Here is a 56816-nt window from a genome sequence, read left to right on the forward strand (position 1 = left end):
CGCGCCTGGCTGGAGATGGCGGAGAAGGGCGCCGAGCTGTCGCTGATGCGCCAGCTTTCCGAGCAGGGCAGCCAGCAGGCCCGCACGCGCGCACTGGCCGAGACCATCGGCATCGACCTGGAAGACCTTGCCGCGCTGCGCGTCGAGTGCTTCGACATCAGCCACACCGCCGGCGAGGCCACGCAAGCCTCGTGCGTGGTCTTTCACAGCCACGCCATGCAAAACAGCGAATACCGCCGCTACAACATCCAGGACATCACCCCCGGCGACGACTACGCGGCCATGCGGCAAGTCCTCACGCGCCGCTACCAGAAGATCGTCGAACAGGCCGGCGAAGACGCGCCGAACATGCCGAGCATCGTGCTGATCGACGGCGGCAAGGGGCAGGTGGAAGTTGCGCGCCAGGTCTTTGAAGAGCTGGGGCTGGATATTGGATTGCTCGTCGGCGTGGCAAAGGGGGAGGGGCGCAAGGTCGGCCTCGAAACGCTGATCTTTGCCGATGGCCGTCCGTCATTGGAGTTGGGACAAGGCAGCGCTGCGTTGATGCTCGTTGCGCAGATTCGCGATGAAGCGCACCGCTTTGCCATCACCGGCATGCGCGCCAAGCGGGCCAAGGCGCGCAACACGTCGCGGCTGGAGGAGATCGAAGGCATCGGCGCCAAGCGTCGGCAGCGGTTGCTGGCGCGCTTCGGCGGCCTGCGTGGCGTGATGGCCGCGAGCGTCGACGAACTGGCCACGGTCGAAGGCATCTCGCAGACCCTGGCCGAAGAAATCTACCGTCAGCTGCATTGATCGGCGACAATGCCCCATCTTGCCGCGTAGGTTGGAGCTTGCGCGGCGGTTGTCCTCTCGACTTGCCATGCCTTTCAACTTCCCGATCCTCCTGACCTGGCTGCGTGTGGCCATGATCCCGCTGGTGGTGGGCGTGTTCTACGTGCCGGACACCTGGATGGCGCTACCCGCCAAGAACCTGACGGCCGCGGTGTTCTTCATCGTTGCAAGCCTCACCGATTGGTTCGACGGCTTTCTTGCGCGCCGCTGGAACCAGACGTCCGCGTTTGGCGCCTTCCTCGATCCGGTCGCCGACAAGCTGATGGTGGCCGCTGCGCTGCTGGTGCTGCTGTCGTTGGGGCGCGTGTCCGACGTCATCGCGCTCATCATCATCGGCCGCGAGATCACCATCTCTGCCCTGCGTGAATGGATGGCGCAGATTGGCGCGTCGAAGAGCGTGGCCGTCAACTTCCTCGGCAAGTTGAAGACGACCTTCCAGATGATCGCCATTCCGTTGCTGCTGTTCGAGGGCCGCCTGTTCGACGTGATCGACGCGCAGATGTGGGGGACATGGCTGATCTACGTGGCGGCGGTGCTCACGCTGTGGTCGATGGCGTACTACATGAAGCTCGCGTGGCCGCAGATTCGTGAGCGCGCAAAATGAGCCTGTAAAAACTCTTGCGCAAAAGTGTTGACGAGGACGATTCTTCTTTGCCATAATCTCGTTCTCGCGTTGCAGTGATGTGACGCAAACGGTCTGGCAGCACAAAGGTTGTACGGCAGTGCTGGTAGCCAAAAATGCGGGAATAGCTCAGTTGGTAGAGCGCAACCTTGCCAAGGTTGAGGTCGCGAGTTCGAGCCTCGTTTCCCGCTCCAGTTTTAAATATGTGGCTGTGTTGATGTGATGGCGCAGCGGCATAACCGGTTACGCGGGAATAGCTCAGTTGGTAGAGCGCAACCTTGCCAAGGTTGAGGTCGCGAGTTCGAGCCTCGTTTCCCGCTCCAATCCCGAAGGGAAGCCTTGCTTCCCTTTTTCTTTATCGGCACGGCAAACACGCGGTTCTTCACGAATTGCTACAATGCGGTGCTGAGCCCCTGGCGGGGTAGCAAAGTGGTTATGCAGCGGCCTGCAAAGCCGTGTACGCCGGTTCGATTCCGGCCTCCGCCTCCAGAATGCGAAAAAGCCCCGACTGGTTCGGGGCTTTTCTTTTGCATCGTCGCAATGCACTGGCTCGGGTCTGGGCATCTCCTGCCTTGACGCTCTCCTGTTCGAACAATGCGTCGGCGCTGCGTTGGCACAGAGTGCTGACGGCATCCGAGCTCAATCCCGCTCCAACCAAGTGGTTGCATGAGAAAACTGGGCTGACTAGACTCAAGCGGTTCTATTTTGAAACCGAATGAGGTGAAGGATGTCCCGTGATTGCGTTGTCGACGGTTCGTCTAACGAGTGCGCCATTTCCTCTCCCGGGTTGCCACATGCATGGGTCGCCATGCTGGCATTCTGCGCAGCGGCCAGTGTTTCCAACGTTTATTTCGCCCAGCCGTTGCTCGGAGCATTGGCCCGTGACTTTGCGCTCAGCGACGCATGGGCGGGCGGCATCATCGGTGCGACACAAGGCGGTTGCGCGCTCGCTCTGGCGTTGGTCGTTCCGCTGGGGGATCGTTGGCCGCGTAAGCCCGTGCTGCTGGTGCAGCTGGTCTTGCTGACGCTGGCGCTGCTCGCGGTAGGTCTGGCGCAGGCGCGCTGGTCGTTGCTCATCGGCATGCTCGCGATCGGCTTGCTGGGCACAGCAATGACGCAAGGACTGATCGCCTGCGCCGCCGCACTGGCGCCGCCGGCGGAACGCGGGCGCGTCGTTGGGGCGGTACAGGGTGGAGTCGTGATCGGTCTTTTGCTGGCTCGCGCCGTTGCGGGCTGGATTGCGGACGTTGCTGGCTGGCGGGCGGTCTATATGGTGTCAGCGGGCTTCTCGGCGGCGATGCTGTGCATGCTCTGGCGCGCGTTGCCGGCGCCGCCGAGTGGACTTTCGCCCACGAAATACGTAGCGCTGCTGCGCTCGATGTGGCAGCTCCTGGTGACCGAACGCGTATTGCAGATACGCGGCCTGATCGGTTTGCTGATGTTCGCGGCGTTCAACGTCTTCTGGAGCGCGATGGCGCTGGCTTTGAGTGCGCCGCCCTATGGGTTCTCCCCCGCAGGCATTGGTGCATTCGGTTTGGTTGGCGTGATCGGCGCGCTGGCGGCTGCGCGAGCGGGGCACCTGGCGGATCGAGGTTGGGCACAAGCGGCCACTGGCGTCGCGTTGGGTTTGCTACTGGTCGCCTGGCTACCGCTCGGTTTGGGTTCGCAGCATCTGGCAGGGCTCATCGTCGGCGTGGTTCTGTTGGACCTGGGTGGGCAAGCGGTGCACGTGCTCAACCAGAGTCTGGTCTTTCGCTTGCGGCCGGAGGCGCACAGCCGGCTGGTCGGCGCCTACATGCTGTTCTATGCGGCGGGCAGCGGATTGGGGGCGATGCTTTCGACGCAGGTGTATGCGTCGGCAGGGTGGTCAGGGGTGTGTCTTCTGGGAGCGGCTCTCAGCGTGGCGGCGCTGATGTTCTGGGCGGCGACCGCGGCTTGGATGCGCGGCAAAGGGCGCTAGCGCGAGGCTCGCCAGCAAATCCGAGGCAGCGTATACCCGGAAGACTCACCGCGCGCGGGCCCGCTCCTATACTTGCTGAGAACTCACACCTTGTAATGGCGTGACAAAAAATGATAGAACGCCACAAAACCCGGCTCTGCGATTAGCTTTTCACAATTGTTTGCAATATCAAAGGGGCGGCCTTTTAGGATGAGTCGGGCTCAAGCCGGCGTGCGACACCTGCCGGTTGGGCGTAGGTAAACGGTCTTGCACGGGACGCGGCTGCCGCGCCGGTGCGGGCTGGCGGATCGAACTGCGATGCGCCAGCCCGGGACTCCAACCACATCGACGCACGGAGTGAGCCGGCATTTTGCATAGCGATGCCGGACCCGAAACGGGGAAAGGGCAATCCAGATGGCGATACGAATTGCCTCGGTCGAAGACAACCAGGCGCAATCGGATTTGATTCGCGAGATCCTGATTTCGTCCGGATACGAATGCGAGAGCTTCAATAACGGGGATGCCTTCGTCAAGGCGCTGCGGGATCGCACGTTCGACCTGCTGCTGCTCGACTGGCAGTTGCCCGATATCAGCGGCATCCAGCTTGTGAGCTGGGTGCGGCAGACAGTCGGCCCGGCGCTGCCGGTGCTGTTTCTGACCAATCGTTCGCTCGAAGACGACGTCGTGCGCGGTCTGGCGGCCGGCGCCGACGATTACGTCGTCAAGCCCGTGCGCCGTGCCGAGCTGGTGGCGCGCGTCGGTGCGCTGCTGCGTCGTGCGGCGCCGCGCACGAGCGAATCGCTCGAACGCATTCGTGTCGGCCCGTATGCGGTGGACCCGGTCGGGCGTGTGCTGACGTTGAACGGCTCGCAGGTCGAGCTGTCGCCGCGCGAGTTTGATCTTGCGCTGTACCTGTTCCGTAATGTCGGCAAGCTGGTGCCGCGCGAGCTGATCGAGCAGGCGGTCTGGGGGCGCAGCATTGGCCCGGATTCGCGCACGCTGGCCACGCATATCTCCAAGCTGCGGCTCAAGCTCGATCTCAATCAGAAGAATGGCGTGCGGCTGGTCTCGGTGTATTCGCATGGCTATCGGCTCGAAACCACGCAGGAAGATGGTGAAGCAACCTGACGCAATCTGGGGTGGTTTGATTGGGCGCGCCGCGTTTGTCGGCGCGTTCGTTCTTTTTGGCGGCGTGTGGCAGGCTGCGATGGCGCAGCCTTCAGGCGCGGACGGCACCGATTTCGTCTATCGCGTGCAGCAGGGCGACACGCTGATCAACCTCGCCGAACGTTACATGGACAGCGTCGAGGGCTGGCGTCTGCTGCAGCAGCGCAACCACGTAGCCGATCCGTACCGGCTGAAGCCCGGTTCGCTGCTGCGCATTCCGTTCGATCGCATTCCGGTCGTCCCGGCGACGGCGCAGGTCGTGTTTGCCCGCGACGCAACCATCGGCGGCAAGCCATTGCAAGCCGGTACGAAGCTCGCAGAAGAAGCGCAAATCGACACCGGCGACAAAGGTGCCGTGACGCTGGCTTTTGATGACGGCACGCGCGTGACGGTGCCGCCGGGCAGCCACGTGGCGCTGTCGCGTGTACGAGCGTTTGCGCGTGCCGGCCTGATCGATGTGCGCGTCCACGTGAAGCAGGGCGAAGCGGAATCGAACGTCTCGCCCAGGAAGAGCGGCGTGGGCCGGTACGAGATATCGACGCCTGCGCTGGTGACGGGCGTGCGCGGTACGCGTTTCCGCGTGCAGGCGAGCGACGCCGTATCGACGAGTTCCGTGCTCGAAGGCGAGGTGGCGACGAGTGCCGGTCGACAGAAGCAGGCGGTCAAGGCCGGCTTTGGCGTGCAGGCATCGGCGGGGCACCTCAAGCGTGCGGCGCTGCCACCGGCGCCGAGGCTCGATGCCATTCCGGAGCTTGTGCAGACGCCGTGCCTGCGCGCGACGTGGCAGCCCGTCAAGGGCGCTGTCGGGTATCGCGCTGCCGTGGCGCGGGATGCCGCCTTGACCGAACTCAGCGCTTATCAATCGAGCAAAACGCCTGCGGCAACACTCTGCGGGGATGAGGACGGCGACTACACGCTCGTCGTCCAAAGCATCGACGCGCTCGGGCTGACAAGCGAATCGGCCACGCGGCCGTTCACGGTGCGCCTGCACCCGGAGGCGCCATACACCATTCAGCCCGCCGGCGGCCGGACCTATCGCAGCGGCGACGTGGCATTCGCCTGGGCTGTTGTGTCCGACGCTGCCAGCTACGACATGGAAGTCGCAGACGCTGAGTCGTTCGCCACGCCCACCGTTCAGCAGCATGGCGTCGACGTGCATCTGACCAAGCCGTTGACGGCCGGCACATGGTGGTGGCGCGTGCGCTCGGTGGCTGCGGACGGCAAAACCGGCCCGTGGAGCGATGCGCTCCGTTTTCGCGTGCTGGACATCCCGCCGGATGCCGTGCCGACGCCGCCGTGGAAGGCGGCAATGATGGCAAGCTGCACGCCCACTGGCCGGCGTTGTCGCCCGAACTGGCGGCATCGGGCGCTCGCACGCGGGTGCAGCTGGCAAGCGACACAAGCTTCGCCAAGCCCATCGCCGACATCGTGAGCGACGGCAACGAGGCCACCATTCCCCGGCCGCCGTCCGGCGTGTATTACATCCGCACCGGCGTCGACCTGGGCGATGCAGCATCGGTGGTCTACGCCAAGCCGCAGCGCATTGACGTCGGCACGTTTGTCGGCGATTCCGTCCGTAGCCCCGTGCAGAGCGGCGGCGGCAGTCTCCTTCTCAATGACTGATCCCGTGCCCGCCAGATCAGCCGTGCGCAGCCTTGGGCGGCGCGCGTTGGTGGAGTGGGTCGTGCTGGTGGCGCTGGCTGCGCTGCTGACCTTGGGCGCGGTGCGCTGGAGCGTCGTCGCGCGGCTCGATGCGGCGCTGTACGACACCGTCGTTACGCTGCATGGGCATGCGCCGCGGGACGATATCGTCATCGTTGCCATTGATGACCAAAGTCTTGACGCGGTTGGGCGCTGGCCGTGGCCGCGCAGCCGGCTGGCCGACCTGATTGCCCGCGTTGGACGGGCACAGCCGCGCGCCATCGGCATCGATATTCTGCTGATCGAGCCCGACCTTGCGCAGCCCGAAGGTGACCGCGCCTTGGCCGCCGCCATCGAGCAGGCCGGACACGTTATCCTGCCGGCGTTGCCGGAGCGCACCGAACAGGGGCGCGTGTATCACTATCCGTTCCTCGGTATCAACGCGTCCGTCGCACATATCAATGCCGCCCCCGATGCGGACAGCGTTGTGCGCGGCATGTACCTGGGGGAGGGACCGCGTGCGCATGTCCTTGACCATCTTGCCGTGCAGCTTGCGCGGCAGGCGCTGCGCCCCCCACCATCCACACCGGCGCCGTCTGATGTGGAGACCGACGCTGGCGGCTGGACGCGCCGGGCGAATATCCGCCTGAATTTTTCAGGGCCGGCCGGTACGTATCGGCATGTGCCGGCGGTGGATGTGCTCAACGGCCGCGTGGCGCCCGATGCGCTTGCCGGCAAGCTGGTGCTGATCGGGGCGACGGCATCGGGCGTGTCCGATATTTTTGCGACGCCCCCGTCGCGCACGATGAGCGGCGTGGAGGTGCTGGCCAATGCCACGCAGACGGTACTCGACGGCAGCGCCATCCTGCCGGTGCCCCCGGGCGTGTTCTGGGCGATGACGCTGCTTCCCTTGCTGACGACGGCGTTTGCGGTGCGTTGGCTTACGCCGCGCATGGCGCTTGCCGTGGCGGTGGCGAGCACTGCCGTATTGGTGTTGAGCGCAATCGGCGTGCTGGTGTTCGGCAATCGCTGGTTGCCGCCGTTTGCCGCGTTGGTCGGCCCGCTGGTGTTGTATCCGCTGTGGAGCTGGCGCCAACAGGAAGCCGCGTTGCGTTTTCTGCGCGACGAGATGCAGCGTCTGGCGCGCGAGCCCGGTCTGCTGGCGGATGCCGCGCCGCTCGCCCGCACCGGCCGCACCCTGGGTGCGCACATGGACGCCGTCGCCTCGCTCACCGACAAGCTGCGCGCGCTGCGCCGCTTTCTGGCGGATGCGCTGGAGAGCCTGCCCGATGCCACCGTCGTCTGCACGCACGATGGCACGATTCGCCTGGCGAATGGCCGCAGCGCCGACTTGGCCCGCCAGTCGCAGACGCCCGGCCAGAACCGCGCGGCCGCGCTGCGCGACCTGCCGACGCTGCTGGCGCGCGCGTTCCCCGACCCCGCGCCCGGAGAGCACTACTGGGCACGCTGGCTGGCCAATCCCACCGGACTCGAACCTGTCGAGTTGAAAACGCACGATGGTCGCTCGATGTTGATGCACGCCGCCGCGTTACGCGACGAAGCCGGCCGCCCGGTCGACATCATCGTCAGCTTTGCCGACATCACGCCGGTGCGCCAGGCCGAGCGCCATCGCGAAGAAGCGCTGCAGTTCATCTCGCACGACATGCGGTCTCCGCAGAGCGCCATCCTCGCGCTGATCGAGTTGCAGCGCGATGCGTCGCGCGCGTTGGATCGCGAAGCGCTGCTCGCGCGCATCGCGCAGCTGTCGTCGCGCACGCTGGAACTGGCCGATGCCTTCATCGATCTGGCGCGTGCCGAATCGCAAACACTCAAGCTGGTGGACGTGGATCTGGTCGGCCTCGTGCTCGATGCCGCCGATGAAGTCTGGCCGCTTGCGAATCGTCACCAGGTAGAAGTGCGCGTGGTGGCCGACATCGAAGCGGCGGTGCGGGGCGAGCCACGCTTGCTGGTGCGCGCGCTGGTGAATCTGCTCAACAACGCCATCAAGTTCAGCGCGGCGGGCTCCATGGTGACGGTGTCCGTGGAACAGGACGAGGCGATGTTCTCGGTGGCCGTGGCTGACCACGGCGCCGGCATTGCACTGGAGGACCAGCCGCGGTTGTTCCAGCCATTCCACCGCTTGCATGAGGGCGCGGCCAATGCGCCGTCCGGCAGTGGACTGGGTCTTGTCTTCGTCAAGACGGTGGTCGACCGGCACGGCGGCCGGATTGCGGTGCAGAGCGCACCCGGGCTGGGTTCCACCTTCACGCTGTGGCTGCCGCGCGCGGCGCATCGCCACGACGCCTGAGGCCATCGCGGCCTCCTGTGGCCTTTGCCACATGTCCTTTTCAATCATTTGCAATTCGGCACTGCGGCGGCCCTACAGTTCATTGGCCGACCCGCACAGCATGCACCGGTGACACACCGGTCGAGAGACGGCGGCACCTTGGAAAACCGAGCACAGACACGCCCGAGGCGCCACGCATGTTGAGCCAGACTGCAACCGACGTTTTGAACGAATGCGATTACGAACGCGTTCGCGCGCAACTGCATCAAGCCCTGCGAGGTGACGGGAGCCCGTCGCAGGACGAACGCTTCTGGCTGGCTGGTCGGCACGTATCCATGCGGCGCGGCGGTGGCCGCGACGACGGCAATGCACAACACCTTCGTTGCACCACCGCTTGACCGCGCCGCACGCAGTCAACCACGAAACCGAGCCATGAAAATCGGTCTGATCGACACGCATCTCGCCCGTCAGCAGGCGATCCACTCCGCGCTGCAGCCCACGCGCTTTGAATGTGTGCCGCTGTTTCTCTCCCGCCAGGTTTTTGAAGCCATCGAGCTGCACGGTATCAATCTGCTGATGGTCGGCGCGCATGCGCACGACATGCCCGGGCTATCGCTGGTGCGCACGGTGCGTGAGCGCGCAGGCCCCGGTATGGCGATCGTCTACCTCGCCGACGGCCAGGCCGATACCGAAACCGCAGAGGCGCTCAATCACGGCGCAGATCTGTGCTTCCAAGGCGATATCCGTCCGCCAGAATTGCTGGCGCGGCTCGACGCGTTGATACGCCGCTTTGCCGTGAGCCGGGCCGTGCGTGCGTCGGAGATTCGCCTGGGGCCGTACACGCTCGATCGGCAGAATCGTTCCATTCGCCTGCACGATGCTTTGGTGTCGGTGCATGCGCGTGAGTTTGAGCTGGCGCTGCTGTTGTTCGCGAATGCGGGGCGCGTACTCTCGCGCGCCGACATCGAGCTCGCGCTATGGGGGCGCGAGCTGAGCCCATATTCACGCACGCTCGATACGCATGTCTCGCGCTTGCGCAAAAAGCTTCTGCTCGGCACGGAGAACGGCCTGCGCCTGCGCGCCATCTACGGGCAGGGCTTCTGCCTGGAACGCGTGATGGATGCGGCAGCGACGCACTGAACACTCTCGATTTGCGGAGCCACGCCATGCAACTGCTCGGTATCACCATCCCCATCGGTTTTCTGGCGGGGCTTGTCGCCCGCTGGACAACGCCAGGGCGGGGCGTGGGAGGTTTCCTCCTCACGATCATGGTCGGCATTGCCGGCGCGCTGACGGCCGCATTTCTGGGCCAGTTGATGCGCTGGTATGAGCCGGGCCAGTCGGCTGGGTTTGTCGGTTCGCTGGCGGGAGCCGTCATCCTGCTGGCCGGCTATCACCTGATGGCACGCGATCGCTGAATACCGTCGTTTCAAAGCAAAAAAGCCCCGCGAGTCGGGGCTCTTTTGTTTTGGAGCGGAAGGGCGCGATCAGCGATCGCTGCCAAAAGAAACGCCCTGATACTCGGGACAGCAGCATCAGGGCCAAGAAGGCCGCGGCTCTCTCTTCCGCGACCGGAGCGCACCCACGAGGGGTCGGTGCAAGCTCAGGTTACGTGGCCGAGAGCGAGGGAATGCAAATGTTTATCAACAGCGCCCCGGCGGCGAATGGGACGATCCAAGGTACAGTGGTGGGACGTCGTACAACTGTGCCGTGGAGCGAATGACTCAGCCCACCTGTGCCGGGGTTTGCGCGCTGGCTGCTTCATGCGCACGACGCAGGCGTTCGCGGCTGTTGGACAGGTGCATGCGCATCGCGGCCCGCGCGGCTTCAGGGTCTTTGCGGGCGATGGCTTCAAAGACGCTGTGGTGCTCGCGGTTGACCGTGGCACGCAACTCCGGAGCGTTCAGGTAACCGACCTGCGCCAACCCCATCCGCGTGCGAGGGATCAGCGTCTTGCCGAGCTGGGCGAGGGCGCCGACGAAGTGCTCATTGCCGGTCGCACGCGCGATGCTGAGGTGAAATTGCAGGTCGGAGGTGGCACTGTCGTTGCCGTCCGCCTGGTCCTGCTCGATGGCTTCAAGAGCCATGCGCAGGGCGTCGATCTCGGCCGGAGAAATGCGCTGTGCGGCCAGCCCCGCGCACTCCGTTTCAATGGCGACGCGCAATTCCAGCATGCTGAGGATGTCGTGCATCGTTGAGGCATCGCCCAGCGGGATGCTGTTGTCTGCGCGCGGCGGCAGGACAAAGCTGCCGATGCCGTGGCGCGTTTCGATCATCCCCTTGGCTTGCAGGCGCGAGATGGCTTCGCGTACCACCGTGCGGCTTACGCCCAGCGCTTCCATCAACGCGGATTCCGTCGGCAGCTTGTCGCCGATGCGCAGCGATTCGTTGGCGATGCGCCCTTTGATGTGGTCCACCACCACGTCCGCCAGGCTTTGGGTGCGGCGCACGTGCGTTGCGGGCGAACTGGCAATGGGCATGCGGTCTCCGAGGGGGTGCGGGTTTACCAGGGGTGGTTCGGTAGGAATGTGTCCATTATAGTCGCCTTCCATGTTGTACGACGACTGATGACATACGTGATGACAATGAATCACCAAGCCACCGAGACTCCCGTTCACACACCGCGCGTGACCCGCCTCCAGGTCATTCCCGTGGCGGGCCGCGACAGCATGTTGCTGAATCTCAGCGGCGCACACGGCCCGTTCTTCACCCGCAATATCGTCCTCCTGGAGGACTCGGAAGGGCATACCGGCGTGGGCGAAGTGCCGGGCGGCGAATCCATCCGCAAGACCATCGAAGACGCGACGCCGCTGGTTGTCGGACAACCGATCGGTGCGTACAACAACGTGCTCAACAGCGTGCGACGCCAATTTGCCGATCGCGACGCGGGCGGCCGTGGGTTGCAGACCTTTGACCTGCGCACCACCGTGCATGCGGTGACGGCGCTGGAAAGCGCGCTGCTCGACTTGCTCGGCCAGCATCTCGGCGTGCCCGTGGCGGCGCTGCTGGGGCAGGGGCAACAGCGCGCCAAGGTGCCCGTGCTCGGCTACCTGTTCTTCGTGGGCGATCGCACACGCACCGACCTGGACTACGCCGACGGCAGCGACGCCACCGACGACTGGACCCGAGTGCGCCACGAAGAAGCGCTCACGCCGGAGGCGGTCGTGCGCCTCGCCCAGGCGGCCCATGCGCGCTACGGCTTCAAGGATTTCAAGCTCAAGGGCGGCGTGCTGAGTGGCGATGACGAAATGGTCGTCACGACGGCACTGGCCGAAGCGTTTCCCGAGGCGCGCGTCACGCTGGACCCGAACGGCGCGTGGTCGCTGGCGGAGGCCATTCGCCTGTGCCGCGACAAGCACGACGTGCTGGCCTACGCCGAAGACCCGTGCGGCGCAGAGGGCGGTTACTCGGGCCGCGAGGTGATGGCCGAATTCCGCCGTGCCACGGGCCTGCCCACGGCCACCAACATGATCGCCACGGACTGGCGCCAGATGGGTCACGCCATTCAGCTGCACTCGGTCGACATTCCGCTGGCCGATCCGCATTTCTGGACGATGCAGGGCTCGGTGCGTGTGGCGCAGATGTGCGACGACTGGGGCCTGACCTGGGGTTCGCACTCCAACAATCACTTCGATATTTCGCTGGCGATGTTCACGCACGTGGCCGCGGCCGCGCCGGGCAACATCACCGCCATCGACACGCACTGGATCTGGCAAGACGGACAGCGCCTGACGCGCGAGCCGTTCCAGATCGTCGGCGGCGAGATTGCCGTTCCGACCGCCCCGGGCCTGGGCGTCACGGTCGACATGGAGCAACTGGAGAAGGCCCACGCCCTGTACAAGCAGCACGGCCTGGGCGCACGCGACGACGCGATCGCCATGCGCCAACTGATTCCCAACTGGCAGTTCGACAACAAGCGCCCCTGCATGGTGCGTTGACCGCTGACCGCTACGGCGGAACCCGAGGCGGCGCACGTCGTGGCACGCCGCCTCGTAGATCGGTAACCAATAAAAAAATATCGGAGACAACACCGTGAAGACCATCAAGGGCTTGCGCTGGTGGATCATCGTGCTGGTGTGCCTGGGCACGATCGTCAACTATCTGGCGCGTAACTCGCTGGGTGTGCTGGCGCCCACCCTCAAGAACGAGCTGGGGATGAGCACCCAGCAATATTCCTACGTGGTGGCGGCCTTCCAGGTCGGCTACACGATCATGCAGCCGGTCTGCGGCTTTATCGTGGATCTGGTCGGCTTGCGGATCGGCTTTGCGCTGTTTGGTGTGTTGTGGTCGTTTGCCGGCGTGCTGCACGCGGGCGCCACCGGCTGGCTGTCGCTGGCGGGGTTTCGCGCCTTGATGGGGCTGACGGAAGCCGCTGCCATTCCGTCCGGCATGAAGGCCGTGGCTGAATGGTTCCCGGACAAGGAAAAATCCGTCGCCGTCGGCTGGTTCAATTCGGGCACTTCGCTGGGTGCGATGTTGGCGCCGCCGCTGGTGGTCTTCCTGCATCTGCGTTACGGCTGGCAGTCGGCGTTTGTGGTGACCGGCGCCATCGGCTTCCTGTGGGCCGCGCTGTGGTTCGCGTTTTACCGTTCGCCGAAAGACCACGCCGCGCTGTCCGACGCCGAGCGCGAAAAGATCATCGGCGGACAGCTCCGCCCGGTGAGCGCCGAGCGCGGCAAGCGCCCGGTCAAGGATGTCGTGACGTCCCGCCGTTTCTGGGCGATTGCGCTGGCGCGCTTCTTCGCCGAGCCGGCCTGGCAGACGTTCAGCTTCTGGATTCCGCTGTACTTCGTGAACGAACGCCATCTCGATCTGAAAGCGATCGCCATGTTCGCGTGGCTGCCGTTCCTGGCGGCGGACCTGGGCGGCCTGGTGGGTGGTTACCTGTCGCCGTTCCTGATCAAGCGTTTCCGCATTCCGCTGGTGTGGTCGCGTGTGTGCGGCGTCGTGCTGGGTGCGTTCATGATGATCGGTCCGGCGTGCGTCGGGCTCGTGGCGTCTCCCTACACGGCGATTGCGTTGTTCTGCGTGGGCGGCTTTGCGCACCAGATGATCTCCGGCCTCGTCAACACGCTGTCTGCGGATGTATTCGATCCGGAAGAGGTCGGTACCGCCAGCGGCTTTGCCGGCATGGCGGCGTGGATCGGCGGCCTGGGCTTCTCGCTGTTGGTGGGCGCGCTGGCTGACAAGGTCGGTTATGGTCCGCTGTTCGGCCTGCTCGGCGCATTCGATCTGATTGGCGCGGCGTTGCTGATTGTGCTGATTCGCGGCCAGTCGCATGAAGAACGTGCCGCCCGCGAAATGAAACTCTCTGCTTCAAATTAGGTTGAAACCGATGTCGATGTTGAACCCCCCCCGATTCGAAGTGCAGGCGCATGAAGGCAGCCGGCTGCGGCTGGCCAGCAGCGCCGGCGCCGCGATTGAACTCTTCGTGCTGGAAGAAGACATCATCCGCGTGCTCGTGCTGCCGCAGGGCGACCTTCGCGGCCCGGCCACGTGGTCGATCGCCCCCGGCAGCGACGACACGCCGCTCGAAGGGCGTGACCGCCGCGACCTGAGCGGCTTCTCGTTGCCTGCGTTTGCGTTGCACACCGATGCCGACACGCTGCGCGTGGAAACCAGCAAGATTCGCCTGAGCGTCGCCCTGGCAGGTGGCTTCTGCACATGGCAGATCCGCGGCGCGGGCGGGTGGCAGACCGTGCTGAACGATCGCCCCACGCAGGCCTACAACTTCGGCTATTGGGACGAGCAGGTCTACCACTACGTGCGCCGCGAACCGGGCGAGATGTACTTCGGCCTGGGCGAGCGCGCCGGCGACATGAACCGTGCGCACCAGCGTTATGAGATGCGCAACATCGACGCGATGGGCTACAGCGCGCGCACGACCGATCCGCTGTACAAGCACATCCCGTTCTACGTGACGTGGCAACCGGAAAACCGCACCGGCTTCGGGCTGTTCTACGACACGCTGTCCGATTGCAGCTTCGACATGGGCCGCGAGCTGGATAACTACCACGGCCTCTACCGCTACTTTGTCGCGCCGCACGGCGATCTCGACTACTACTTCATCGCCTCGCCCGACACGCCGCTCGACGCCACGCGCCGCTTTACGTGGATGACCGGCCGCCCCGCGTGGATGCCGAAATGGGGCCTCGGTTATTCCGGCTCGACCATGACGTACACCGACGCGCCCAACGCGCAGGAACAGATGGCCGAGTTCATCAAGGGATGCCGTGAGCACGACATCCTGTGCGATTCGTTCCATCTGTCGTCGGGCTATACGTCGATTGGGCCGAAGCGCTACGTCTTCAACTGGAACACCGACAAATTCCCGGATGCGCGCGGCTTCGTCCAGAGCTATCTGGACGCGGGCATTCGCCTGTGCCCGAACATCAAGCCGTGCCTGCTGCGCGATCACCCGAAGTTTGAAGAAGCGAGAGAAGCTGGCCTGCTGATTTGCGACGCAAACGGCGAGCCGGCCTGGGTGCAATTCTGGGATGAGGTCGGCGCGTATCTCGACTTCACCAACCCGAAAACGCTCGACTGGTGGAAGGCCAATGTCAAGAGCGCGCTGCTCGAATACGGCATGGCGTCGACCTGGAACGACAACAACGAGTTCGAAGTCTGGACGCCCGACGCTTTCGCTCACGGGTTCGGCAAGAAAGCGCCCATCCGCGAAGCCAAGGTGCTGCACACCATGCTGATGATGCGCGCCTCGCGCGAAGCGCAGCTCGAATTTGCACCGCAGCGTCGGCCGTTCCTGGTGTCGCGCTCGGGCGGTGTCGGCATGCAGCGCTATGTGCAGACATGGTCCGGCGACAACTACACCTCATGGGAAACGCTGCGCTACAACCTGAAGATGGGCTTGGGGTTGGCGCTCTCCGGCGTCTCGAACATCGGGCACGACATCGGCGGGTTTGCCGGCCCGGCGCCGTCTCCTGAACTGCTGGTGCGCTGGGTGGCCTTTGGCGTGTTCCTGCCACGCTTCTCCATCCACTCGTGGAACGACGACAAGACCGTCAACGAGCCGTGGATGTATCCGCAGGTCACCTCACAGATTGCCTCGCTGATCAAGCTCCGCTATCGGCTGATTCCGTATCTGTACGAACTGCTGTGGCAGTCCACGCAGGCCTACGAGCCGGTGCTGCGCCCCACGTTTGCCGAGTTCCCGCACGACCGCCGGTGCTACGCCGAGTGCGACGACATGATGATCGGCTCGTCGCTGCTGGTGGCGCCGACGGTGGACGAAGGGCAGACCGAGCGCACCGTCTATCTGCCGGCCGCGCGCGATGGGTCTCGTACTGGAGCGGCGAGGCGTTCGAAGGCGGACAGACCGTCACGCTGCCTTCGCCGTGGGACCAACCCGTCATGCTGATTCGCGAAGGCGGCGTGATCGCGCTGAACGTGGCGGAGCAGCATTTCGACCAGCGCGCCGATCAACGCGGCTTCCTTGTCGTGCCCGTGCGGGGCGTTGGGGAGGCCGCTGGAGGCAGTGTTGAAGACGATGGCGAAACCGAAGCGTGGCGCAACGGCGAGCAGGGCCGCTGGAGCGTGCGTGCGGTGTCGGATGCGCAAGCCATCACGCTGCACGTATCGCGCGAAGGCAAGATGCCGACGCTGGACGACACGGTGGAGATTTACCTGCCCGCCGGCGATGCGCGGCCGGTGCAGACGCCGCATGCCCGCGTGCTCGAAACCGTTGTCGTGGGTGGCTGGCGCCGCCTGACGTTGCAATTGCCGGCCTAGTGCCGCATTCTCGCTGCGCATTACGATCGGGTCCGCAGAGACACGGTGATGCGCAGTGTTCCCTTGGTGCAGGAGATTTCCGAGATAACAACGATGAAAACCACACGAGCCAAACGTTCCCTTTCGATCCGCCCGGTCTACGCCTCGGCAGCGCTGCTCTGCGCGGGCGTGTCGATGCATGCCGCAGCGCAAACGTCAGTCACGCTGTATGGCGTGGTCGATAACGCCTTTGCGTATTCGAGCAACCAGGGCGGGCATTCCAACGTCTACATCAATTCGGGCGCCTTGCTGGCCAGCAAGTTCGGCCTGTACGGCACGGAAGATCTGGGCGGTGGCAACACGGCGCTGTTCCGGCTGGAGAGCGGCTTCAACGCCGACACGGGGCAACAAGCCCAAGCCGGGGTCATCTTCAACCGTCAGGCCTACGTCGGCCTGAGCAACACGAACTATGGCCAGGTCACGCTGGGTCGTGCGTACACGCCGTACTTCCAGTACGTCGCATCGCTGGGGCCGACCAACGTGCTGACGGGTGCCACCGGCGCACACCCGGGCGACGTGGACGCGTTGGACACCACGCTGCGCTTCAACAATTCCATCACCTACAGCACGCCGGTGTGGGGCGGTCTGCAGGCTGGCGTGCAATACGGCTTTGGCGAGCAAGCCGGCAGCGTTTCGAACGGCAGCAGCGTGAGCACCGCGCTGCGCTATGACTACCAGGCCTTCTCGTGGGGCGTCGGCTATACGCGCCTGAAGAACGTGTCGAGCGGCACGACGGCCGGCAACTTCAGCAACGTCGGGACGTTCGCCAACAACTCGCCGGTCAACGCCGGCTATGCCACGGCCGACTCTGCTCAGCTCATTGCCACGGCCGCGCGCTACACGTTCGGCAAGCTGATGGTCGGCCTGAACTATTCGAATGTTCAGTACAAGCCGGGCGCGCTGTCGCTGTTCACGCAATCGGCCACGTTCAATACGGTGGGCGCGATTGCCACCTACGATCTGACGCCGGCATTGCGGCTCGCGTTCGGCTACAGCTATACGGCCGAGAAGGCGCGCAACGGCATCAGCTCGCCGGCCAAGTACAACCAGTTCTCGATGGAGCAGCTGTATTCGCTGTCCAAGCGCACCGCGTTCTATGCGATCCAGGCGTATCAGCGCGCCAATGGCCAGACGCTGCGCGCTTCAGGGACGAGCACCTCCATCGTGGATGCGGTGGCGTCGGTGGGCGACTCGCAGAACGGTACGCCGTCGAATGGACGCAGCCAGTTTGTGGGCATGGTCGGCATTCGGCATTCGTTCTGATGCATAACCAGACCTGGCTTGCGCCCGGGCCAGTGCACACGCTGCAGGCCGGCGCGTTGACGATGATCGTCGCGCCGGCAGCCGGTGGCCGCATTGCTTCGCTGGCGTCGGCCGGCGAAGGCGGCCAGCGTGTCGACTGGCTGGCGCCGATGTCGGCGGAGTCCCTGCGCGACGGTTTCGACGGGCTGGCATGGCCCAAGGCCGGTTGCTATCCGCTGCTGCCGTTCTCCAACCGCATCCGCGATGGGCGCTTTGAATGGGGCGGCCGCGCGATCCGTCTCGCGCCGCATCCCGGCCAGGCACATGCCATGCACGGACTGGCGCATGCGCGTGCCTGGACGGTCGAGCAGGTGACAGCGTCGTCGATCGAACTCGGCTTGCGCTATGTGCCAGAGGCAGACAACTGGCCCTGGCCGTTCACCGCCACGCAAACGCTGGTGCTGACTGAATCCGGGCTGGATGCCGTCATGACGCTGCGCAACGATGGCGACAGCAGCATGCCGGCCGGCGGCGGCTTCCATCCATATTTCGCACGCGCGGCCGATACGCGCTTGCAGTTCGATGCTGCGACGACGTGGCCGACCGATGCGGGCGAGGTCGCCGTCCGCCGCGAGCCGGTCACGGCGCGGGAAGATTTCCACCAGGCGCGCGCGTTGCCCGATGCGGCGCTCAGCGTCTACTACAGCGAATGGCAGCGACGCGCCGTGGTGTCCCGCGCGGGCGGCGTGCTCACGCTGAGCGCCGATGATCCGCTCGACCACTTCATCCTCCACGCGCCGCACGGGCAGCCGTATTTCTGCCTGGAGCCCATTTCACACGTGGCCGATGCGATCAATCTGGCGGCGCGGGGGTGGAAAGGCACCGGCCTGCGCGCTCTGGCACCCGGCGAGACGTTGCACATGCGCATGCAAGTGCGCATCGAAACAACGGCCTGAAATGCCTCGGCGCGCTACCGGCGTGCGTCCGCCCACGCGGCTTCCTTGCCGAACCAGTCCGTCAGGAAATCGATAAACGCGGTGACCTTGGCCGACAGGTTGGCGCGCTCCGGATACACCGCAAAGATGTCCGCCACGGGCAGCGCCCAGTCCGTCAGCACCGGCACGAGCCGGCCGGCGCGCACGTGCTCGTGGATGTCCCATTCCGATCGCATCAGGATGCCGTAACCGGCCAGCGCCCAGAGCACGCCGGTTTCGCCGTCGTTCGTGCTGAGCACGCCGCGCACCTTGATGGTTTCCTGTCGAGTGCCGCGCGTGAGGTACCACGTGCCGTAAGCCGCGTCGCTCTCGCGCAGCACGATGCACTGATGTGACTGCAGATCGCGCGGCACCTGCGGCATGCCGGCACGCTTCAGGTAATCGGGCGAGGCGCACAGCACGCGTTTGTTGCTCACGATCTTGCGCGCGACCATGCGTGAATCCGGCACCGTGCCGAACCAGATGCCGATGTCGAACGCCTTGTCGGTCAGGTTGACGGAGCGGTCGGTCAGTTCGAGCTGCACTTCCACCTCCGGATACCGCCGCGCGAATTCCACAATGGCGGGCGCCACATGCCGCCGCCCAAAGCCGAACGTGGCGTTGATGCGCAGCAGACCCTTGGGCGTGCCCCGGCTGCTGGAGACCACCTGCTCCAGCTCCTGCAGCTCTTCGAGCAGGCGTGCGCCGGTCGCCAGATAGATTTCACCTTCGTGCGTGACGCTCAGCCGCCGGGTGGTGCGGTTCAGTAACCGCACGCCGAGCCGCTTTTCCAGCTGCGCCAGGCGCGCGGTGATGGCCGGCGGCGTCACGCCAAGTTCGCGTGCGAGCGCCGCCAGCGAGCCTTGCTTGACGAGCTGCGTGAAAAATTCCAGATCCGATACGCGATCCATTATTCAGATGAAATGAAGAATAGATAAATTTTCGCGCCAATTATAAAACCGTTTTGCATGTCTACACTTCGTCTCGCCAGTGGCCCGGGTCGCCTTCAGTCAGGCGGGTGGGCCGGCCACGCGAATGGGAGGAAGCATGGCGAAGACGCTGTATCAGAAGCTGGTCGAATCGCACACCGTTGCCCAGCTCGATGCGCAGAACGTGCTGCTCTACGCAGACCTGCACATCATGAACGAGTACACCAGCCCGCAGGCCTTCGCCGGCTTGGCGGAAGCGGGCCGCACGGTGGCCGTGCCGGGCCAGCACATGGCCGTGGTGGACCACATCATCCCCACGCACCCGGTGCGCGTGCGGGTCATTCAGGACCCGGCGTCGGCACTGCAGGCGTCCAACTTGGCAAAGAACTGCCGCGAACACGGCGTCGTCCTGTTCGACACCAACGATGCGCTGCAGGGCATCGAGCATGTGATTGCGCCCGAGTTGGGCATGATCCGCCCGGGCATGGTGGTGCTTTGCGGAGACAGCCACACAACGACCTACGGCGCGTTCGGTGCGCTCGGCTTTGGCATCGGCACGTCGGAGGTCGAGCATGTGCTGGCCACACAGACGCTGGTCTACCGGCTGGCGCAGGACATGCGTATCCGTGTAGAAGGCGAACTGCCCGTCGGCACCACGGCAAAAGACCTGATCCTGCACATCATCAGCCGCATCGGCGCGCAGGGTGCACGCGGCTATGTAGTCGAGTTCACGGGCAGTGCCATTGCCGCGCTTTCGATGGAGGCGCGCATGACCCTCTGCAACATGGCTGTCGAAGCCGGCGCGCGCGGCGCACTGATCGCGCCCGATGCCAAGGCCACACGCTACGTGCTCGAACATGCGCGCGACGTGGCGCATACCCATGTAAGCGCCGCGCTGGCGGATTGGCGCCAGTTGTTCAGCGACGCGGATGCGCATTTCGACGTCGAGCACGCCTTTGACGCGCGCGACGTTGCCCCGTACGTGACATGGGGCACCAGCCCTGATCAGGCGATTCCCATCACCGGCAAGATTCCGCACCCCGAAGCCGCCGAGGACGCGTCGGCCCGGGCATTGCGCTATACGGGCCTGCAGGCCGCGCCGCCATCGAGGGTGTGCCTGTGCAGCGCGTGTTCATCGGCTCGTGCACGAACGCCCGGATTGAAGACCTGCGCGCCGTGGCCAGCCTCGTCAAGGGCCGCCAGGTGGCGCAGGGCGTGCGCGCCATGGTCGTGCCGGGTTCCGGCGCCGTGCGTGTGCAGGCGGAGCAGGAGGGCATTGCCGACATCCTCATCGCCAGCGGCTTTGAATGGCGCCAGCCGGGCTGCTCGATGTGCCTTGCCATGAACGACGACGTTCTCGCCCCCGGTGAGCGCTGCGCCTCGACCACGAATCGCAACTTTGAAGGGCGTCAGGGGCGGGGCGGCATCACGCATCTGATGAGCCCGGCCATGGCCGCGGCCGCTGCCATTACCGGTCGCATCACCGACGTCCGCCAACTGCAATCGCAACCGGCGCAAGCGGAGGCTGCCCATGTCTGACACCAAACGCATCGAAGGCACGGCCGCGCCGCTGCCCACGCCCAACCTCGACACCGACCAGATCATGCCCAAGCAGTTCCTGCGCGGCATCGACAAATCGGGACTCGACAAGGGCCTGCTCTACGACCTGCGCTACGACGCCGATCACCAGTTGCGCAGCGATTGCGTGCTCAACCAGCCGGCGTATCAGGGCACGTCCATCCTCGTGGGCGGCAGCAACTTCGGGTGTGGTTCCAGTCGCGAGCACGCGGTGTGGGGGCTGCAGCAATTCGGCATCCGCGCCGTGATCGCGCCCAGCTTTGGCGAGATCTTCTTCAGCAACGCCATGAACAACCGCCTGCTGCTCGTGATGCTCGACGAGGCGACGGTGGAACGCATCCTGGCCGACGTGTCGGACGCGGCCACGAGCCACATCGCCATCGACGTTGGATCGATGACCGTGCGCAGCCATAGCGTGGAGGTGTCGTTCACGCTGTCCGAACGCCACCGCCACATGTTCCTGCACGGGCTCGACATGATCGGCGCGACGCTCGCACGCTGGAGCGACATCGACGCCTTCCAGCAGGCGCATTGGAAGACGCGCCCGTGGCTGCGCGACATCGCGGCCACCACTCGCGCACGTCTGGCTGCCATGGCGCCGAGCGGCAGCCTCTGAATTTTCCCAACACGTTTTCGCAACCCCACACAGCGACGCCGGCGCTAGTCCACCTCGCGTGAAGACGAGGCGCGCCGCGCGGCTGATCAGGAGACATCATGGAAGCATCCATTCGGGCGCAGGAAGACGCGCGCGCGGGCCTTTGGCGCACGCTCAGCGGCTACAGGATCGGGCCGCTGCCTCTTCCCGTATACGCCACGATTGCCGCCATCACGCTGCTCGCGGCGCTCAACAAGAAGCTGCCCGACGACATGATCGGTGGTTTGGCCGTGCTGATGCTGCTCGGCTTTCTGCTGGGCGAAATCGGTGCGCGGCTGCCGGTGTTCAAGCACATTGGGGGCGCGGCCATTCTTTGTCTATTTGTGCCGTCGGCGCTGGTCGGCTACAAGGTGATCGACCCCGAGATGTTGAAGGCGCTCACGACGACGATGAAGACGGCCAACCTGCAATATCTGTACATCGCGTGCCTGGTGGCGGGCAGCATCCTGGGGATGAGCCATCGCGTGCTGGTGCAGGGCTTCATGCGGATGTTCATTCCGCTCTTGATCGGCACGGCGGCGGCCATCGTGGCGGGCGTAACGGTCGGGCTGTTCTTCGGCTACGACCCCAAGCACACGTTCTTCTTCATCGTCATCCCGATCGTCGGGGGCGGCATTGGCGAAGGCATCTTGCCGCTGTCGATCGGGTATTCCGAGATTCTCGGCCGGCCGCAGGCGGAGCTGATTGCGATGCTGGTACCGGCGGCGCTGCTCGGTAACGTTGTCGCCATCTTGTCGAGCGGCGTGCTGAAATCGCTGGGTGAGAAGCGCCCGCACCTGACCGGCCATGGCGATCTCGTCAAATCCGGCAACGATGCCGATCTGCTGGCCAACGATCGCACCGACGCGCCGCTCAATCTGGGCCTGATGGGCGCCGGCTTGCTGATCAGCTGCGCGTTCTTCATCTTCGGCGCGCTGCTGTCGCGCTTCACCGGCATTCCCGGCCCGATTCTCATGATCGTCAGTGCCGCGCTGCTGAAGGTGTCGAAGGTGCTGCCGCAGAGCATGGAACTGGGCGCTTACCAGATGTACAAGTTCGTCTCGACCAATCTGACGTTCGCGATCCTCGTCGGCCTTGGCGCGTTGTTCGTCTCGTGGAAAGAGCTGCTGGCCGCGTTCACGCCCGGCTATTTCGCGATCTGCGCGGCGACGGTGCTGGCGCTGGTGGCGTCAGGCTTCTTCGTCGGCAAATGGCTGGGGATGTATCCGGTGGAGTCGGGCATCGTGACGGCGTGCCACAGCGGGCTGGGCGGCACGGGCGATGTGGCGATTCTGTCGGCGTCGAATCGCATGGGGCTGATGCCGTTCGCGCAGATCTCGACGCGCATTGGCGGGGCTGCGATGGTGGTGGCCGCGACGATCTTGCTAAAGCTGTTGCACTGAGCAACCGGGCGACGGTAAGTCTGCACAACAAGCGGCCGGCGCGCAGAGCGTCGGCCGTTTTGTTTTCCGAGCACCGAGGCCAGAGCGCATCGCAAATTGCGCAAATGAAAAAGGCCCGACAGTTGTCTGTCGGGCCTTCCATATTCTGGTGGGGCGTGAGTGACTCGAACACTCGACCTACGGATTAAGAGTCCGCTGCTCTACCAACTGAGCTAACGCCCCGCGAAGAAACGAGACTATATCAACCTTTTTTGGATCGCGCTAGTCCTTTGCGCGAATTTTTTTCGAATCGGCGCTGTGACTGCGTAGCACGTCGATGAATTGCGTGAGCCCGTGCGTCGGATGCTTGTCCCGATGGCGCACGATCAGCAGCGGCCGGGCGATGCGCGGCAGGCCGCTGTTCACCTCGACCAGGCGGCCGTCACGCAACGCGTCGGCCACCACGTGGCGCGACAGGCAGCTAATGCCGTAGCCGGCAGCCACCGTGCGCTGGATGGCTTCGGAGTGCCCGAGTTCGAGCGCCACATGCAGCGGGCCGACCACCGAAGCGATGCGGCTGTCGACCAGTTCGCGCGTGCCGGAACCGGGTTCGCGCATCAGCCAGCCGGCTTCGCGCAGCGCTGCGTGCGAGGCCGGCTCCGTCCCTTGGGCGAGCGGGTGCCCCGGCGCCGCCACGATCACCATCTCGTCGTCGATCCATGTTTCGATTTCCAACGCCTCTCCGCGGCACGTGCCTTCGATCAGGCCGATGTCAACCTCGAAACGCTGCACGGCGTCGACCACGTCGTGCGTATTGCCGATCAGCACGTCGAGCTGGCTGTCGGGCGCGATCTCATGCCGGAAGCCGGCGAGCAGGGCGGGCAGCACATAGTTGCCGATCGTGCTGCTGGCCGCGAGCTTCAGGCGCACGTTCGGCTGGGCGGTCGCGTGTTCGAGCGCATCGGCGTGATCGAGCAGCGCTTGCGCTTGCGGCAGAAGCTGCCGGCCCAGCGCATTCAGGTGCAGGCGCCGCGCATGCCGGTCAAACAGCGGATGCCCGAGCGTGGATTCCAGTTCGGCCAGCGCTGCGCTAATGGCTGATTGCGACAGGCCAAGCGCTTCCCCGGCAGCGGTGGTCGTCTCACTCTGCGCGATGGCGGCGAACACGGCCCACTGCCGCAAGGTCACGCGAGGCGCTTTGTTATCCATAAAACTGGTTGAAATTACAAAAATTACCTGTTTTACATGTTATCACGGACTGCATATCGTTATGCGCATAACGAATAAGCAAGGCAGATGTGATGACGATTGCACAGAAACAGCTGGCGCCCCAGGGCATGGCAGCGGGCTTCGATGGGCGGACGCTCGCCAGCGTGGCGGTGTTGTTCGGGTTTGCGGGGGCGGCGGTGGCGCTTGGTGCAATGCCGTGGGCGGGGCATCTCGGCTTGAGCGCGCTGACGCTCGCTATTCTGCTCGGCATGGCCGTGGGCCATGTGCCGGGGCACCAGCGCTGGCTGACGCCGGGTGCGATCCAGTTTGCTCGCCATACGCTGCTGCGCGCGGGCGTGATTCTCTACGGCGCCCGGCTGACGCTGGCGCAGATCCAGGATCTGGGTACGTCAGGCGTGGTGATTCCCTTGGTGGTATTGGCCGCGACGATGCTGGCCGGTACGTGGATCGGCACGCGCTGGTTTCGCCTCACGCGTTCGCAGGCGGTGTTGGTGGCGGCGGGCAGTGCGGTGTGCGGAGCGGCGGCCGTGCTGGCCGTTGCCCCAGCGGTGAAGGCGTCGCCGCGCGAGACGGCTGTGGCGATTGCCAGCGTGGTGCTGTTCGGCACGATCGGCATCTTTCTGTATCCGTGGCTGTACGCGCTGGTTGCGCATGCCGGCGTGGCCATCACGCCCAAGCATTTTGGCGTCTACATCGGTTCGACAATGCACGAGGTCGCGCAGGTGATTGCCGCTGCGCGTCCGTTGGGCGACGACGCCACCAACGCAGCCGTCGTCAGCAAGATGGTGCGTGTGCTGGCGCTGGCTCCGTTGCTGGTGGTACTGGCGTGCACGACGCCTGCGGAAGGGCACACCTCAGCTTCGGCGTCTGCGGGCAATGCGCTTCGCAAAGCCGCCGGCCACGCCTGGAAGGCGATGCCCTGGTTTGCGGTGGGCCTGCTGATCGTGACGCTGCTGAATTCCGCCGGTGCGATCCCCGCTGCATGGCACGCCCCCATCGATGCCATCGACACCGCCATGCTGGCCTGCGCGATGTTTGCCATCGGCACGCAAACGCATGTGCCGATGCTGCTGAAGTCCGGTGTGCGTCCGCTGCTGTGCGCTGCCGTGTTGTGGGGCGGACTGGTGTGCGGCGGCGCCCTCATCAACGTGGGCGTGCGCTGGCTGGTAGGTTGATCGGGCGTCCGAAGCGGTGAGCGGGGGCGGCAAGTTCGCCTCCATGGCGTCCAAGTCGCATCCGATTGCCGACTTGTGCGCCGCGGCTTTTCATTCGTGCGCGGCCGCCTAGTATGAAGTCCTGTGTCTTCGACAAAGGGGCGACCATGCAAGCGCATCCCGTAGTCTCAAGAGATGAATGGCTCATCAAACGCCGGGCGCTGCTGGCCCGCGAGAAAGAAGTCATCCATTTGCGCGACGCCGTCAACGCCGAGCGGCAGGCGTTGCCGTGGGTCAAGGTCGATACGCAATACCTGTTCGAGTCGCCGGACGGCAGGAAGACGCTGGGCGAGCTGTTCGACGGCCGCAGCCAGTTGATGATCTACCACTTCATGTTCGGCCCCGACTGGGATGCGGGCTGCCCCGGATGCTCCTTCTTCTCCGACCATGTCAGCGGGATGCTCACGCATCTGAACCACCATGACGTGACATTCGTCGCCGTGTCGCGCGCGCCGATGGACAAAATCGCGGCGTACAAGAAGCGCATGGGCTGGCAATTCCCGTGGGTGTCGCCGTTCGGCACGACGTTCAACCACGACTATCGCGTGAGTTTCTCGCAAGACGAACTCGCCAGCGGCTCGGTCGACTACAACTACACGGCCACGCCCCGTGAACAAGCCCACGACGAACTGCCTGGGATGAGCGCGTTCTACAAGGACGAGGCCGGCAACGTCTTCCACACGTACTCGACGTATGCGCGCGGCTTGGAAGACATGGTGGGCACGCTGCTGCTGCTGGATCGCGCGCCGCTCGGCCGCAACGAGTCCGGCCCGATGTCATGGGTGCGCCGTCATGACGAATATGAAGACGCACCGAAAGCGCACGGCTGCTGCGCGACGTAAGGCACTCAAGCGGAAGAAGGAAGAAGCGGAGAGAGGGTTTGGTGCCCGGAGCCGGGATCGAACCGGCACGCGCCGATTAGGGCGCAGCGGATTTTAAGTCCGCGGTGTCTACCAATTTCACCATCCGGGCATGGGGATCGATGCAGACAATACACGCACCGATGCCACAAATGAAAACGCCCCGCACGAAGCGAGGCGTTTTGTTATTTTGGCTCCCCGACCTGGGCTCGAACCAGGGACCTACGGATTAACAGTCCGGCGCTCTACCGACTGAGCTATCGGGGAATCGCTGTAGCAGCGAAGAAATGAATTCTAGCTAGTTTCCGATCCGCCCGTCAACACCTTTTTTGCGATGCACGACAAAAAGTGTGTTGGGCAAGTTCGCCCAACGCGTTCAGCCGCGGTCGAGGTACTGCTCCTTGTCCTTCACGTCCTTCCAGTCGTCGGCGTCGGGCAAGGGTTGCTTGGTCTTGGTGATGGACGGCCAGCCGGCTTGCGCCAGCTCTGCATTGATGGCGATCCATTTCTGCTGATCGGCAGGCACGTCTTCTTCGGCGTAGATGGCGTTGACCGGGCATTCGGCCACGCAGACGGCGCAGTCGATGCATTCATCCGGATCAATCGTCAGGAAGTTCGGGCCTTCACGGAAGCAGTCGACGGGGCAGACGTCCACGCAGTCGGTGTACTTGCAGCGGACACAGCTTTCGGTAACGACGTGAGTCATTTCGCTTGGAAGTTGATGCTAGGAATTCGTGGGGGCGCGGTCACGGATGCTTGTGCGTTTCCATGCCGGCAATCCCGCATTGTAACGCACCGGCCGCGCCCGGCTGCTGTGCCATGGGCGCGCTGTCAGACAGTTTTGGCATGTGTTTATGCGTTGGCGCAAGGTTTGTCCAATCCGCTATTGCGCATGCTCGATCACCATCTGCACGCGCGTGATGCCGTTGAAGGTGTTGTTGTCGAGCCGGTAGGCCACATAGGCCGAGGCGCCCAGCGGCTCGGCGTGATTGAACCAGATCGCATCGAAATGCTGCTTGCCGCGGCCAAGCTTGAGCTTCAGGTGCTTGTCTTTCAGCACGGCCTGCGACAGCACATCGAACTCGCCGCAGAAGCTCGGCGCCGGAAAACCCTGACCCCAGACCTGGGTTTCGAGCAGCTCGACGAACTGCGGCGTGAAGCATTCGGGATCGGCTTCGCCATCGGTTTCGAGCACGCGCGAGAGCAGGGCTTCGGTCAGCCATTCGCGGCCGACGGCCTCGAAGGTGGCGACGAATGTATCGAAGCCGTCTTCGCGCAGCGTGAGCCCTGCCGCCATGGCGTGGCCGCCAAACTTGACGATCAGCCCTGGGCTGCGCTTGTGAACGGCGTCCAGCGCATCGCGCAGGTGGAAGCCGGGAATCGAGCGGCCTGAGCCCTTGATGACGCCATCGTCGCCGGGCGCGAAGGTGAAGACCGGGCGGTGAAACTTGTCCTTGATGCGCGACGCGACGATGCCGATCACGCCCTGGTGCCACGTCTCGTTGTAGACCGCGATGGTGTGGCGGCCGGAGCCGTCGAGGGCGTTCATGCTGTCGAGGATGGCGAGGGCTTCCTGCTGCATGCCGGCTTCGATCTCCCGGCGCTCGCGGTTCATGCCGTCGAGTTCGGCGGCGATCGACATGGCGCGGTCGTAGTCGTCGGTGAGCAGGCATTCGATGCCGAGGGACATGTCGGCCAGGCGGCCAGCGGCGTTCAGGCGCGGGCCGAGTCCGAAGCCGAGGTCGAACGTCGACGCGCGGCTTGCTTCGCGGCCGGCCACGCGGAACAGCGCGGCGATGCCCGGGCACATCCGCCCGGCGCGCATGCGCTTGAGGCCCTGCGCGACCAGCAGACGGTTGTTGGCGTCGAGCTTGACCACGTCGGCGACGGTGCCGAGCGCCACCAGATCGAGCAACGCATCAAGGCGCGGCTGATCCTGTGGCGTGAACACACCGCGCTTGCGCAGCTCCGCCCGCAGCGCCAGCAGTACGTAGAACATCACGCCGACACCCGCCAGGTTCTTGCTCGGGAAGCCACAGCCCGGCTGGTTCGGGTTGACGATCACCCGCGCCTCGGGCAACTGCGCGCCGGGCATGTGGTGGTCCGTCACGACCACGTCGATACCCAGCGCGTTGGCGGCCGCCACGCCCGCCACGTCGGCGATGCCGTTGTCGACGGTGACCAGCACGTCCGGCTTCTCGCGTGCGGCGAGCGCCACGATCTCGGGCGACAGGCCGTAGCCGTACTCGAAGCGGTTGGGGACGATGTAGCTGACCTGCGCGCCGAGCATGCGTAGGCCGCGCACGCCCACGGCGCAAGCGGTGGCGCCGTCGCAGTCGTAGTCGGCAATGATCAGCAGGCGCTTCTTGGCGGCGATGGCGTCGGCCAGGTAGCACGCCGCGTCGTCAATGCCCTTGAGTTGCGCGGGCGGCAGCAGGTCGGTCAGCTCGGTCGACAGTTCGTCGGGCCGCGCGACCCCGCGGGCGGCGAGGATGCGCGCGAGGACAGGATGGATGCCGTGGCCGGCCAGCGTGGTGGCGGCGTCAGGGGAATGCGAACGGACAGCGATGCGGGTCATGCGGAATCGGTTCAGGCGGGCTCAGGCAGGCTCAAGCGGCCATGGAAAGCGGGGACAGCGCGTCGCGCAAGGTGCGGGGGCGACTCAGTGGATGGCTCAAGCGGCGCAGCCACCCGAACGGGCCATTGGCCAGTTCGCGGCGCGTGACGCGGTAGTGGGCGTAATGCGAGTCGCCGGTCAGCACGAGCGAGACGGCGTCGATGCGGCCGTCGGCCAGCGCATCGGCGGCGGGGGTAAACCAGTCGCGATCGTAGGCGCGCAGCGTTTCGATCCAGTCGTACCAGTCGGCGGAAAGATAGGGCTTGCCGGCGTCGCCCAGCAGCACGGCGGCGCTCGTGTCGTCGAACGGCACCGCGGCCAAGGTTTCGGCGCACAGCTCGGTGGCGTTGCCGGCGTGGCATAAGCCTGCGAAGAACGGATCAGCGCCGATCATGCGCTCGGCAATGGGGCGGGTATCGACCAGCGCGCCCTGGCCGAATAGCCAGACCGAATTCACTAGCAGCAGGCCACGCGCCTCGCGTGCCTGATTGACGGGGTGGTCGTACCACGTCATCTGGATCTCGTTCTGGAACTTGCGCCAGGCGCGCTCCCGCTCGCCCTTGTGCATCCAGATGTCGATGTTGTGGCCGGTGGCGCGCTGCGGCGCGGCGGCAATGAGGTCGCCAAAGGGCGAATCGGCAACGTACCAGCGCGCGGCGTGCGTAGCATCGAGCGTGATCCCCATCTCGTCGACCAGGGGGGCGATGGCGGCGCGCAGGGCGTCGGCGTCGGCGGCTTCCAGGCGGAGCTGCGCTGGGTCGAGCATCACCAGATGGTCCCGGGCGGCGTGGATGTGGACCGGTTGCAGGCAGGCCCAGGTGCGCGTGTCGGCGGTGCCGCCGTCTGCCAGGCGCATGTACGGCGCGGACGGCAGCGGAGAAATGGGCAGCCCGGCGTGCTTGGCCAGCCAGCGCTCGTGCGGCAGCGTGGGCAGGTAGGCGTCGTCGTGGCGCTCGCGCTCGGCCTCGCGCGCACGTGCGAGCAACCTTTCCAGGCCCGGCAAGGTCAATTGACGGTAAGCGTCGTCGGCCACCTCGGCAGCGGGCGCGCAAAACGGGACAATCAGGGTGAGTTCAGGAATCATGGCTCCGAGATTGTAAACTTCCGGCTCGTCGGCCAGTGAGCCGGACAAATCACACCCACGGGGAACCCCCTTTGAAACTTCCATACGAATGGCAGATCGGCTGGCGGTATACACGCGCAAGCAAGCGCGCCAGCCGCAACAGCTTCATCTCTTTCATTTCGCTCATCTCCATGCTCGGCATTGCGCTGGGGGTGGCGGCGCTGATCATCGTGCTTTCGGTTATGAACGGCTTCCAGAAGGAAGTGCGGGACCGCATGCTCTCGGTGCTGGCGCATATCGAGGTGATGGCGCCGAACAGTCTGCCGGACTGGCAGCGTACCGCCAATGAGGCCATGCAGAACAAGGAAGTCATCGGCGCGGCGCCCTACGTGGGCGCGCAGGCCATGATCACGCACGACGAGGCGGTGCGCGGCGTGCTGCTGCGCGGGGTGTCGCCCGCCGACGAGCCGAAGGTGTCGGACATCGCCAAGGATTTCAAATCGGGCACGATCGACGATCTGAAACCCGGCGAATTCGGCATCGCCCTGGGCAGCCAGCTGGCCAACGGCCTGGGCGTGCATCAGGGGGACAAGGTCACGCTGGTGGCGCCGCAGGGCACCATCACGCCGGCGGGCGTGTTGCCGCGGCTGAAGCAGTTCACCGTGACGGGCATCTTCGAATCGGGCCACTACGAGTTCGACAGCTCGCTGGCGCTGGTCAACATGGAAGACGCCGAACGGCTGTTCCGCCTCGATGGCCCGACCGGCGTGCGGCTGAAGCTGGTCGACATGGACCGCGCCCCGCAGGTCGCCGAAGCCCTGTCGCGCACGTTGTCCGGCGAGCTGTACATTCGCGATTGGTCACGCCAGAACCGAAACTGGTTTGCCGCCGTGAAGACCGAAAAGAAGATGATGTTCATCATCCTTACGTTGATCATCGCCGTGGCGGCGTTCAACCTGGTGTCGACGCTGGTGATGACGGTGACGGACAAGCAGGCCGACATCGCCATCCTGCGCACCATGGGCGCACAGCCGGCGTCGATCATGAAGATCTTCATCGTGCAGGGTGTGGCGATCGGGTTTATCGGCACGTTGCTGGGCGTGGGCTTCGGCACGCTCATCGCTTACAACATCGACGTGATCGTGCCGTTCATCGAGCGTCTCTTCCACGTGCAATTCCTGCCGCGTGACATCTATTTCATCAGCGAACTGCCCTCGGACCCCCGCGTGAACGACATTGCGACCATTGGCGTCATTTCCTTCATCCTCGCGTCGGTGGCGACGCTGTATCCAAGCTGGCACGCCTCGCGCGTGAACCCGGCGGAGGCGCTGCGCTATGAGTGAGGCCGTCATGACTTCCATGGAAGCGCCGGCCGCGGCGCCGCAGGGTGTGGTGGTGCAGGCCGAAGGGCTGTCCAAGTCGTTCCGCCAGGGCGGCCTGAACGTCGACGTGCTCAAGGGTGTGGACATCCGCATCGGCGTAGGCGAGAAAGTCGCCATCGTCGGCGCGTCGGGCTCGGGCAAAAGCACGCTGCTGCATGTGCTGGGCGGGCTGGACGAGCCGACGTCGGGCCGCGTCTCGCTGCTCGGCAAGCCGTTCACAGCCATGAAGGAGCGCGAGCGCAATATGCTGCGCAACCAGGCGCTCGGCTTCGTCTATCAGTTCCACCATCTGCTGCCCGAATTCACGGCGCTGGACAATGTCGCAATGCCGCTGCGTATCCGCGGCGTGGAAGAGGCGCAAGCGCGCCACACCGCACAGGCGATGCTCGAACGTGTGGGTCTTGGCCCGCGCACGGCACACCGTCCGGGCGAGCTGTCCGGCGGCGAGCGCCAGCGCGTGGCGATTGCGCGCGCGCTCGTCGGGTCTCCGGCTTGCGTGCTGGCTGACGAGCCCACCGGCAATCTCGACGATCACACCGCCGGTGAAGTGTTTGACCTGATGCTGGAACTCACGCGCACGCTGGGCACGAGCTTTGTCATCGTCACGCACGATATTGAACTGGCCGGCCGTTGCGACCGCATCTTCCGCCTGCGGGAGGGCCATCTGCACCAGGAGCGCTGAGCCGGGCGGCATGATCGGAAAAGGCGGATTCCAGAACGCTTCGCTTTCCGGTACGTTGCCGCCTTTCCCAACGCCGAACTGACCATGTGGATCGACACCCATTGCCACCTCGATGCCAGCGACTTTGATGCCGACCGTGATGCGGTCGTCGCACAGGCGCGTGCGACGGGCGTCAATCACATCGTCGTGCCGGCGGTGGCACGCTGGAATTTCGACACGGTGCGGGCGCTGGCACATCGGCATGCCGGCTGCACTTATGCGCTGGGCGTCCATCCGATCTACGCTGCGCAGGCCAGCGACGACGATCTGCTGGAGCTGCGCCGCCAGGTCGCCGCGTCAATGGACGACCCGCGTTTCGTGGCCGTTGGCGAAATCGGTCTCGATTTCTTCATTCCCGATTACGACGTTGAACGGCAGAGCGCCGTGTTCCGCGCCCAGCTGCGCATCGCGCGCGAATTCGATCTGCCTGTGCTGATGCACGTGCGCAAGTCGCAGGATCAGGTGTGGAGCGCCGCCGCCAAGGCGGGCGTGCGCGGCATTGCGCATGCGTTCAACGGCAGCCCGGAACAGGCGCGTCGCTTTGTCGATTCCGGCTTCAAGCTCGGGTTTGGCGGCGTCTTCACCTTCTCCCGCGCCCACCGCGTGCGCCGGCTGGCGCAGGAGATGCCGATCGAGTCGATCGTGCTGGAAACCGACGCGCCCGACCTGGCCCCCGCCTGGCTTGCCGACGACCAGTTTGGCGAGCAGGGCGCCGTGCGCAATGCGCCCACGGAAGTCGCCCGCATTGCCGACGCAATGGCGCAACTGCGCGGCATCTCCATCGACGCGCTGGCCGACCAGGCGCGCCGCAACAGCATCGACGCCATTCCCCGCCTGGCAGCGCTCCTGCAAGCCTGACGCTCGCACATGCGTCTCGGGTTGATCGGCTTTGTTGCCGGCTGTGTTGCATTGCAGATGCAGGCGACGCTGCCGCCGGTGTGGCTGCCGCTTGGCGTGCTGGTGCTCTGTCTGTCGCTCGCGGCTGTCACGCGGCGTCGGCCAATACTGTTTCCCGTGTTGCTCGTCGCCAGCACCATCGCCGCGGGCTTTGGCTGGAGCAATTGGCGTGCGCAGCAGCGCATGGCCGTGGCGCTCAGCCCCGCGTGGGAAGGCAAGGACATCATCGCGACCGGCGTTGTGGCCGAGCTGCCGCAGACCGGTGATGACGCCACGCGTTTTCTCTTCCACATCGAATCCAGCAATGCGGGTGATGCCGTGCCGCCCCGCGTGCGCCTGTCCTGGTATGGCGCACGGACGTGGGGCAATGTGGGGGAGGAAGATGCAAAGCCAGACCGACGTGCCGGCATCCCCGATCTGCAGCCCGGCCAACGCTGGCAACTGACGCTGCGCCTGAAGCGCCCGCACAGCCTGATCAACCCGGGCGGCTTCGACGGCGAATACGCGATGCTCGCCGACAACATCCGTGCGGTCGGCTATGTGCGGACAGGCAAGCGCGCACAGAACATCGCGCTGGATGGGGCGGGCACTGGTTTCGGGATTGGCGTGGAGCGCTGGCGGGCCAGCGTGCGACGCCACATCCTCGATGCCTTGCCCGATGCGGGCTACGCGGCGGTCATCGTCGCCCTGGTGGTGGGCGACCAGAGCGGCATCGCCCGCGACGACTGGGACCTGTTCCGCCGCACCGGCATCAGCCACCTCGTCAGCATTTCCGGGCTGCACATCACCATGATCGCCGGGCTGTTTGCAGCGTTGTGGATGGCGCTGTGGCGTCGCTCGTTCGGGCTGACGCGCCGGCTCCGCGTGCCATTGCCGCTACGCATGCCGGCTCCACGCGCAGGCGCCATCGCAGCAATGCTTGCAGCGTTCGGCTACTGCCTGCTCGCTGGGATGGGCGTGCCGGCACAGCGCACGCTCCTGATGTTGTCTACCGTGGCCATCGCCCGGCTGACGGATCGCAATGTGCCGGCCAGCCTCTCGCTGTGCTGGGCGGCGGCCGTGGTGGCGGTGGTGGACCCGTGGGCGGTCATGTCGGCGGGGTTCTGGCTGTCGTTCGGAGCGGTGGCGATCATCTTCATCGCCGCGCAGATGGCGCTCGATGGTCGGGCCAATGATGGCAAAACAGATAGCTGGATCGAGCGCAGCCGGAGGGCAATGGCGGGCGCTACGCGGATCCAGTTTGCCGTCACGTTCGGCCTGTTGCCGTTGACCTTGCTCTTGTTCCAGCAGACCTCGGTCGTCTCCACGGCGGCCAATGGGCTGGCGATTCCCTCGGTGAGTTTTGTGACGACGCCGTTGGCGCTGATCGGGGCGGCGCTCCCGGAGCCACTGGCGCAGCCCGTGCTGATGTTGGCCGAAGCGAGCTTCCGCTGGCTCGTCATCTGGCTTGAATGGCTGGCGACGCCGCGCTGGTCAGTCTGGGTTGCGCCGGTTGCGCCCATGTGGGCGTTGCTGCTGTCGATGGTTGGCGCGGCGCTTTTGCTGGTGCCGGGCGGCATGCGCGCCTGGGCATGGCGCGCCCAGGGTGCCTTGCTCCTCTTGCCCCTGGTGCTGGCGCGCGTGCCGTTGCCATCGCCTGGCGAATTCCGGCTCGTCGCGTTCGACATCGGCCAGGGCGCTGCGGCGTTGGTCGAAACGGCTAACCATCGCCTCTTGTTCGATACCGGCCCGCGCTACAGCGACCACGCGGATGCCGCAGGGCGCGTCATCACGCCCTATCTGCGCGCCCATGGGGTGGATACGCTTGACGCGCTTGTTGTCAGCCATGAAGACAGCGACCACGCTGGTGGCACCGAAACGGTGATCGGTGCGGTGCCGGTGCGCACCATGTTGGCGTCTTTGCCTCCAGGGCATGCTTTGCGCGGCGTGGCCGACGAGAACCGGATCCGCTTTGTCGACTGTTTGGCGGGGCAAGCATGGACATGGGACGGTGTTGTCTTTGAGGTGCTGCACCCGCGCCGCCTGCCGGAGCAACGCGAGCGCGTGTCCAGCAACGCCCGCAGTTGCGTACTGCGTATTGCCAATGGCCGCCACGCCGCTTTGCTGACCGGTGATATCGAAGCCGCCCAGGAAAGCGCGCTTGTCGCGGCAGAAACGCCTGAGCGCCTGATGGCAGACATCTTGCTTGTGCCTCATCACGGCAGCAAGACAAGCTCCAGCGGCGCGTTCTTGGACGCGGTTTCTCCGCAGGTGGCGGTTTTCCAGGTCGGCTACCGCAATCGGTACGGACATCCGCATCCGCAGGTTTGGCAGCGCTACGTAGCGCGCGACATCGACGGTTTGCGCACGGACAAGACCGGTGCCGTCGTCATTCAGACCGACGGCGATGTGCTGGACATCCAGACCGCGCGCACCATGCGGCCGCGGTACTGGTCTTCCGCACAGGAAGTGGAACCCCTGGCAACGGCCCCCGGCGCCCTCGACGCCCAGCCGTGAAAACTTGGTGGCACAACGGGTTGGCCCCATTGTGGGGTTCAAAACCGCTGTGCTATAAAAACCACGTGCCGCGTACATCGCGCGGCGCCGTCAGGGGAGAAAAGGCATGGCAGTCCGGTTCTATGATGAAATGCTCAACTGGCATGACGGGGACCGCAGCCCCCATGCCGCCGAACCGGCCCCGGCAGCGCTCGTCCAGCAGGGCGAGGTTCGTAGCCACTACGGACGTTTCGCCGAATGGCTGGGCGCACAGTCGGCCACGACGCTGCAGAACAAGCGCGCCGAGGCAGACCTGATCTTCCGCCGCGTCGGCATCACCTTTGCCGTCTACGGCGACAAGGACGAATCGAACAGCGGCACCGAACGTACGATCCCGTTCGACATCATTCCGCGCATCTTCCCGGCGAGCGAATGGGCGAAGCTCGAGCGCGGGTTGCGGCAGCGCGTCGATGCACTGAACCGCTTCCTGCACGACATCTATCACGAGCAGAACATCCTTCGCGCCGGTGTCATCCCGCCCGACCAGATCTACAACAACGCCCAATACCGCCCGGACATGCTTGGCGTGGACGTGCCGCGCGACATCTATGCGCACGTGGCGGGCATTGACATCGTGCGCGCGGGCGAGGGCGAGTTCTACGTGCTGGAAGACAACCTGCGCGTGCCCTCCGGTGTGTCGTACATGCTGGAAAACCGCAAGATGATGATGCGGCTGTTTCCGGAGTTGTTCGCACGCAATCGTGTGGCGCCCGTCGCGCATTACCCCGACATGCTGCTCGACATGCTGCGCAGTGTGTCGCCGCAGAACATCGCCGACCCGACGGTGGTGGTGCTCACGCCGGGCATGTACAACTCGGCGTATTTCGAGCATGCGTTCCTGGCCCAGCAGATGGGCGTTGAGCTGGTGGAGGGCCACGACCTGTTCGTGCAGGACGACCATCTCTACATGCGCACGACGCAGGGTCCGCAGCGCATCGACGTCATCTACCGCCGTGTGGACGACGACTTCCTCGATCCGCTTGTGTTCCGGCCGGATTCTTCGTTGGGCGCCGCGGGGCTGCTGTCGGTCTATCGCGCCGGCAACGTCACCATCTGCAACGCCATCGGCACCGGCGTGGCAGACGACAAGTCGATCTATCCGTATGTGCCGGACATGATCCGTTTCTACCTCGGCGAGGAACCGGTCCTCAATAACGTGCCGACGTACATGTGCCGCCGGCCGGACGACCTGCAATACGTGCTCGACCACATGGGCGAGCTGGTGGTCAAGGAGACGCACGGCGCGGGCGGCTACGGCATGCTGGTCGGCCCGGCTGCCACGCAGGAGGAGATCGCGGCTTTCCGCGAGGTGGTGAAGGCCCGCCCCGATCAGTACATCGCGCAGCCTACCTTGCGCTGTCGACGTGCCCGACGTATGTGGAAGCCGGTATCGCGCCGCGCCATATCGATCTGCGGCCGTTCGTGCTGTCCGGCAAGGACGTGCGCATGGTGCCCGGCGGCCTCACGCGCGTGGCGTTGCGGGCCGGCTCGCTGGTGGTCAACTCATCGCAGGGCGGTGGTACGAAGGACACCTGGGTGCTGGAGCGCTGAGCGCTCGCGCTGTGTCGCAACTGGCAGTCGATCAATCGCATATCGAATTCGTAGAAGGGAACGCCATGCTCAGCCGCACCGCAGACCACCTTTTCTGGATGGCGCGCTACACCGAACGCGCCGAGAACACCGCCCGCATGCTCGACGTGAACTACCAGACCTCGCTGATGCCGCAATCGGCGGAAGTGGCGGAGCAGGGCTGGTGGGCGATGCTCGATATTTCCGAGCTCACGCGAGTTTTTGCCGACCGCTACGGCTTGCTTTCGCGCGACGACGTGATTGACTTCATGGTGCGCGACATGACCAACCCGTCGTCGATCATGAGCTGCCTGCGCGGCGCGCGCGAGAACGCCCGAGCCGTGCGTGGCTCGCTCACAACCGAGGTGTGGGAAACCATCAACACCACGTGGCTCGACGTGCAGCGCCTGATTGCCGAAGGCATGCTGCGCGAGGATCCGTCGCAATTCTTCGAGTGGGTGAAGTTCCGCTCGCATCTGTCGCGCGGCGTGCAGGTCGGCACCATGTTGACCGACGACGCGTTCCACTTCATGCGCCTGGGCACGTTTCTGGAGCGCGCCGATAACACGGCGCGGCTGCTTGACGTGAAATTCCAGTCCACGCCCACGCGCGATGAAGCCGCTGCAGAGCAGGGCGACTTCTATCACTGGGCGGCCACGCTGCGCTCCGTGTCGGGCTTCGAGGTCTACCGCAAGATCTATCGAAACGTCATCACGCCGACGCGCGTGGCGGAGCTGCTGATTCTGCGCAGCGACATGCCGCGTTCGCTGCTGGCCAGCATGGACGAGGTGGTTGCGATTCTTTCGACCGTGCGCAACAGCCAATCGGCGGAGACCGAGCGCCGCGCTGGTAAACTGCACGCCGACCTGCGGTACGCCCGCATCGAAGATATTTTTGCGGTCGGCCTCCATGCCTGGCTGACCAACTTCCTGGAGCGGATCGGCGACCTGGGCAACGGCATCAGCCAGGATTTCCTGGTGCCGCTCGAGGTGGCGTGACGTGCAGGACATTGTGCATACATCGGGGCGCTGCTTTCGGGTGGCGCCCGTGTCATCGTGAAATACCAAATTCGACATACGACGGTCTACCGTTATGCCGAGCCGCTGCGCCACAGCGTGCACGAGTTGCGGCTGACGCCTCGCAGCGGTGAGCTGCAGCAGGTAGACAGCTGGCAGATCCACGCCCCCGGCAACCTCACGCGCGCCACCGACGGTTTCGGCAACGTCGTCCATCACTTCACGCTGGGCAACCGTACGGAAGACGTGATCATCGACGCGCGCGGCATTGTCGAGGCGTTTCCTTCGGGCTCGCCGGGCAGCCAGCGGTTTGTCGATGCGCCCGGGGAAGGGCGCTATCGCGTTTCGCCGCTGTATTTCCTGAGCGCCACGCCGCTGACTTCCGCGCCGCCTGAGATGATCGCCTTTGCGCGCGAGCACGCACTGGTGCCCGGCGACGCAGAATCTGCAGTGCGCCTGGCGCATGCCATTGCCACCCGCGTGCGTTACAAACCGAACACCACCCATGTCGGCACGACGGCTGCGGAGGCGTTTGGCCTGGGCACCGGCGTATGCCAGGACCAGGCACAAGTGATGGTCGCATGCTGCCGGGCCCTGGGTGTACCGGCACGCTATGTCAGCGGCTATTTCCATGCGGTGGGGGAAGAAGACCTCGCCAGCCACGCCTGGGCAGACGTCTGCCTCGATGCCGAATCGCACACGTGGTGCAGCATCGACGTCACCCACCAATGCTTTACCGATGCGCGCCACATCCGCTTGGCAGTTGGCCGCGACTATCAGTCCGCCGCACCGGTTCGCGGCGTGCGGCAGGGCGGAGGTGCCGAGACACTCGACGTCAGCATCTCCATTGAACCGCTGCCCGCCGACGCCGGAGTGAGCTGAGCTTCCCTTCCAAGCGCGCGGTTGGGTTCCGGTCGGCGCGCTAGAATGCCCTCATCCGACCGATTTTTCCGTTTGTTGCTTCGCCCATGACTTATTGCGTCGCCATGCGCCTGGACGCAGGCCTTGTGTTCCTGTCCGACTCCCGTACCAATGCGGGCGTGGACGCGATTTCCACGTTCCGCAAGATGACCGTCTTCGAACGCGAAGGCGATCGCGTCATGGTGCTGCTGACGGCGGGCAATCTCGCCATCAGCCAGGCGGTGCGCCAGGTGTTGACCGAAGCGCGCGGCAAGCCCCGCTCGCTCTGGACGGCGCGTGACATGTTCGAGGCAGCCACGATCGTTGGCGAGGCCGTGCGCGATGTCTACGACCGCGATGCCGCAGCACTGGCCAAGGCCAAGATCGATTTCAACGTCAGCATCATCTTCGGCGGACAAATCGGCGCAGAACGGCCGCGCCTGTTCAACGTCTACGCGGCTGGAAACTTCATTGAGGCCACGCCCGAGAACTGCTATTTCCAGATCGGCGAAGCCAAGTACGGCAAGCCCATCATCGACCGCGTCGTCAGTCCGGGGCTGCCGTTGGGCGAAGCCGCAAAATGCGCGCTGATCTCGATGGATTCGACGCTGAAGTCGAATATTTCCGTGGGTTTACCGCTGGATCTGCTGGTCTACGAGGCTGACTCCCTGCGCGTGACGCGCTTTGTCGCCATTGATGAAGAGAACCCCTATTTCGCGATGATTCGCGGCACCTGGGGCAAGCGTCTGCGCCAGGTGTTTGCCGAAATCGACGATCCCGATTGGGAAACCGGCACTTCGCCGTCGCACCCGCTGCGCCGGGAGGGGCATCCTTCTGCAGAAGTGGGCCCCGTGCGCATTGCACCGCCCGCGCCCGACACGCCCGCCGCGCCGGAACGCGCGCCCGGCCCTGCGCTGGAGCAGGTCTCCACGATCCAGCGCGTGGCGGGCGGAACGCAAAAGTCGCGTTGAACGGAAGAGGGACTTGCGATGCGCGATGTGATGCTTTTTTCGCATGCCAACGGCTTCCCCGTGGGGACGTATCGCAAGATGCTGGGCGTGCTGAGTGACGAATTCGACATCCGTGCCGTGGAACGCTTCGGGCATGACCCGCGTTTTCCGGTCACGCGTTCCTGGCCGGGGCTGGTGAAAGAGCTGCTCGCCGAAATCGACGGGCAGGCCGAGCCGGTCTGGCTGGTGGGGCATTCGCTCGGGGGCTTCCTGAGCCTGATGGCGGCGCTGCGCAGGCCCGAGCGCGTGCGCGGCGTCGTGATGCTCGATTCGCCGATCATCGCAGGATGGCGGGCCAAGCTGCTGCGCGTCGCGCAATGGCTGGACATCGATGAAAGCCAGTCGCCGGCCGCCGCGACGAAGAACCGGCGTCACCTCTGGCCCGATCGCGATGCCGTCTGGAGCCACTTCAAAGCCAAGCGGAAGTTCGATCGTTGGGATGAAGACGTGCTGCGCGACTACGTTGAGCATGGTACCGAGCCCACCGGACGTGACCACGAACGCACACTGCGTTTCTCACGCGAAATCGAATACCAGATCTACCGGACGTTGCCGACCAACATGGGGCGCAAGGTGGCCGGCGGTACGGCGTTCCCGGTCAGTTTTGTGGCGGGCACGCGTTCGCGTGAGATCCGGCAGGTCGGACTGGGTGCCACGCGGCGCATCGTCGGCAGCAGGCTGCGCTGGATCGAGGGCAGCCATCTCTATCCGATGGAAAAACCACTGGAAACGGCCGGGTTGATCCGTGAGCTGATCAACGAAATGCGCGCCAACGCAGGCGCCATGCGGCACGCCGCGTAGGTGAAGCGGCCTCAAGGCAAATTCCACCGATCTGTCACGGATCGAAGGGGGGACCTTTGCTATAATCCGGCTTTCCCCGGCAAGCTAGGTCATGACCAAGTTCGTATTCGTTACCGGTGGCGTAGTGTCCTCACTCGGCAAGGGCATCGCCGCCGCCTCGCTCGCGGCCATTCTTGAGTCGCGCGGCCTCAAAGTCACCCTCCTCAAACTCGATCCTTACATCAACGTCGACCCGGGCACGATGAGCCCGTTCCAGCACGGCGAAGTGTTTGTGACCGAGGACGGCGCAGAAACCGACCTCGATCTTGGCCACTACGAGCGTTTCGTCTCGGCCAAGATGCGCAAGGCGAACAACTTCACCACCGGCCAGATTTACGAATCCGTGATCCGCAAGGAGCGTCGCGGCGAGTATCTCGGCAAGACGGTGCAGGTCATTCCGCATATCACCAACGAAATCCAGGCGTTCATCGAGCGCGGCGCCGCTGCATCGCACGACGGCAAGGCCGATGTGGCGATCGTGGAAATCGGCGGTACGGTGGGCGATATCGAATCGCTGCCGTTCCTGGAGGCCGCTCGCCAGATGAGCCTGCGCCTGGGCCGCAACCAGGTGGCGTTTGCGCACCTGACGCTGGTGCCGTTCATTGCCAGCGCCGGCGAGCTGAAGACCAAGCCGACCCAGCACTCGGTGCAGAAGCTGCGCGAAATCGGCGTGCAGCCGACCGCGCTGCTGTGCCGCGCCGACCGCCCGATTCCCGACGATGAACGCGCGAAGATTTCGCTCTTCGCCAACATGCCGCAAGACGCGGTCATCTCGGTGTGGGATGTCGACACCATCTACAAGATCCCGCAGATGCTCAACGAGCAGGGGCTGGATCGCATCATCTGCGAAGAGCTGCGCATCGAAGCGCCGCCGGCGGACCTGTCCGTGTGGGCGCACATGGTGCACACGCTGGAAAATCCGCAGCACGAAATCACCATCGGCATGGTCGGCAAGTACGTTGACCTGACCGAGTCGTACAAGTCGCTGATCGAAGCGCTGCGCCACGCCGGCCTGCACACTTCGACGCGCGTCAATATCGAGTACATCGATTCTGAAGAGCTCGAATCGGGCCATACGCAGGTGCTTGACACGCTCGACGCGGTGCTGGTGCCGGGCGGCTTCGGCAAGCGCGGCACGGAAGGCAAGATCCGCGCAATTCAATATGCGCGCGAAAAAGGCGTGCCGTACCTTGGCATCTGCCTGGGGATGCAGTTGGCCGTGATTGAATTCGCGCGCCATCTGGCCGGCATGAAGGACGCCAACAGCACGGAATTCAACGACGAGACCGAACACCCGGTGGTCGCGCTCATCACCGAATGGCTGGACCACGATGGCCGCGTTGAAAAGCGCTCGGCCGACTCCGACATGGGCGGCACCATGCGCCTGGGCTCGCAGCGCGTGCCGGTTCAGCCGGGCACCAAGGCGGCAGCGATCTACGGTGCGGAAGTCAACGAACGCCATCGCCATCGCTACGAGGTGAACAACCACTACGTGCCGCAGCTGGAAAAGGCCGGGATGATCATCTCCGCCCGTACGCCGTCGGAAAACCTGCCGGAAATGATGGAACTGCCGGCGTCGATGCACCCGTGGTTCGTCGGCGTGCAGTTCCATCCGGAATTCACCTCGACGCCGCGTGACGGCCACCCGCTGTTCAAGGCCTACGTGGAAGCCGCGCTGGCGCATCACAACCAGACCGCGCAACGCGCTGTCGCCTAACGCGCTGGCGCACGGGAAATACGATGAAACTCTGCGATTTCGAAGTCGGCCTCGACAAACCGTTCTTCCTGATTGCCGGCACTTGCGTGATCGAATCCGAGCAGATGGCGATCGACACCGCCGGCACGCTCAAGGAAATCACCGGGGCGCTGGGCATTCCGTTCATCTACAAGTCGTCGTTCGACAAGGCCAACCGCTCGTCGGACGCTTCGTTCCGCGGCTTGGGCATGGAAGAGGGCCTGCGCATCCTGGTGGAAGTGCGCCGCCAGGTGGGCGTGCCGGTGCTGACCGACATCCACGAGATCGACGAGATTAAGCCGGTAGCGGAGGTCGTGGACGTCCTGCAGACGCCGGCGTTCCTGTGCCGCCAGACCGATTTCATCCGTGCTTGCGCGCAGAGCGGCAAGCCCGTCAACATCAAGAAGGGCCAGTTTCTCGCGCCGCACGACATGAAGAACGTCATCGACAAGGCGCGTCACGCGGCTCGCGATGCCGGCCTGCCGGAAGACAACTTCATGGCCTGCGAGCGTGGCGCTTCGTTCGGTTACAACAATCTCGTGTCGGACATGCGCTCGCTGGCGATCATGCGCGAGACGGGGGCGCCGGTGGTGTTCGACGCTACGCATTCGGTGCAGCTGCCGGGCGGCCAGGGCACCAGCTCGGGCGGCCAGCGCGAGTTCGTGCCGGTGCTGGCCCGTGCCGCCATCGCCGTGGGGGTTTCGGGTGTCTTCATGGAAACGCACCCTGATCCGGCATGCGCCAAATCAGATGGCCCGAATGCCGTGCCGCTGCGCCGCATGAAAGACTTGCTGTCAGTACTGAAAGAACTGGATGCGCTCACCAAGCGCAGCGGTTTCCTGGAAAATCAGTTCGACTGATTCTTCCGACCATCGGCGGCCACACCAGCCGCCGCTGTCGTTTTCGGTTCAGCACAGTTCAGTTTTGGTTTCGGCATCCGGAGAGAGACACATGGCCGCTGGCTACATCCTCGCGTACGTGGACGTGACAGACCCCGTGCAATACGAGCAATACAAGACGCTGTCGACCAAGGCCATGCAAGCGCATGGCGCCGAACCGCTGGTGCGCGGCGGCAAGACCGAGCAACTGGAAGGCGAGTGGAACCCCACCCGCATCGTCGTGCTCAAGTTCCCGAGCTACGACGCTGCCAAGGCGTTCTACGACAGCGAGGAATATCTCGCTGCACGGAATGCGCGCGCCAAGGCTGCCAACATGAACATGATCGTGGTCGAAGGCGTTTGAGCTGCCTGTCGACCTCGTAGCATTACCTGCTTTAAGACACCAAGAGGGATTTTCATGAGTGCCATCGTAGATATCATCGGTCGCGAAGTGCTGGACTCGCGCGGCAACCCCACCGTCGAATGCGACGTGCTGCTCGAATCGGGCGTGATGGGCCGTGCAGCGGTGCCGTCGGGTGCATCCACCGGCTCGCGCGAAGCCATCGAACTGCGTGACGGCGACAAGTCGCGCTACCTGGGCAAGGGCGTGCTCAAGGCCGTCGAGCACATCAACACCGAGATCTCCGAGGCCATCATGGGCCTGGACGCATCGGAACAGGCGTTCCTGGACCGCACCCTGATCGACCTGGACGGCACCGAGAACAAGAGCCGCCTGGGCGCAAACGCCATGCTGGCCGTGTCGATGGCCGTCGCCAAGGCCGCTGCTGAGGAAGCCGGCCTGCCGCTGTACCGCTACTTCGGCGGCTCGGGCGCCATGCAGATGCCGGTGCCGATGATGAACATCGTCAACGGCGGCGCGCACGCCAACAACAGCCTGGACATCCAGGAATTCATGGTAATGCCGGTGGGCCAGTCGAGCTTCCGTGAAGCCCTGCGCTGCGGCGCAGAGATCTTCCACGCGCTGAAGAAGATCCTGGCTGATAAGGGCATGAGCACGGCCGTGGGCGACGAAGGCGGTTTCGCACCGAACTTCGCCAGCAACGAAGAGTGCCTGAACACCATCCTGTCGGCCATCGAGCAGGCCGGCTACAAGGCTGGCGAAGACGTGCTGCTCGCGCTGGATTGCGCCGCGTCGGAGTTCTACAAGGATGGCAAGTACCACCTCGAAGGCGAGGGCCTGCAGCTGTCGTCGGAAGACTTTGCCAACTACCTGGCGAACCTGGCTGACAAGTTCCCGATCGTGTCGATCGAAGACGGCATGCACGAGAGCGACTGGGCAGGCTGGAAGGCCCTGACCGAGAAGCTCGGCAAGAAGGTGCAGCTGGTGGGCGACGATCTGTTCGTCACCAACACCAAGATCCTGAAGGAAGGTATCGAGAAGGGCATCGCCAACTCGATCCTCATCAAGATCAACCAGATCGGCACGCTGACCGAGACGTTCGCCGCCATCGAGATGGCCAAGCGCGCCGGCTACACCGCCGTGATCTCGCACCGCTCGGGCGAAACCGAAGACAGCACGATCGCCGACATCGCTGTTGGCACGAACGCCGGCCAGATCAAGACCGGTTCGCTGTCGCGCTCGGACCGCATGGCCAAGTACAACCAGCTGCTGCGCATCGAAGAAGACCTCGGTGATATCGCCAGCTACCCGGGCAAGTCGGCGTTCTATAACCTGCGATAATCCCTCGCAGTTTTGCCCCGCATGACTGTGCGACCGCCGCTCTGGCGGTCGCATGGTATTTGGGGCCCGAGTACCGCCAACGCTTGCCTCTATGCGCCTGATTACGCTGTTCCTGCTGCTGTTGCTGCTTGCCATCCAGTACCCGCTTTGGCTGGGCAAGGGCGGCTGGCTGCGCGTGTGGGACATGCAGAAGCAGGTGACGGCGCAGAATCAGCGCAACGCTGAACTGAAGCAGCGCAACGCCAAGCTCGAAGGCGAAGTGAAGGATCTGAAGGAAGGCACGGGCGCCATTGAAGAGCGCGCGCGCTATGAGCTGGGCATGGTGAAGGACGACGAAGGCTTCGTGCAGTTCGTCGCGCCGGCCCCGAAAACCAGCGAAACCCCGCCGCCGCCTCCTCCTCCGGCGGGACAGCAGCTGCATCACTGAGTCCGCTGGGGCACGCGCCCTGCATGCGCGTCCGTCTTGAAGGCAAATTCCGCGATTTACCAGTAGTACGGATAGCCCCACACGGGGGCGCCGTAGCTGACGCCCCAGCCGCCACGGTGACGCCATCCGCTGCCGTAGTACACCGAATAGCCTCCGTAGTATGGATACGGCGCGTAGTACGGCGTCGTTGCATAAGCGCGCGCTTCGGCATCGCGTCGGATGGCTTGATCGGATTCGCGTAGCGCCTTCGCATTCAGCGCGTCCAGCTTCTTGCGGTCTTCCGCCGATAACGCCACCGGTGGCGCAGCCTGCGTATCGTTCTGCAGCCGGGCGGTGTAAGGTGTACCGCCCGGGCCGCGCGGCACAGCGACGCAGGCCGAAGCCAGCAGTGCCGCACCAATCGGCAGTGCCAGCGCGCGAGCGAAATTCAGGGATGGCAAAGACGAGGAAGTGAGCTTGAGCATGGTGCGTTCCGCAGCAAGCGGCAGATGACGGATCCGGCGATTTAGAGCGTGGGCGGCACCGATAAGTGCCGGGCGCCACGCGCACTTCATACTATGTCGCCGTGCTCAGTGGCGCTGGTCGGATGCGCTCTGGATACCTTGTGCGACGGTCTCCTGAGCGAAGAGCTGAGCACAGTCGACGGCGTCAAAGCTGTAGTGCTGGCCGCAGAATTCGCAGTCGATTTCCACCTTGCCACGCTCTTCCAGAATGCTGTCGACCTCGGGTTGACCCAGCGTGCGCAGCATGGAGCCCACGCGCAGCCGAGAGCACGAGCACCGGAAACGCGGGCTCTGCGGCTCGAACATGCGGATGCCGGCGGCTTCCATTTCTTCCCAGTACAGGCGCTTGATCAGCGTGTCGATGGGCTGCTCAAGCAATTCGTCACGGCGCAGCGTCTTGCCGAGCTGGCAGACGCGTTCCCACGTGTCGAGGTCTTGCTCCTGCACGTCCTGGTGCAGCGGCTGGCCGGTCTCGCCGACCTGCGCGGGCGCGTGGCCCGTGCGGCCTTCCATCGCACCGCCATACGAAGGCAAGCGCTGCAGCAGCATGCCCGACGCGACCTTGTTGTCAGCCGCCAGCCACAGGCGCGTGTCCAGCTGCTCAGAGCTTTGCATGTAGTGCTCAAGCACCTCGGTGATGCTCGCGAGTGGCCCGTTTTCGTCCGACAGCGGCACGATGCCCTGATACGGCTGCTGGCCGGGCAGCTTGTCTTGCGGATCCAGCGTGATGGCGAAGCGTCCGTTGCCGTGCACATTGACCATGGCGGCCAGCGTGGCGTCGTCGGCAATCTCGGCGCCTTCGGCGATCTTGGCCGTGGCGCGCATCGACAGGTCGGAGTTGCACTCGACGACCAGCATGTGCACCGGGCCGTCGCCGTGCAGCTGCATGACGAGCGCGCCGTTGAACTTGAGATTGGCCGACAGCAGCGCGGCGGCGGCCATCATCTCGCCCAACAGCGTACTGACCGGGGCAGGGTAGCGGCGGCGGCCCAGCACCTCTTGCCACGTCCCTTCCAGACGCACCAGTTCACCGCGCACGGGCGCGGCGTCGAATACAAATTTCTTCAGCTCGTCAGTCATCCATCGATCCGTTTCAGTTGCTGCTTGTACATCGCCTGGCGCACCGCATACGTTTCGGTGTTCAGGTGCATCTTGGCGATGTCGTCTTCCGTCAGTTTGCGCACCGCCTTCGCAGGCGCGCCCAGAATGAGTGTGCCGTCTTCAAAGACCTTGCCTTCGGTGACGATCGCGCCCGCGCCCACCAGGCAGTTCTTGCCGATCACCGCGCGATTGAGCACCACCGCCTGGATGCCGATCAGCGAGCCCTCGCCAATCGTGCACCCATGCAGCATGGCCTGGTGGCCGATCGTTACGCGGTCGCCGATGTTCAGCGGGCAGCCCGGATCGGTGTGCAGCACCGAGCCTTCCTGCACGTTGCTGGCCTCGCCCACGGTAATCGGCTCGTTGTCGCCACGGATGACGGCGGCGGGCCACACGCTTGCGCGTGCTTTCAGCTCCACGCGGCCGATGACGGTCGCTTCAGGGGCCACATAGGCGTTGGCGTCAATGGTCGGTGCAACATCGCCGAGTTGGTAGAGGGCCATGCGATCGGTCTCCAGAATCTGCGTAGGTGGGGGAAAAGGGCGCGTCTTCAAGCTTGCCGGGCAAGGCAGGCCGATGCGTCGAATTAAAATGGCGGAAAGTCCAAATTGTACGCTGATGACCGCTCCGCAACCTCGCCACCAAACGCCCGCTGACACGCTCCGTCATGCTGCCCTTGCCGCGCTCTGTCTCACCGATCCGGCCAGCAAGGTGGACGCCACGCTGCGTCTGGGCGAGCGCTCCAAGGGCGTCGACGCCGCGCGCTGGGGCATTGATGAAGCCATTGCGGCTCCGGAAAGCGGTGTGCCCGGGCGGCCCGACGCTCCGGTGCTCGTGCCGCCTGCTGAGGTTCCGCGTCGCCGTGCGATCGATACGCCACGCGGTCGCGGCGCTTTGCTCCACGCGCTCGCGCATATTGAATTCAACGCCATCAATCTTGCGCTCGACGCCGTGTGGCGTTTTGCTGGCATGCCGGTGGCTTTCTACGAAGACTGGACGCGCGTGGCGGCAGAAGAGGCGACGCACTTTTCGCTGCTTTCCGCCCATCTGGCCACGCTCGATTGCCGCTACGGCGATCATCCCGCCCACGACGGCCTGTGGCAGATGACGGAGAAAACCGCCGCCGATCCGCTCGCGCGCATGGCGCTCGTGCCGCGCACGCTGGAGGCGCGGGGGCTCGATGCTTCACCGCCGATCCGGGCCAAGCTCGCGCAGGCTGGCGACATGGCGGCTGCAGGCATCCTCGACATCATCCTGCGGGACGAGATTGGGCACGTAGCGGTCGGCAACCGCTGGTACCGCTGGCTCTGCGAGCGCGCGGGGCTGGACCCCGTGCCGACGTATCGCAAGCTGGCCGAGCAGTACGGTGCGCCGCGTTTGCGCGGGCCCTTCAACCTCGAAGCCCGGCGTCAGGCCGGTTTCGACGACGACGAAATTGCCGCGCTGGAAGCCTCGTTCTAAGCGCTACAGGGTTGTCCATCCACCGCTATAATCGCCAGAAAAAGAACGATCGTTCGATTTCTATTCGGTGACGGAAACCATGGACTCCACCACACAGCCTGCCGCACGTCAGGCCTCCCGCTCGACCTTTCTGCCCGTGCGCGGCCTGCGCTACCACATCCGCGAATGGGGCGAGTCGGGGGCGCCCATCCTCTTCCTGTTTCATGGGTGGATGGATGTGTCGGCATCGTTCCAGTTTCTGGTCGATGCGCTGCGCGAGCGCTGGCATATCGTGGCACCGGATTGGCGCGGCTATGGCCAGTCTGCCCGGCCCACCGATGCCCCCGGCGTCGAGAGCTACTGGTTTGCCGACTACGTGGCCGACCTTGAAGCCATCATCGATCACTATCAGCCGGAGGGGCAGGTGACGCTGGTCGGGCACAGCTTGGGCGCCAACGTGGTGTGCCTGTACGCGGGCATCCGGCCCGAGCGCGTTCGGCGTGTGGTCGACTTGGAAGGCTTCGGCATGTCGGCGTCGAAGGCGTCGCAGGCGCCGCGCCGCTATGCGCGCTGGCTCGATGAACTGAAGGACAAGCCGCGTCTCAACACTTACGCCACCGTCGAAGACGTCGCCGCGCGCCTCCAGAAAACGAATCCGCGTCTGCCGGCCGACAAGGCGGCATTCCTGGCGCAGCACTGGTCGAGCCGGAATGCCGAAGGCCGCTGGGAAATCCTTGGCGACCCGGCGCACAAGATCATCAATCCGCAGCTGTATCGGTTGGATGAGGTGATGGAAATCTGGCGCCGTGTTACCGCGCCCGTGCTGCACGTTGAGGCAGTCGATTCGCCCACACTAAAAGCCATTGCAGGCGACGTGCCGCTGGCCGAATTCAAGACGCGCTTTGCGGCGTTTCCTGATTTCCGTGAGGTGCTCATTGCGGATGCGGGCCACATGCTGCATCACGACCAGCCGGAGCAGGTGGCCGCGCTCATCGAAGAGTTCTGCATGCAGCGTTGAGCGGAAGCTCAATCAAGAAACCGCTGTGCCGTGCCCGGCGGCGGCAGGATGCAGGTGTCTGACCGCCCAAACCATCGATAGCGGTTGCGTGCGATGCGGCGGTAAACGGCGTCGCGCAGTCTTGCCGGGATCAACCAACCGATCCATGCCAACCGCCACGGCCAGCCGAGCACATGCAGGATGCGCAGGACGGCGGCGCTTTCCCGCCATGCCTTGCCGTCACGCACGAACAGGACGGTATCGACGTCATCCGGATTCACGCCGGCCTGCGCAAGCAATCGTCGCCCGGTCTCGCCTTGCATGGAGGCAAAGCGCAGCGCGCCTTGTCGATCATGTCGCAGCAGAAACTGGATGGAGCCGCTGCACAGCAGGCAATGCGCATCGTAGACGACGATCATGCGCGCTCCGCCGTCGCCAGATCCAGATAACCTCGATACGCCGCCACCACGCCGAGCAACGGCAGGCTGGCGCGGACGTTGAAGTGGAAGCGGTCACCGTCACCGGACTCTTCGGCCAACACGGCAGGCCGCAGCCAAACAGGGCACGGGATGCCGAGAAAGCGCAAGCCTTTCAGGCGCATCTGCAACACACCGTGATTCGCCTCCAGCGCAAAGAACAGACGCACCGCGCCGAGCCGCTCTGTGAGGCGCCCCTTGTGCAGGGATAGCGTCGAGCGCATCGTGTGGCGCGGGAAATGGCGCGTCCAGGTTTCTTCCGTGGCACCAGCGTTGAGCGTAATGCGGATCGGGCCACACGTCGGCGTACGCGGCGTACGGATGCACCACGCAAGCACGCGTGCGAGGCGCGACGCGGGCGGTTCCGTTTCGACCTCGCCGTGCAGGGTCACCGCGCCGGTCATTCGGTGGAATGTCTGCACGGCCGGCGCCAGCTCCGCATATCGCGCGCCAAGCACAGTTTCGTAGAGCGACGGTGCGCGCATGCGAGAAGTTATTCCGCCGTGACATGCAGCTTTGTCTGCAGCCCCGCATCGTTGCTCGAGTGCGTATGCACGAGCGTCTTGTCCGGATTCGCGTAGCGGTAAGCCCGCCGCAGCGCCATCGCCACCTCGTGGAAGCCCGACAGAATCAGCTTCTGCTTGTTCGGATACAGCGCGATATCGCCGGCGGCAAACACGCCTGGGCGCGAGGTCTCGTACGCCGTTGTTTCCACCGTGATCCGGCCCGCGCGCATTTCCACGCCCCAGTTGGCAATAGGGCCCGGCTCGGAGACCAGCCCATACAGCGCGATCAGTTCGTCGCACGGCAGCACGGTTTCGCCGTCGCGCCCGCGGATGGCTGCGCCGGTGAGTGTGCCGTCGGGCGTGCTGTCCAGGCGCGAAAGCATGCCGAGCACGAAGTCCATTTCGCCGGCGGCCACGGCGGCGCGCATTTCTGCAACGCTCGCATCGGCCGCGCGGAAGCCCTCTCGCCGATGGACCAGCGTCACGCGTGCGGCCACGTTGCGCAACGCGAGTGCCCAGTCGAGCGCGGAATCCCCGCCGCCGGCAATGACGACGCGCTTGCCGGCGAAGCGCGCCGTGTCGCGGACGGCGTAATGGAGATGACGGCCTTCCAGCGCGGCCGCTTCAGGCAGGGCCACGCGTTGTGGCGTGAACGCGCCGTTGCCCGCCGTAATCAGGACGGCGGCGCAGTCGAACACGTCCCCGGCGCTTGTCGTGACGCGAAAGCGCTGGCCGTGCTCGGTTTCCAGCGTTTCGACGGTCTCAGCGCGTCGGTTGCAAAGAATGGGGTAGTTGAATGGCGCGCACTGGGCCATCAGTCGGTCGACAAGTTCCTGCGCTGTGCATGACACCAGCGCCGGGATGTCGTAGATGGGCTTTTCCGGGTACAGCTCCGTGCATTGGCCGCCCGGCCGGTCCAATGCATCCACCAGCACACACGACATGCCGAGCACGCCCGCCTGGAACGCCGCGAACAGGCCCACCGGCCCGGCCCCCACGACGAGCACGTCGATGCGTTGCTCCAAGGGCTGGGGGGAATCTGCGTTGAGGGTGGCGGCGGAAGTCATGGCAAAGCGTCGAGAACGAAACAATGCGGCCACTATAGCCCGCAGCAAGCGGCGCGCCGCGAACACCGCCACGGGCAGTCGGGTCTTCCGGATGCCAAACCGCGGCGGGATGGCGCCCCCGGTTGCGCGCCGCAGCAGTAAAATGGCGGAATGCCAAATCTCTCCGCCGCCTCCGCCCGAAATGCCGATCTGCACTGCCATTCCACGGTGTCGGACGGCATGCTCGCGCCGCACGAAGTGGCCGCCCGCGCTGCTGCCCACGGCGTGACACTTTGGGCATTGACCGACCACGACGAAGTGAGCGGGCAGGCCGCAGCACGTGAAGCCGCGACGGCGCTGGGCATGGATTACCTCTCTGGTGTGGAGATTTCGGTCACGTGGGCAGGGCGCACGCTGCACATCGTCGGCCTGGGTATCGATCCGGAAAACGCGGATCTGGTGGTGGGCCTGGAGCGCACACGCTCCGGTCGCTGCGCGCGTGCCGAAGACATCAGCGCCGCGCTGGCCAAGCTGGGCATCGAAGGCGCCTATGAAGGCGCGTTGCGCTATGCCGGTAATCCGGACATGGTCTCCCGCACGCACTTCGCGCGCTTCCTGGTCGAGCACGGCCACTGCCGGGATATCCACGAGGTGTTCGACCGCTACCTCGGCGACGGCAAGCCGGGCTACGTGCCGCATCGCTGGGCACGCCTGGCCGATGCGATCAACTGGATCAAAGGCGCGGGTGGCGTCGCAGTGATGGCGCATCCGGGGCGCTACACGCTGTCGCTGGTCGAGCACGGCGCCCTGTTCGATGAATTCAAGGCGCTGGGCGGCGAGGGCGTCGAGGTCATCACCGGCAGCCATACGCCCGACCAATACGCGTTGTATGCCGACGTCGCGCGCCGCTACGGCCTGCTGGCGTCGCGCGGTTCGGACTTCCACGGCCCGGGTGAGGGCCGCGTCGAACTCGGCACGCTGCCGCCGCTGCCCGACAACCTGACGCCGGTGTGGAGCCGGTGGATGTCCTGAGCGCGCGCCTGCCATGTCCCAGTTCTTCCAGATTCATCCGACCACGCCGCAAGGGCGGTTGATTCGCCAAGCGGCGGAGATCATCCGCGCTGGCGGCTTGGTCGCGCTGCCTACCGATTCCTGCTACGCGCTCGCCTGCCATCTGGACGACAAATCCGCCGTCGAGCGCCTGCGGCGCGTGCGCGGCATCGACGAAAAGCATCACCTCACGCTGATGTGCCGTGACCTTTCCGAGCTGGCCACGTTTGCGCGCGTCGACAACAAGCAATACCGCGTGCTGAAGGCGGCGACGCCCGGGCCGTTCGTCTTCCTGCTCGAGGCGACCAAGGAGGTGCCGCGCCGGCTTTCGCATCCGTCGCGCAAGACGATCGGCCTGCGCGTACCGGAACACGCGATTCCCCTGGCGCTGATGGCCGAACTCGGTGAGCCGCTGCTTTCCGCCACGCTGCAGCTGCCCGGCGACGACGAGCCGCTCAACGAGGCCGAGACCATTCGCGATCGGCTCGAAAAGCAGCTCGAACTCGTCATCGACGGCGGCCCGGCCCCGGCCGAACCCACCACCGTTATCGACCTGACGAGCGGCGAGCCCCAACTCGTGCGCCAGGGCCGGGGCGATCCTGCCCGCGTGGGCTTGTAGGCGACGCCTTGGCGCGTGCTTCGGTGGCGCCGTCGTGCGGCGCGCGCTTGCTACAATAGCCCGCCTATGGACCCCACACTGATCCAGAACATCGCGGTTTACGCGATTCCCGTCCTGTTTGCCATCACGCTGCATGAGGCGGCGCACGGCTATGTCGCGAAGCATTTCGGCGACGATACGGCCTATGTCATGGGCCGCATCAGCATCAATCCGCTGCGGCACATCGATCCCATCGGCACGATCGCGATGCCGCTGCTCCTGTATTTCGCCACCAAGGGCGCGTTCGTGTTCGGTTATGCCAAACCGGTGCCGGTGCGCTTTGGCCATCTGCGGGATCCGCGCTGGCATGGCATGTGGGTGGCGCTCGCTGGCCCCGCCACCAACTTTGTCCAGGCGATCTTTTGGGGCGTGCTGGCGGTTGTGTTCGCGGTGGGCGGCGTGAACGAGCCGTTCCTGATCGGCATGGCGCGCGCGGGCATTCTCGTCAATATGGTGATGGCGGCCTTCAACATGTTTCCGCTGCCACCGCTCGATGGCGGACGCGTGCTGGCTGCGCTCTTGCCGCCCCGTGTGGCGCTGGGCCTCTCGCGCATCGAGCCGTTCGGCTTCTTCATCGTGATGGCGTTGATCATTTCCAACGTCATTACCAATGTCTGGATGCGCCCCATCATGGCGCTGCTGTTTCAACTGCTGCAGTGGATTCTGAGTCCGTTGCAGATGCTGTTTTCCTGAGTCTTCAACTCCATTTCCCACATGTTTCCTGACCGCGTTCTCTCTGGCATGCGTCCGACCGGTGCGCTGCACCTGGGGCATTACCACGGCGTCCTGAAAAACTGGGTCCGGCTGCAAGCCGAGTACCCGTGCTTCTTCTTCGTCGCCGACTGGCATGCGCTGACCACGCACTACGAGTCGCCCGAGGTGATCGAGGAATCGGTGTGGGAAATGTTGATCGACTGGCTGGCTGCCGGCGTCGATCCGACGCAGGCCACGCTCTTCATCCAGAGCCGTGTGCCCGAGCACGCCGAGCTGTTCCTGCTGCTCTCGATGGGCACGCCGCTGGGGTGGCTCGAACGCGTGCCGACGTACAAGGATCAGATCGAGAAGCTCAAGGAGAAGGATCTCTCCACCTACGGCTTCCTCGGCTACCCGCTGCTGCAGGCGGCCGACATCCTGATCTACCGCGCCGGCTTCGTGCCGGTGGGCGAAGACCAGGTGCCGCACGTCGAGATGACACGCGAAGTGGCCCGCCGCTTCAACTATCTGTACGGACGCGAACCCGGCTTTGAAGAGAAGGCGCTGGAAGCGGCCAAGAAGCTCGGTGGCAAGCGCGCCAAGCTGTATCTGGAACTGCGCACCGCCTACCAGGAACGTGGTGAAGACGAAGCCCTGGAGCAGGCCCGCGCGCTGCTGGCCGAGTCGCAGAGCCTCTCGATGGGCGACCGCGAACGCCTGTTCGGCTACCTGGAAGGTGCCCGCAAGATCATCCTGCCCGAGCCGCAGGTGCTGCTGACCGAGGCATCGCGCATGCCCGGTCTTGATGGCCAGAAGATGTCCAAGTCGTACGGCAACACGATCCGCATGCGCGAGGACAAGGAAACCGTCGAGAAAAAGGTTCGCACCATGCCGACCGACCCGGCTCGCGTGCGCCGCACCGATCCGGGCGACCCGGACAAGTGCCCGGTCTGGCAGCTGCATCAGGTCTACTCTGATGCCGACACGAAAGAGTGGGTGCAGAAGGGCTGCCGCAGCGCGGGCATCGGTTGTCTGGAATGCAAGCAGCCCGTGATCGAGGGCATCCTGCGCGAGCAACAGCCGATGCTTGAGCGCGCCCAGAAATACATGGACGATCCGTCCCTGCTGCGCGCCATCATCGCCGATGGTTGCGACAACGCCCGCAAGGTCACGCAAGAGACCATGCGCGAGGTGCGCGAGGCGATGGGTCTGACGTACAGCTGATGGGCCGTTGATGTCTGCTGCCGCGTCGGAACCGCATACGCTTGCTGCGCCGTCGCCCTGGGTGGTGCGCTGGGCGGCTGAACTGCCGGCGGGCGCTTCCGTGCTGGACGTGGCTTGCGGCAGTGGCCGCCACGTGCGCTGGCTCGGGGCGCGCGGCCTGCGCGTGACGGGCATCGACCGTGACGCGGCTACGCTTTCGGGCCTCGCCAGCGTCGCACAAACCATCGTCGCCGACATCGAAGGGAACCCGTGGCCGTTGCCTGCCGGAGCCACTTTCGATGCCGTCGTCGTCACGAACTACCTCCACCGACCGCTTTGGCCGCGCTTGCTGGCAGCCGTCGCGCCGGGTGGCCGGCTGATCTACGAAACCTTTGCCGCGGGAAACGAAACCGTCGGGAAGCCGTCGAACCCGGCATTCCTGCTGGCGCCGGGTGAATTGCTTGACGCGGTGCGAGGCCCGTTGCGGGTGATCGGCTACGAAGACGGTTTTCTCGCATCGCCCCGGGAGGCTTACGTGCAGCGGGTTTGCGCGGTCCGCGAGCCTGCTGGAGCGGTTGCGCCGCGCTACGCACTTTGAAGTTGCTGAGGACGACGTCTTACCCGTCTCTTGGCGGGTCTCAGATGTGGCGAATCCGTTCTGACGATCCGGTACAATCCGACTGTTTACGTTCACGCTTTTGTCTGCTTTCGAAACCATGATCCAGATTTCCGGCAGTCTCGTCGCCATCGTCACGCCCATGCACGAGGACGGCAGCCTTGATTTCCCGTCCCTGCGCAAGCTCATCGACTGGCACATCGCCGAAGGCACCGACGGCATCGTGATCGTCGGCACCAGCGGTGAATCGCCGACCGTGTCGGTGGAAGAGCACCGTGAGCTGATCCGCGTGGCGGTCGAGCAGGCCAACAAGCGTGTTCCCATCATTGCCGGCACCGGCGGCAACTCCACCACCGAGGCGGTCGAGCTGACGGCCTACGCCAAGCAAGTGGGCGCCGATGCGTCCCTGCAGGTCGTGCCGTACTACAACAAGCCGACGCAGGAAGGCATGTATCTGCACTTCCGCAAGGTGGCCGAGTCGGTGGATCTGCCGGTCATTCTGTACAACGTGCCGGGCCGCACCGTGGCCGATATGACGGTCGAAACGATGCTGCGTCTGGCTGAAGTGCCGGGTATCATCGGCGTGAAGGAAGCTACCGGCAACATCGACCGCGCGGCACACCTCATCAAGGGCGCACCGGCCTCATTCAAGATCTACAGCGGTGACGATCCGACGGCCATCGCGCTGATGCTGCTGGGTGGCCACGGCAACATTTCCGTGACGGCCAACGTGGCGCCGCGTGCCATGCACGAGCTGTGCGCCGCTGCCATGCGCGGCGACGTGGAAACGGCTCGCCGCATCCACATGCAACTGCTGTCGGTGCACAAGAACCTGTTCGTCGAATCGAATCCGATCCCCGTCAAGTGGGCTCTCCAGGCCATGGGCAAGATGGAAGGCGGCATCCGCCTGCCGTTGACGC

At 64.8% G+C, this 56816-nt stretch carries 49 protein-coding genes, 6 tRNA genes and 4 pseudogenes (1 of these 59 running past the window's edge); 44 read left to right on the forward strand and 15 right to left on the reverse strand.

The genetic code is table 11. The annotated features are described in order from the left end of the window. From FUT88_RS01900 to FUT88_RS01955, 12 genes and pseudogenes are all read left to right on the forward strand, one after another. A partial coding sequence (locus FUT88_RS01900) for a helix-hairpin-helix domain-containing protein (RefSeq protein WP_147213580.1) occupies nt 1-792 on the forward strand: 792 nt, incomplete at its 5' end. Nucleotides 793-859: 67 nt separating this feature from the next. After that, nucleotides 860-1435 carry a CDP-diacylglycerol--glycerol-3-phosphate 3-phosphatidyltransferase gene (gene pgsA / locus FUT88_RS01905; RefSeq protein WP_147213581.1) on the forward strand — a complete coding sequence of 192 codons (576 nt, stop codon included), beginning with the start codon at nt 860-862 and terminating at the stop codon, nt 1433-1435. Between the two features lie 136 nt (nt 1436-1571). After that, nucleotides 1572-1647: transfer RNA gene (locus FUT88_RS01910), tRNA-Gly, on the forward strand. Nucleotides 1648-1700: 53 nt separating this feature from the next. After that, a tRNA-Gly gene (locus FUT88_RS01915) sits at nt 1701-1776 on the forward strand. 92 nt (nt 1777-1868) lie between these two features. After that, a tRNA-Cys gene (locus FUT88_RS01920) sits at nt 1869-1942 on the forward strand. Between the two features lie 238 nt (nt 1943-2180). Beyond that, a complete protein-coding gene (locus tag FUT88_RS01925; protein ID WP_410003862.1) occupies nt 2181-3413 on the forward strand; it encodes an MFS transporter in 1233 nt (410 codons plus the stop codon). 393 nt (nt 3414-3806) lie between these two features. Next, nucleotides 3807-4520, forward strand: a complete 714-nt coding sequence (locus FUT88_RS01930; protein WP_147213583.1) for a response regulator transcription factor — start codon at nt 3807-3809, stop codon at nt 4518-4520. Next, nucleotides 4504-6182: pseudogene (locus tag FUT88_RS01935) on the forward strand (FecR domain-containing protein). The gene FUT88_RS01930 and the pseudogene FUT88_RS01935 overlap by 17 nt, the downstream one beginning before the upstream one ends. Next, a complete protein-coding gene (locus FUT88_RS01940; RefSeq protein ID WP_147213584.1) occupies nt 6175-8508 on the forward strand; it encodes a CHASE2 domain-containing protein in 2334 nt (777 codons plus the stop codon). The pseudogene FUT88_RS01935 and the gene FUT88_RS01940 overlap by 8 nt, the downstream one beginning before the upstream one ends. Nucleotides 8509-8684: 176 nt before the next feature. Then, entirely contained in the window at nt 8685-8885 is a 201-nt protein-coding gene (locus tag FUT88_RS26055) for a hypothetical protein (RefSeq protein ID WP_186829214.1), read from the forward strand. A gap of 34 nt (nt 8886-8919) precedes the next feature. Beyond that, the gene (locus FUT88_RS01950) at nt 8920-9627 is read left to right on the forward strand and encodes a response regulator transcription factor (protein ID WP_147213585.1); all 708 of its coding nucleotides are present in this window, start codon (nt 8920-8922) and stop codon (nt 9625-9627) included. A gap of 26 nt (nt 9628-9653) precedes the next feature. Beyond that, nucleotides 9654-9905, forward strand: coding sequence for a GlsB/YeaQ/YmgE family stress response membrane protein (locus FUT88_RS01955; protein WP_147213586.1), 252 nt, complete (start codon nt 9654-9656; stop codon nt 9903-9905). A 306-nt stretch (nt 9906-10211) separates the two neighbouring features. Here the strand turns inward: FUT88_RS01955 and FUT88_RS01960 are convergent, their stop codons facing one another. After that, nucleotides 10212-10967 carry a FadR/GntR family transcriptional regulator gene (locus FUT88_RS01960; protein WP_147213587.1) on the reverse strand — a complete coding sequence of 252 codons (756 nt, stop codon included), beginning with the start codon at nt 10965-10967 and terminating at the stop codon, nt 10212-10214. Between the two features lie 87 nt (nt 10968-11054). On the opposite strand from FUT88_RS01960, the gene gudD reads away from it, so the two are divergent. From gudD to FUT88_RS01985, 5 genes and pseudogenes are all read left to right on the forward strand, one after another. Beyond that, a complete protein-coding gene (gudD, locus tag FUT88_RS01965) occupies nt 11055-12425 on the forward strand; it encodes a glucarate dehydratase (protein WP_147213588.1) in 1371 nt (456 codons plus the stop codon). Nucleotides 12426-12519: 94 nt separating this feature from the next. Beyond that, on the forward strand, nt 12520-13812 hold the full coding sequence (locus FUT88_RS01970; protein ID WP_147213589.1) for an MFS transporter: 1293 nt from the start codon (nt 12520-12522) through the stop codon (nt 13810-13812). A 10-nt stretch (nt 13813-13822) separates the two neighbouring features. Beyond that, nucleotides 13823-16233: pseudogene (locus tag FUT88_RS01975) on the forward strand (TIM-barrel domain-containing protein). A gap of 93 nt (nt 16234-16326) precedes the next feature. After that, entirely contained in the window at nt 16327-17535 is a 1209-nt protein-coding gene (locus tag FUT88_RS01980; RefSeq protein WP_147213590.1) for a porin, read from the forward strand. Beyond that, nucleotides 17535-18470, forward strand: a complete 936-nt coding sequence (locus tag FUT88_RS01985) for an aldose 1-epimerase (RefSeq protein WP_147213591.1) — start codon at nt 17535-17537, stop codon at nt 18468-18470. Before FUT88_RS01980 ends, FUT88_RS01985 begins: the two co-directional genes overlap by 1 nt. A gap of 14 nt (nt 18471-18484) precedes the next feature. On the opposite strand, the gene FUT88_RS01990 is transcribed toward FUT88_RS01985, so the two are convergent. Further along, a complete protein-coding gene (locus FUT88_RS01990) occupies nt 18485-19399 on the reverse strand; it encodes a LysR family transcriptional regulator (protein ID WP_147213592.1) in 915 nt (304 codons plus the stop codon). Between the two features lie 136 nt (nt 19400-19535). Between FUT88_RS01990 and leuC the strand changes: the two are divergent. The 3 genes and pseudogenes from leuC (at nt 19536) to FUT88_RS02005 (ending at nt 23032) form a co-directional block, all read left to right on the forward strand. After that, nucleotides 19536-20956, forward strand: a pseudogene (gene leuC, locus FUT88_RS01995) (3-isopropylmalate dehydratase large subunit). Beyond that, entirely contained in the window at nt 20949-21611 is a 663-nt protein-coding gene (leuD, locus tag FUT88_RS02000) for a 3-isopropylmalate dehydratase small subunit (protein WP_147213593.1), read from the forward strand. Before leuC ends, leuD begins: the two are co-directional and overlap by 8 nt. Nucleotides 21612-21709: 98 nt before the next feature. Continuing rightward, on the forward strand, nt 21710-23032 hold the full coding sequence (locus FUT88_RS02005; protein WP_147213594.1) for a 2-hydroxycarboxylate transporter family protein: 1323 nt from the start codon (nt 21710-21712) through the stop codon (nt 23030-23032). A gap of 146 nt (nt 23033-23178) precedes the next feature. Here FUT88_RS02005 and FUT88_RS02010 read toward each other — a convergent pair. Beyond that, nucleotides 23179-23254, reverse strand: a tRNA-Lys gene (locus FUT88_RS02010). Nucleotides 23255-23293: 39 nt separating this feature from the next. Next, entirely contained in the window at nt 23294-24220 is a 927-nt protein-coding gene (locus tag FUT88_RS02015; RefSeq protein WP_147213595.1) for a LysR family transcriptional regulator, read from the reverse strand. 92 nt (nt 24221-24312) lie between these two features. Between FUT88_RS02015 and FUT88_RS02020 the strand changes: the two genes are divergently transcribed. Both FUT88_RS02020 and FUT88_RS02025 read left to right on the forward strand, forming a co-directional pair. After that, a complete protein-coding gene (locus tag FUT88_RS02020) occupies nt 24313-25416 on the forward strand; it encodes a YeiH family protein (protein WP_147213596.1) in 1104 nt (367 codons plus the stop codon). Nucleotides 25417-25562: 146 nt separating this feature from the next. Further along, nucleotides 25563-26297, forward strand: coding sequence for a DUF899 domain-containing protein (locus FUT88_RS02025; RefSeq protein WP_147213597.1), 735 nt, complete (start codon nt 25563-25565; stop codon nt 26295-26297). A 39-nt stretch (nt 26298-26336) separates the two neighbouring features. Here FUT88_RS02025 and FUT88_RS02030 read toward each other — a convergent pair. The 5 genes from FUT88_RS02030 to FUT88_RS02050 form a co-directional block, all read right to left on the reverse strand. Further along, a tRNA-Leu gene (locus FUT88_RS02030) sits at nt 26337-26427 on the reverse strand. A 79-nt stretch (nt 26428-26506) separates the two neighbouring features. Beyond that, a tRNA-Asn gene (locus tag FUT88_RS02035) sits at nt 26507-26582 on the reverse strand. Between the two features lie 109 nt (nt 26583-26691). Then, nucleotides 26692-27021 carry a ferredoxin FdxA gene (fdxA, locus tag FUT88_RS02040; RefSeq protein ID WP_009238498.1) on the reverse strand — a complete coding sequence of 110 codons (330 nt, stop codon included), beginning with the start codon at nt 27019-27021 and terminating at the stop codon, nt 26692-26694. A 177-nt stretch (nt 27022-27198) separates the two neighbouring features. Next, nucleotides 27199-28893, reverse strand: coding sequence for a single-stranded-DNA-specific exonuclease RecJ (gene recJ, locus FUT88_RS02045; protein WP_147213598.1), 1695 nt, complete (start codon nt 28891-28893; stop codon nt 27199-27201). Between the two features lie 31 nt (nt 28894-28924). Beyond that, nucleotides 28925-30016 (reverse strand): hypothetical protein, encoded by a 1092-nt coding sequence (locus FUT88_RS02050; RefSeq protein ID WP_147213599.1) that lies wholly within the window; start codon nt 30014-30016, stop codon nt 28925-28927. A 71-nt stretch (nt 30017-30087) separates the two neighbouring features. On the opposite strand from FUT88_RS02050, the gene FUT88_RS02055 reads away from it, so the two are divergent. The 14 genes and pseudogenes from FUT88_RS02055 to ftsB all read left to right on the forward strand — a co-directional run bounded on the left by FUT88_RS02055 (nt 30088) and on the right by ftsB (nt 45607). Further along, a complete protein-coding gene (locus FUT88_RS02055) occupies nt 30088-31338 on the forward strand; it encodes a lipoprotein-releasing ABC transporter permease subunit (protein ID WP_147213600.1) in 1251 nt (416 codons plus the stop codon). Then, nucleotides 31331-32059, forward strand: a complete 729-nt coding sequence (gene lolD / locus FUT88_RS02060) for a lipoprotein-releasing ABC transporter ATP-binding protein LolD (protein WP_102065038.1) — start codon at nt 31331-31333, stop codon at nt 32057-32059. The genes FUT88_RS02055 and lolD overlap by 8 nt, the downstream gene beginning before the upstream one ends. An 84-nt stretch (nt 32060-32143) precedes the next feature. After that, nucleotides 32144-32956 carry a TatD family hydrolase gene (locus FUT88_RS02065; protein ID WP_147213601.1) on the forward strand — a complete coding sequence of 271 codons (813 nt, stop codon included), beginning with the start codon at nt 32144-32146 and terminating at the stop codon, nt 32954-32956. A 9-nt stretch (nt 32957-32965) separates the two neighbouring features. Continuing rightward, nucleotides 32966-35491: a DNA internalization-related competence protein ComEC/Rec2 gene (locus FUT88_RS02070; RefSeq protein WP_147213602.1), complete on the forward strand. Its 2526-nt coding sequence runs from the start codon at nt 32966-32968 to the stop codon at nt 35489-35491. 106 nt (nt 35492-35597) lie between these two features. Further along, nucleotides 35598-37081, forward strand: a pseudogene (locus FUT88_RS02075) (circularly permuted type 2 ATP-grasp protein). A gap of 65 nt (nt 37082-37146) precedes the next feature. After that, complete coding sequence (locus tag FUT88_RS02080) at nt 37147-38097, forward strand: alpha-E domain-containing protein (RefSeq protein WP_147213603.1); 951 nt, start codon at nt 37147-37149, stop codon at nt 38095-38097. A gap of 57 nt (nt 38098-38154) precedes the next feature. Then, complete coding sequence (locus tag FUT88_RS02085) at nt 38155-38997, forward strand: transglutaminase N-terminal domain-containing protein (protein ID WP_147213604.1); 843 nt, start codon at nt 38155-38157, stop codon at nt 38995-38997. Nucleotides 38998-39083: 86 nt separating this feature from the next. Then, on the forward strand, nt 39084-39986 hold the full coding sequence (locus FUT88_RS02090; protein ID WP_147213605.1) for a peptidase: 903 nt from the start codon (nt 39084-39086) through the stop codon (nt 39984-39986). A gap of 18 nt (nt 39987-40004) precedes the next feature. Beyond that, nucleotides 40005-40826: an alpha/beta fold hydrolase gene (locus FUT88_RS02095; protein WP_147213606.1), complete on the forward strand. Its 822-nt coding sequence runs from the start codon at nt 40005-40007 to the stop codon at nt 40824-40826. 91 nt (nt 40827-40917) lie between these two features. Continuing rightward, on the forward strand, nt 40918-42582 hold the full coding sequence (locus tag FUT88_RS02100) for a CTP synthase (protein WP_147213607.1): 1665 nt from the start codon (nt 40918-40920) through the stop codon (nt 42580-42582). A gap of 23 nt (nt 42583-42605) precedes the next feature. Then, nucleotides 42606-43460 (forward strand): 3-deoxy-8-phosphooctulonate synthase, encoded by an 855-nt coding sequence (gene kdsA, locus FUT88_RS02105; protein WP_147213608.1) that lies wholly within the window; start codon nt 42606-42608, stop codon nt 43458-43460. 91 nt (nt 43461-43551) lie between these two features. After that, entirely contained in the window at nt 43552-43842 is a 291-nt protein-coding gene (locus tag FUT88_RS02110; RefSeq protein WP_065857508.1) for a DUF1330 domain-containing protein, read from the forward strand. 54 nt (nt 43843-43896) lie between these two features. Next, on the forward strand, nt 43897-45180 hold the full coding sequence (gene eno, locus FUT88_RS02115) for a phosphopyruvate hydratase (protein ID WP_009238483.1): 1284 nt from the start codon (nt 43897-43899) through the stop codon (nt 45178-45180). A 91-nt stretch (nt 45181-45271) separates the two neighbouring features. Continuing rightward, a complete protein-coding gene (ftsB, locus tag FUT88_RS02120) occupies nt 45272-45607 on the forward strand; it encodes a cell division protein FtsB (protein ID WP_147213609.1) in 336 nt (111 codons plus the stop codon). A gap of 56 nt (nt 45608-45663) precedes the next feature. Here the strand turns inward: ftsB and FUT88_RS02125 are convergent, their stop codons facing one another. From FUT88_RS02125 to FUT88_RS02135, 3 genes are all read right to left on the reverse strand, one after another. Further along, complete coding sequence (locus FUT88_RS02125; RefSeq protein ID WP_147213610.1) at nt 45664-46071, reverse strand: hypothetical protein; 408 nt, start codon at nt 46069-46071, stop codon at nt 45664-45666. 105 nt (nt 46072-46176) lie between these two features. Further along, nucleotides 46177-47190 (reverse strand): Hsp33 family molecular chaperone HslO, encoded by a 1014-nt coding sequence (locus FUT88_RS02130; protein ID WP_147213611.1) that lies wholly within the window; start codon nt 47188-47190, stop codon nt 46177-46179. After that, nucleotides 47187-47714, reverse strand: a complete 528-nt coding sequence (locus FUT88_RS02135) for a gamma carbonic anhydrase family protein (RefSeq protein WP_147213612.1) — start codon at nt 47712-47714, stop codon at nt 47187-47189. The genes FUT88_RS02130 and FUT88_RS02135 overlap by 4 nt, the downstream gene beginning before the upstream one ends. Before the next feature lie 88 nt (nt 47715-47802). Here FUT88_RS02135 and FUT88_RS02140 point away from each other — a divergent pair, with 88 nt between their 5' ends. Then, complete coding sequence (locus tag FUT88_RS02140; RefSeq protein WP_410003863.1) at nt 47803-48672, forward strand: ferritin-like domain-containing protein; 870 nt, start codon at nt 47803-47805, stop codon at nt 48670-48672. Between the two features lie 79 nt (nt 48673-48751). Further along, the gene (locus tag FUT88_RS02145) at nt 48752-49669 is read left to right on the forward strand and encodes an alpha/beta fold hydrolase (protein ID WP_147213614.1); all 918 of its coding nucleotides are present in this window, start codon (nt 48752-48754) and stop codon (nt 49667-49669) included. An 8-nt stretch (nt 49670-49677) separates the two neighbouring features. Here FUT88_RS02145 and FUT88_RS02150 read toward each other — a convergent pair whose 3' ends face one another. Genes FUT88_RS02150 through FUT88_RS02160 form a run of 3 tightly spaced genes read right to left on the reverse strand, consistent with a single transcriptional unit; the run spans nt 49678 to nt 51697 of the window. Further along, a complete protein-coding gene (locus FUT88_RS02150; protein ID WP_147213615.1) occupies nt 49678-50067 on the reverse strand; it encodes a thiol-disulfide oxidoreductase DCC family protein in 390 nt (129 codons plus the stop codon). After that, nucleotides 50064-50609 carry a DUF4166 domain-containing protein gene (locus FUT88_RS02155; RefSeq protein WP_147213616.1) on the reverse strand — a complete coding sequence of 182 codons (546 nt, stop codon included), beginning with the start codon at nt 50607-50609 and terminating at the stop codon, nt 50064-50066. The genes FUT88_RS02150 and FUT88_RS02155 overlap by 4 nt, the downstream gene beginning before the upstream one ends. A gap of 8 nt (nt 50610-50617) precedes the next feature. Further along, nucleotides 50618-51697, reverse strand: a complete 1080-nt coding sequence (locus tag FUT88_RS02160; RefSeq protein ID WP_147213617.1) for an NAD(P)/FAD-dependent oxidoreductase — start codon at nt 51695-51697, stop codon at nt 50618-50620. A gap of 150 nt (nt 51698-51847) precedes the next feature. Between FUT88_RS02160 and FUT88_RS02165 the strand changes: the two genes are divergently transcribed. The 6 genes from FUT88_RS02165 to dapA form a co-directional block, all read left to right on the forward strand. Further along, nucleotides 51848-52708, forward strand: coding sequence for a 3',5'-nucleoside bisphosphate phosphatase (locus tag FUT88_RS02165; RefSeq protein ID WP_147213618.1), 861 nt, complete (start codon nt 51848-51850; stop codon nt 52706-52708). 13 nt (nt 52709-52721) lie between these two features. Continuing rightward, nucleotides 52722-53345, forward strand: coding sequence for an L-threonylcarbamoyladenylate synthase (locus FUT88_RS02170; protein WP_147213619.1), 624 nt, complete (start codon nt 52722-52724; stop codon nt 53343-53345). A 66-nt stretch (nt 53346-53411) separates the two neighbouring features. After that, nucleotides 53412-54077: a site-2 protease family protein gene (locus FUT88_RS02175; RefSeq protein WP_147213620.1), complete on the forward strand. Its 666-nt coding sequence runs from the start codon at nt 53412-53414 to the stop codon at nt 54075-54077. 21 nt (nt 54078-54098) lie between these two features. Then, on the forward strand, nt 54099-55301 hold the full coding sequence (locus FUT88_RS02180) for a tryptophan--tRNA ligase (RefSeq protein WP_147213621.1): 1203 nt from the start codon (nt 54099-54101) through the stop codon (nt 55299-55301). A 10-nt stretch (nt 55302-55311) separates the two neighbouring features. Beyond that, nucleotides 55312-55878 (forward strand): class I SAM-dependent methyltransferase, encoded by a 567-nt coding sequence (locus FUT88_RS02185; protein ID WP_147213622.1) that lies wholly within the window; start codon nt 55312-55314, stop codon nt 55876-55878. Nucleotides 55879-55996: 118 nt separating this feature from the next. Next, nucleotides 55997-56816: the 5' portion of a 4-hydroxy-tetrahydrodipicolinate synthase gene (dapA, locus tag FUT88_RS02190; protein ID WP_147213623.1), read on the forward strand. The gene runs 65 nt beyond the window's last position; 820 of the gene's 885 nt are visible here — the first part of the coding sequence; its start codon is at nt 55997-55999; the stop codon falls past the right edge of the window.

It is taken from the genome of Ralstonia sp. TCR112, from assembly GCF_007997035.1.
Classification (GTDB): Bacteria; Pseudomonadota; Gammaproteobacteria; order Burkholderiales; family Burkholderiaceae; genus Ralstonia; species Ralstonia edaphi.

Bases quoted from the DNA above. Each gene is read 5' to 3' on its own strand.
- FUT88_RS02065 (WP_147213601.1), top strand. From the start codon at position 32,144: ATGTGGATCGACACCCATTGCCACCTCGATGCCAGCGACTTTGATGCC.
- FUT88_RS02170 (WP_147213619.1), top strand. From the start codon at position 52,722: ATGTCCCAGTTCTTCCAGATTCATCCGACCACGCCGCAAGGGCGGTTG.
- FUT88_RS02015 (WP_147213595.1), bottom strand. From the start codon at position 24,220: ATGGATAACAAAGCGCCTCGCGTGACCTTGCGGCAGTGGGCCGTGTTC.
- FUT88_RS02135 (WP_147213612.1), bottom strand. From the start codon at position 47,714: ATGGCCCTCTACCAACTCGGCGATGTTGCACCGACCATTGACGCCAAC.
- FUT88_RS01940 (WP_147213584.1), top strand. From the start codon at position 6,175: ATGACTGATCCCGTGCCCGCCAGATCAGCCGTGCGCAGCCTTGGGCGG.
- FUT88_RS02145 (WP_147213614.1), top strand. From the start codon at position 48,752: ATGGACTCCACCACACAGCCTGCCGCACGTCAGGCCTCCCGCTCGACC.
- FUT88_RS02160 (WP_147213617.1), bottom strand. From the start codon at position 51,697: ATGACTTCCGCCGCCACCCTCAACGCAGATTCCCCCCAGCCCTTGGAG.
- FUT88_RS02050 (WP_147213599.1), bottom strand. From the start codon at position 30,016: ATGATTCCTGAACTCACCCTGATTGTCCCGTTTTGCGCGCCCGCTGCC.
- FUT88_RS02100 (WP_147213607.1), top strand. From the start codon at position 40,918: ATGACCAAGTTCGTATTCGTTACCGGTGGCGTAGTGTCCTCACTCGGC.
- leuD (WP_147213593.1), top strand. From the start codon at position 20,949: ATGTCTGACACCAAACGCATCGAAGGCACGGCCGCGCCGCTGCCCACG.
- FUT88_RS02185 (WP_147213622.1), top strand. From the start codon at position 55,312: ATGTCTGCTGCCGCGTCGGAACCGCATACGCTTGCTGCGCCGTCGCCC.
- FUT88_RS01955 (WP_147213586.1), top strand. From the start codon at position 9,654: ATGCAACTGCTCGGTATCACCATCCCCATCGGTTTTCTGGCGGGGCTT.
- FUT88_RS02140 (WP_410003863.1), top strand. From the start codon at position 47,803: ATGGCGGAAAGTCCAAATTGTACGCTGATGACCGCTCCGCAACCTCGC.
- FUT88_RS02110 (WP_065857508.1), top strand. From the start codon at position 43,552: ATGGCCGCTGGCTACATCCTCGCGTACGTGGACGTGACAGACCCCGTG.
- FUT88_RS02070 (WP_147213602.1), top strand. From the start codon at position 32,966: ATGCGTCTCGGGTTGATCGGCTTTGTTGCCGGCTGTGTTGCATTGCAG.
- FUT88_RS01985 (WP_147213591.1), top strand. From the start codon at position 17,535: ATGCATAACCAGACCTGGCTTGCGCCCGGGCCAGTGCACACGCTGCAG.
- FUT88_RS02020 (WP_147213596.1), top strand. From the start codon at position 24,313: ATGACGATTGCACAGAAACAGCTGGCGCCCCAGGGCATGGCAGCGGGC.
- FUT88_RS02150 (WP_147213615.1), bottom strand. From the start codon at position 50,067: ATGATCGTCGTCTACGATGCGCATTGCCTGCTGTGCAGCGGCTCCATC.
- FUT88_RS26055 (WP_186829214.1), top strand. From the start codon at position 8,685: ATGTTGAGCCAGACTGCAACCGACGTTTTGAACGAATGCGATTACGAA.
- FUT88_RS02165 (WP_147213618.1), top strand. From the start codon at position 51,848: ATGCCAAATCTCTCCGCCGCCTCCGCCCGAAATGCCGATCTGCACTGC.
- pgsA (WP_147213581.1), top strand. From the start codon at position 860: ATGCCTTTCAACTTCCCGATCCTCCTGACCTGGCTGCGTGTGGCCATG.
- FUT88_RS01925 (WP_410003862.1), top strand. From the start codon at position 2,181: ATGTCCCGTGATTGCGTTGTCGACGGTTCGTCTAACGAGTGCGCCATT.
- FUT88_RS01930 (WP_147213583.1), top strand. From the start codon at position 3,807: ATGGCGATACGAATTGCCTCGGTCGAAGACAACCAGGCGCAATCGGAT.
- FUT88_RS02175 (WP_147213620.1), top strand. From the start codon at position 53,412: ATGGACCCCACACTGATCCAGAACATCGCGGTTTACGCGATTCCCGTC.
- FUT88_RS02090 (WP_147213605.1), top strand. From the start codon at position 39,084: ATGACTTATTGCGTCGCCATGCGCCTGGACGCAGGCCTTGTGTTCCTG.
- fdxA (WP_009238498.1), bottom strand. From the start codon at position 27,021: ATGACTCACGTCGTTACCGAAAGCTGTGTCCGCTGCAAGTACACCGAC.
- FUT88_RS02080 (WP_147213603.1), top strand. From the start codon at position 37,147: ATGCTCAGCCGCACCGCAGACCACCTTTTCTGGATGGCGCGCTACACC.
- FUT88_RS01990 (WP_147213592.1), bottom strand. From the start codon at position 19,399: ATGGATCGCGTATCGGATCTGGAATTTTTCACGCAGCTCGTCAAGCAA.
- lolD (WP_102065038.1), top strand. From the start codon at position 31,331: ATGAGTGAGGCCGTCATGACTTCCATGGAAGCGCCGGCCGCGGCGCCG.
- FUT88_RS02005 (WP_147213594.1), top strand. From the start codon at position 21,710: ATGGAAGCATCCATTCGGGCGCAGGAAGACGCGCGCGCGGGCCTTTGG.
- FUT88_RS01950 (WP_147213585.1), top strand. From the start codon at position 8,920: ATGAAAATCGGTCTGATCGACACGCATCTCGCCCGTCAGCAGGCGATC.
- eno (WP_009238483.1), top strand. From the start codon at position 43,897: ATGAGTGCCATCGTAGATATCATCGGTCGCGAAGTGCTGGACTCGCGC.
- FUT88_RS02025 (WP_147213597.1), top strand. From the start codon at position 25,563: ATGCAAGCGCATCCCGTAGTCTCAAGAGATGAATGGCTCATCAAACGC.
- FUT88_RS02180 (WP_147213621.1), top strand. From the start codon at position 54,099: ATGTTTCCTGACCGCGTTCTCTCTGGCATGCGTCCGACCGGTGCGCTG.
- kdsA (WP_147213608.1), top strand. From the start codon at position 42,606: ATGAAACTCTGCGATTTCGAAGTCGGCCTCGACAAACCGTTCTTCCTG.
- gudD (WP_147213588.1), top strand. From the start codon at position 11,055: ATGACATACGTGATGACAATGAATCACCAAGCCACCGAGACTCCCGTT.
- FUT88_RS02125 (WP_147213610.1), bottom strand. From the start codon at position 46,071: ATGCTCAAGCTCACTTCCTCGTCTTTGCCATCCCTGAATTTCGCTCGC.
- recJ (WP_147213598.1), bottom strand. From the start codon at position 28,893: ATGACCCGCATCGCTGTCCGTTCGCATTCCCCTGACGCCGCCACCACG.
- FUT88_RS02155 (WP_147213616.1), bottom strand. From the start codon at position 50,609: ATGCGCGCACCGTCGCTCTACGAAACTGTGCTTGGCGCGCGATATGCG.
- FUT88_RS01960 (WP_147213587.1), bottom strand. From the start codon at position 10,967: ATGCCCATTGCCAGTTCGCCCGCAACGCACGTGCGCCGCACCCAAAGC.
- FUT88_RS02095 (WP_147213606.1), top strand. From the start codon at position 40,005: ATGCGCGATGTGATGCTTTTTTCGCATGCCAACGGCTTCCCCGTGGGG.
- ftsB (WP_147213609.1), top strand. From the start codon at position 45,272: ATGCGCCTGATTACGCTGTTCCTGCTGCTGTTGCTGCTTGCCATCCAG.
- FUT88_RS01980 (WP_147213590.1), top strand. From the start codon at position 16,327: ATGAAAACCACACGAGCCAAACGTTCCCTTTCGATCCGCCCGGTCTAC.
- FUT88_RS02130 (WP_147213611.1), bottom strand. From the start codon at position 47,190: ATGACTGACGAGCTGAAGAAATTTGTATTCGACGCCGCGCCCGTGCGC.